48 protein-coding genes and 1 pseudogene (2 of these 49 cut by a window edge) are annotated in these 57,036 nt (G+C 66.4%); 14 read left to right on the forward strand and 35 right to left on the reverse strand.

Annotated elements, in window-relative coordinates; translation table 11 throughout:
- Both LK539_RS09205 and LK539_RS09210 read right to left on the reverse strand, forming a co-directional pair.
- Positions 1–837: the 5' portion of a sodium:alanine symporter family protein gene (locus tag LK539_RS09205; RefSeq protein ID WP_227800624.1), read on the reverse strand. 639 nt of this gene lie to the left of the window's left edge; only the first 837 of its 1,476 coding nucleotides appear in the window; the start codon lies at positions 835–837; the stop codon falls past the left edge of the window.
- Between the two features lie 174 nt (positions 838–1,011).
- Positions 1,012–1,428, reverse strand: coding sequence for a DUF2141 domain-containing protein (locus LK539_RS09210; RefSeq protein ID WP_227800625.1), 417 nt, complete (start codon positions 1,426–1,428; stop codon positions 1,012–1,014).
- Between the two features lie 84 nt (positions 1,429–1,512).
- On the opposite strand from LK539_RS09210, the gene LK539_RS09215 reads away from it, so the two are divergent.
- Positions 1,513–2,085, forward strand: a complete 573-nt coding sequence (locus tag LK539_RS09215) for a sterol desaturase family protein (protein ID WP_227800626.1) — start codon at positions 1,513–1,515, stop codon at positions 2,083–2,085.
- On the opposite strand, the gene crtB is transcribed toward LK539_RS09215, so the two are convergent.
- From crtB to LK539_RS09265, 10 genes are all read right to left on the reverse strand, one after another.
- The gene (gene crtB / locus LK539_RS09220; protein ID WP_227800627.1) at positions 1,982–2,950 is read right to left on the reverse strand and encodes a 15-cis-phytoene synthase CrtB; all 969 of its coding nucleotides are present in this window, start codon (positions 2,948–2,950) and stop codon (positions 1,982–1,984) included. The two genes, LK539_RS09215 and crtB, sit on opposite strands and share 104 nt — an antisense overlap.
- Entirely contained in the window at positions 2,947–4,440 is a 1,494-nt protein-coding gene (locus LK539_RS09225) for a phytoene desaturase (protein ID WP_227800628.1), read from the reverse strand. The genes crtB and LK539_RS09225 overlap by 4 nt, the downstream gene beginning before the upstream one ends.
- Positions 4,437–5,618 (reverse strand): lycopene beta-cyclase CrtY, encoded by a 1,182-nt coding sequence (gene crtY, locus LK539_RS09230; protein ID WP_227800629.1) that lies wholly within the window; start codon positions 5,616–5,618, stop codon positions 4,437–4,439. Before crtY ends, LK539_RS09225 begins: the two co-directional genes overlap by 4 nt.
- Complete coding sequence (locus tag LK539_RS09235) at positions 5,611–6,912, reverse strand: glycosyltransferase (RefSeq protein ID WP_227800630.1); 1,302 nt, start codon at positions 6,910–6,912, stop codon at positions 5,611–5,613. The genes crtY and LK539_RS09235 overlap by 8 nt, the downstream gene beginning before the upstream one ends.
- 15 nt (positions 6,913–6,927) lie before the next feature.
- Positions 6,928–7,941: a polyprenyl synthetase family protein gene (locus LK539_RS09240; RefSeq protein WP_227800631.1), complete on the reverse strand. Its 1,014-nt coding sequence runs from the start codon at positions 7,939–7,941 to the stop codon at positions 6,928–6,930.
- Between the two features lie 318 nt (positions 7,942–8,259).
- Positions 8,260–9,273: a porin gene (locus LK539_RS09245; RefSeq protein ID WP_227800632.1), complete on the reverse strand. Its 1,014-nt coding sequence runs from the start codon at positions 9,271–9,273 to the stop codon at positions 8,260–8,262.
- A 136-nt stretch (positions 9,274–9,409) separates the two neighbouring features.
- Positions 9,410–10,603, reverse strand: coding sequence for an ATP-binding protein (locus LK539_RS09250; protein WP_227800633.1), 1,194 nt, complete (start codon positions 10,601–10,603; stop codon positions 9,410–9,412).
- 99 nt (positions 10,604–10,702) lie between these two features.
- A complete protein-coding gene (locus tag LK539_RS09255; RefSeq protein ID WP_227800634.1) occupies positions 10,703–12,130 on the reverse strand; it encodes a cytochrome P450 in 1,428 nt (475 codons plus the stop codon).
- A 79-nt stretch (positions 12,131–12,209) separates the two neighbouring features.
- Entirely contained in the window at positions 12,210–12,977 is a 768-nt protein-coding gene (locus tag LK539_RS09260) for a LytTR family DNA-binding domain-containing protein (RefSeq protein WP_227800635.1), read from the reverse strand.
- A 90-nt stretch (positions 12,978–13,067) separates the two neighbouring features.
- A complete protein-coding gene (locus LK539_RS09265) occupies positions 13,068–14,342 on the reverse strand; it encodes a sensor histidine kinase (protein WP_227800636.1) in 1,275 nt (424 codons plus the stop codon).
- Between the two features lie 297 nt (positions 14,343–14,639).
- On the opposite strand from LK539_RS09265, the gene LK539_RS09270 reads away from it, so the two are divergent.
- On the forward strand, positions 14,640–15,575 hold the full coding sequence (locus tag LK539_RS09270; protein ID WP_227800637.1) for an exopolyphosphatase: 936 nt from the start codon (positions 14,640–14,642) through the stop codon (positions 15,573–15,575).
- Positions 15,576–15,581: 6 nt separating this feature from the next.
- On the opposite strand, the gene LK539_RS09275 is transcribed toward LK539_RS09270, so the two are convergent.
- From LK539_RS09275 to LK539_RS09295, 5 genes are all read right to left on the reverse strand, one after another.
- Complete coding sequence (locus tag LK539_RS09275) at positions 15,582–15,980, reverse strand: hypothetical protein (protein WP_227800638.1); 399 nt, start codon at positions 15,978–15,980, stop codon at positions 15,582–15,584.
- Positions 15,977–16,273, reverse strand: coding sequence for a metalloregulator ArsR/SmtB family transcription factor (locus LK539_RS09280; RefSeq protein WP_227800639.1), 297 nt, complete (start codon positions 16,271–16,273; stop codon positions 15,977–15,979). The genes LK539_RS09275 and LK539_RS09280 overlap by 4 nt, the downstream gene beginning before the upstream one ends.
- A gap of 60 nt (positions 16,274–16,333) precedes the next feature.
- Positions 16,334–18,706, reverse strand: coding sequence for an EAL domain-containing protein (locus LK539_RS09285; RefSeq protein WP_227800640.1), 2,373 nt, complete (start codon positions 18,704–18,706; stop codon positions 16,334–16,336).
- Between the two features lie 138 nt (positions 18,707–18,844).
- A complete protein-coding gene (locus tag LK539_RS09290; protein WP_227800641.1) occupies positions 18,845–20,113 on the reverse strand; it encodes a nitronate monooxygenase in 1,269 nt (422 codons plus the stop codon).
- 125 nt (positions 20,114–20,238) lie between these two features.
- On the reverse strand, positions 20,239–20,724 hold the full coding sequence (locus LK539_RS09295; protein WP_227800642.1) for a YajQ family cyclic di-GMP-binding protein: 486 nt from the start codon (positions 20,722–20,724) through the stop codon (positions 20,239–20,241).
- A gap of 147 nt (positions 20,725–20,871) precedes the next feature.
- On the opposite strand from LK539_RS09295, the gene murB reads away from it, so the two are divergent.
- Both murB and LK539_RS09305 read left to right on the forward strand, forming a co-directional pair.
- Positions 20,872–21,900: a UDP-N-acetylmuramate dehydrogenase gene (gene murB / locus LK539_RS09300; protein WP_227800643.1), complete on the forward strand. Its 1,029-nt coding sequence runs from the start codon at positions 20,872–20,874 to the stop codon at positions 21,898–21,900.
- 11 nt (positions 21,901–21,911) lie between these two features.
- Complete coding sequence (locus LK539_RS09305; protein WP_227800644.1) at positions 21,912–22,631, forward strand: SDR family oxidoreductase; 720 nt, start codon at positions 21,912–21,914, stop codon at positions 22,629–22,631.
- Here the strand turns inward: LK539_RS09305 and LK539_RS09310 are convergent.
- The 6 genes from LK539_RS09310 to LK539_RS09335 all read right to left on the reverse strand — a co-directional run bounded on the left by LK539_RS09310 (position 22,628) and on the right by LK539_RS09335 (position 28,006).
- On the reverse strand, positions 22,628–22,996 hold the full coding sequence (locus LK539_RS09310) for a YkgJ family cysteine cluster protein (RefSeq protein ID WP_227800645.1): 369 nt from the start codon (positions 22,994–22,996) through the stop codon (positions 22,628–22,630). The two genes, LK539_RS09305 and LK539_RS09310, sit on opposite strands and share 4 nt — an antisense overlap.
- Before the next feature lie 74 nt (positions 22,997–23,070).
- Positions 23,071–24,303, reverse strand: a complete 1,233-nt coding sequence (locus tag LK539_RS09315) for an argininosuccinate synthase (RefSeq protein WP_227800646.1) — start codon at positions 24,301–24,303, stop codon at positions 23,071–23,073.
- A 99-nt stretch (positions 24,304–24,402) separates the two neighbouring features.
- Positions 24,403–25,329: an ornithine carbamoyltransferase gene (argF, locus tag LK539_RS09320; protein WP_227800647.1), complete on the reverse strand. Its 927-nt coding sequence runs from the start codon at positions 25,327–25,329 to the stop codon at positions 24,403–24,405.
- 198 nt (positions 25,330–25,527) lie between these two features.
- Complete coding sequence (gene rsgA, locus LK539_RS09325; protein ID WP_227800648.1) at positions 25,528–26,418, reverse strand: ribosome small subunit-dependent GTPase A; 891 nt, start codon at positions 26,416–26,418, stop codon at positions 25,528–25,530.
- Entirely contained in the window at positions 26,415–26,747 is a 333-nt protein-coding gene (locus LK539_RS09330; RefSeq protein ID WP_227800649.1) for a 4a-hydroxytetrahydrobiopterin dehydratase, read from the reverse strand. The genes rsgA and LK539_RS09330 overlap by 4 nt, the downstream gene beginning before the upstream one ends.
- Positions 26,744–28,006: a M48 family metallopeptidase gene (locus tag LK539_RS09335; RefSeq protein WP_227800650.1), complete on the reverse strand. Its 1,263-nt coding sequence runs from the start codon at positions 28,004–28,006 to the stop codon at positions 26,744–26,746. Before LK539_RS09335 ends, LK539_RS09330 begins: the two co-directional genes overlap by 4 nt.
- A 68-nt stretch (positions 28,007–28,074) precedes the next feature.
- On the opposite strand from LK539_RS09335, the gene orn reads away from it, so the two are divergent.
- Positions 28,075–28,659 (forward strand): oligoribonuclease, encoded by a 585-nt coding sequence (gene orn / locus LK539_RS09340; RefSeq protein WP_227800651.1) that lies wholly within the window; start codon positions 28,075–28,077, stop codon positions 28,657–28,659.
- Positions 28,660–28,738: 79 nt separating this feature from the next.
- On the forward strand, positions 28,739–31,207 hold the full coding sequence (locus LK539_RS09345) for an ATP-binding protein (RefSeq protein ID WP_227800652.1): 2,469 nt from the start codon (positions 28,739–28,741) through the stop codon (positions 31,205–31,207).
- Between the two features lie 16 nt (positions 31,208–31,223).
- Here LK539_RS09345 and LK539_RS09350 read toward each other — a convergent pair whose 3' ends face one another.
- The 4 genes from LK539_RS09350 to LK539_RS09365 form a co-directional block, all read right to left on the reverse strand.
- The gene (locus LK539_RS09350; RefSeq protein WP_227800653.1) at positions 31,224–33,062 is read right to left on the reverse strand and encodes an erythromycin esterase family protein; all 1,839 of its coding nucleotides are present in this window, start codon (positions 33,060–33,062) and stop codon (positions 31,224–31,226) included.
- A 30-nt stretch (positions 33,063–33,092) separates the two neighbouring features.
- Positions 33,093–33,464: an excalibur calcium-binding domain-containing protein gene (locus tag LK539_RS24540; protein WP_373889528.1), complete on the reverse strand. Its 372-nt coding sequence runs from the start codon at positions 33,462–33,464 to the stop codon at positions 33,093–33,095.
- A 184-nt stretch (positions 33,465–33,648) separates the two neighbouring features.
- A complete protein-coding gene (locus LK539_RS09360; protein WP_227800654.1) occupies positions 33,649–34,041 on the reverse strand; it encodes a VOC family protein in 393 nt (130 codons plus the stop codon).
- A gap of 11 nt (positions 34,042–34,052) precedes the next feature.
- Positions 34,053–35,000, reverse strand: a complete 948-nt coding sequence (locus tag LK539_RS09365) for an MBL fold metallo-hydrolase (protein ID WP_227800655.1) — start codon at positions 34,998–35,000, stop codon at positions 34,053–34,055.
- Positions 35,001–35,137: 137 nt separating this feature from the next.
- On the opposite strand from LK539_RS09365, the gene LK539_RS09370 reads away from it, so the two are divergent.
- On the forward strand, positions 35,138–36,271 hold the full coding sequence (locus tag LK539_RS09370; RefSeq protein ID WP_227800656.1) for an HPP family protein: 1,134 nt from the start codon (positions 35,138–35,140) through the stop codon (positions 36,269–36,271).
- 21 nt (positions 36,272–36,292) lie between these two features.
- Here LK539_RS09370 and LK539_RS09375 read toward each other — a convergent pair whose 3' ends face one another.
- Positions 36,293–36,985, reverse strand: a complete 693-nt coding sequence (locus tag LK539_RS09375) for a UPF0149 family protein (protein WP_227800657.1) — start codon at positions 36,983–36,985, stop codon at positions 36,293–36,295.
- A 97-nt stretch (positions 36,986–37,082) separates the two neighbouring features.
- On the reverse strand, positions 37,083–38,123 hold the full coding sequence (locus tag LK539_RS09380; protein WP_227800658.1) for an alpha/beta hydrolase: 1,041 nt from the start codon (positions 38,121–38,123) through the stop codon (positions 37,083–37,085).
- A gap of 166 nt (positions 38,124–38,289) precedes the next feature.
- On the opposite strand from LK539_RS09380, the gene LK539_RS09385 reads away from it, so the two are divergent.
- Both LK539_RS09385 and LK539_RS09390 read left to right on the forward strand, forming a co-directional pair.
- Positions 38,290–39,297, forward strand: a complete 1,008-nt coding sequence (locus tag LK539_RS09385) for a serine/threonine protein kinase (RefSeq protein WP_227800659.1) — start codon at positions 38,290–38,292, stop codon at positions 39,295–39,297.
- A 114-nt stretch (positions 39,298–39,411) separates the two neighbouring features.
- Positions 39,412–41,730, forward strand: a complete 2,319-nt coding sequence (locus tag LK539_RS09390) for a hypothetical protein (protein WP_227800660.1) — start codon at positions 39,412–39,414, stop codon at positions 41,728–41,730.
- Positions 41,731–41,954: 224 nt separating this feature from the next.
- On the opposite strand, the gene LK539_RS09395 is transcribed toward LK539_RS09390, so the two are convergent.
- Positions 41,955–42,347 (reverse strand): hypothetical protein, encoded by a 393-nt coding sequence (locus LK539_RS09395; RefSeq protein ID WP_227800661.1) that lies wholly within the window; start codon positions 42,345–42,347, stop codon positions 41,955–41,957.
- An 83-nt stretch (positions 42,348–42,430) separates the two neighbouring features.
- Entirely contained in the window at positions 42,431–43,480 is a 1,050-nt protein-coding gene (locus LK539_RS09400) for a DUF475 domain-containing protein (RefSeq protein WP_227800662.1), read from the reverse strand.
- Between the two features lie 168 nt (positions 43,481–43,648).
- On the opposite strand from LK539_RS09400, the gene LK539_RS09405 reads away from it, so the two are divergent.
- The 5 genes and pseudogenes from LK539_RS09405 (at position 43,649) to LK539_RS09425 (ending at position 53,567) form a co-directional block, all read left to right on the forward strand.
- On the forward strand, positions 43,649–44,074 hold the full coding sequence (locus tag LK539_RS09405) for a divergent PAP2 family protein (RefSeq protein WP_227800663.1): 426 nt from the start codon (positions 43,649–43,651) through the stop codon (positions 44,072–44,074).
- A 253-nt stretch (positions 44,075–44,327) separates the two neighbouring features.
- Positions 44,328–45,494 (forward strand): efflux RND transporter periplasmic adaptor subunit, encoded by a 1,167-nt coding sequence (locus LK539_RS09410; RefSeq protein ID WP_227800664.1) that lies wholly within the window; start codon positions 44,328–44,330, stop codon positions 45,492–45,494.
- Between the two features lie 28 nt (positions 45,495–45,522).
- Entirely contained in the window at positions 45,523–48,729 is a 3,207-nt protein-coding gene (locus LK539_RS09415; protein ID WP_227800665.1) for an efflux RND transporter permease subunit, read from the forward strand.
- Between the two features lie 242 nt (positions 48,730–48,971).
- Positions 48,972–49,196: pseudogene (locus LK539_RS09420) on the forward strand (IS1595 family transposase); the annotation flags it as partial.
- Positions 49,197–49,349: 153 nt separating this feature from the next.
- The gene (locus LK539_RS09425; protein WP_227800666.1) at positions 49,350–53,567 is read left to right on the forward strand and encodes an ATP-binding protein; all 4,218 of its coding nucleotides are present in this window, start codon (positions 49,350–49,352) and stop codon (positions 53,565–53,567) included.
- A 166-nt stretch (positions 53,568–53,733) separates the two neighbouring features.
- Here LK539_RS09425 and LK539_RS09430 read toward each other — a convergent pair whose 3' ends face one another.
- The 4 genes from LK539_RS09430 to LK539_RS09445 form a co-directional block, all read right to left on the reverse strand.
- A complete protein-coding gene (locus tag LK539_RS09430) occupies positions 53,734–54,183 on the reverse strand; it encodes a hypothetical protein (RefSeq protein ID WP_227800667.1) in 450 nt (149 codons plus the stop codon).
- Between the two features lie 250 nt (positions 54,184–54,433).
- Positions 54,434–55,429, reverse strand: coding sequence for an NAD(P)H-hydrate dehydratase (locus tag LK539_RS09435; protein WP_227800668.1), 996 nt, complete (start codon positions 55,427–55,429; stop codon positions 54,434–54,436).
- 8 nt (positions 55,430–55,437) lie between these two features.
- On the reverse strand, positions 55,438–56,199 hold the full coding sequence (locus LK539_RS09440; protein ID WP_227800669.1) for a histidine phosphatase family protein: 762 nt from the start codon (positions 56,197–56,199) through the stop codon (positions 55,438–55,440).
- A 189-nt stretch (positions 56,200–56,388) separates the two neighbouring features.
- A protein-coding gene (locus LK539_RS09445; RefSeq protein ID WP_227800670.1) for an L-cystine transporter crosses the window boundary here: on the reverse strand, positions 56,389–57,036 show its end. Its footprint extends 753 nt past the window's final position; only the last 648 of its 1,401 coding nucleotides appear in the window; the start codon falls outside the window, past its right edge; it ends in the stop codon at positions 56,389–56,391.

Genomic DNA, 57,036 nt, shown 5'->3' on the forward strand with positions numbered 1-57,036 from the left:
AGCAGCCGACGAGGCGTGCGGGCCGGTGCCCTGGCCTGCTTCGTTCGAATACACGCCGCGCTTCACGCCCCACTGGATCGCCAGACCCAGGATGGCGCCGAAGCCCGCATCCAGTCCGAAGGCCGAGCTGAAGATCAGCTTCAGCACGCCCGGCAGCTGTTCGATGTTCATCGCGACGATGGCGCAGGCCACCAGGATGTAGCCCAGCGCCATGAAGGGCACCACGAATTCGGCGAAGTGGGCGATGCGCTTGACGCCGCCGAAGATGATGAAGGCCAGCACCACGGCCAGCGCGATGCCGGTCACCATGGTGTCGATGCCGGCCGCCGTCTTCAGGCTCTCGGCGATCGAGTTGGCCTGCACGCCCGGCAGCAGCAGGCCGGTCGCGACGATGGTGACGATGGCGAACAGCACCGCATACCATTTCACGCCCAGGCCCTTCTCGATGTAGAAGGCAGGGCCGCCGCGGAATTCCTTGTTGATCGATTCCTTGTAGACCTGGCCCAGGGTCGACTCGACGAAGGCCGAGCTGGCGCCGAGGAAGGCCATCATCCACATCCAGAACACGGCGCCGGGGCCGCCGAAGGTGATGGCGGTGGCGACGCCGGCGATGTTGCCGGTGCCGACGCGGCCGGCCAGGGTCATGGTCAGGGCCTGGAAGGAGGAGACGCCCTGGTCCGAGCTCTTCCCGTCCATCATCAGGCGGCACATCTCGCCGATGTGGCGCAGCTGCAGGAAGCGCGAGCGGATCGAGAAATACAGGCCGGCGCCCAGGCACAGGCCGATCAGGGCCAGGCTCCAGACGTACTCATTGATTGCGTTGACCAATTCATGCATTGCAGTGTTTCCCTCGGAAAACTTATCGATTGATTGTCGCCGGAAACGCTGCCCGGCAGTGTGTGGTTAGCAACGATACCCGAAGAATTTGCTGATTCCTACCGTTATTTTTTCTGCACTGCGGCATGCCCGCGCAGGGTGCACGGCGGGCGGCGTCGGCACGTTTTCGGTGCATCAGTGGAGGCGGATCGGCGCCGTCGTGGTGCCGTCGCGCACCTCGATCGCCGCGTCTTCGAAAGACGGCGGACCGAAGCGGCTGGCGGCATCGCGGCTGAAGCCGTAGTTTTCCTTGGGGATGCCGATGAAATTGCGGTCCAGTTCGCTGTTCTCGTTCTCGTCCTGGTAGGCCAGCACCGCCCAGGTGCCCGGCGGGATGTCCTTGAGGCTGACCACGGTCTCGCCGGCCTGGGCCGGCACGGAAGCGCTGTAGGCGCACTGCTTCAGGAAGCGCGCGCGGTCGCAGACGGCGACATTGATCTTGCCCTTGCCGCCGGCGACGTTCGAGACCCGTACCTCGACGGTCGCGGCAGACGCCGGCAGGAGCGCCAGCAGGAAGGCAGAGGAAAGCAGGACAGACAGCAGGTGACGCATGGGTTTCCTTTCATTGATCGAACTGGTTTGTACCGTCGCTGAACCGCGCGGCGCGTGGCTTGCCAGCCGTGCATGGCGGCGCCTGTGATAGGCTCCGGATACTCCCTCGCCCTTTATTTCGCCATGCTGCTCAACGCCTTCATCGTCGTGCTCACCGTCGTGCTGATGGAGGTGTTTTCCATCGTTGCGCACAAGTACGTGATGCATCGGTTCGGCTGGGGCTGGCACCGTTCCCACCACGAAGCGCGCACCGGCTGGTTCGAGAAGAACGACCTGTACGCCCTGGTGTTCGTCGGCGCGGCGGTCGCCATGATCTGGTTCGGCATGCGCGGCTTCTATCCCTTGCAGTGGATCGGCGCCGGTGTCACGGCCTATGGCTTGCTCTACTTCGTCGCCCACGACGGCCTGGTGCACCGGCGCTGGCCGTTCCGCTACACGCCGCGCAGCGGCTATCTCAAGCGCCTGTACCAGGCGCACCGCATGCACCATGCGGTCGAGGGGCGCGACGGCGCCGTGTCCTTCGGCTTCCTGTACGCGCCGCCGGTCGCCGTCCTCAAACAGCAGCTGCATGCGCTGCATGGGGGACGCTTGCAGCGCCACCCGGACGCTGCCACAGCGTCGCAGGACGCATCGGCGGCGACGCCAGGCGCGAACTGAGGGCGCTGCCCGCACCTCGGGCCAGCAGCCACAGTTTCATCGCCTTGCTGGTGCCGCAGCGCTCGTCCCAGGCGTGCTCTCCGCGCCGCTTCACCTCGATCCCGATCTGGCGGTAGACATTGCGTGCGCTCGCGATCGCCCAGGCTGAACGCAGGGGCAGGGCGGCAATGCCGGCACGCGCCGAATCGTAATAGGGTTCGGCGTAGTCCACCAGGCGCGCCGCAAGCTGCGCCAGCCGTGCGCGGTGGCGCGGGTCGGCCAGCTCCTGCTGGGGGATGCCCGCTTCGCGCAGCCACTGCGCCGGCAGGTAGCAGCGCCCGACGCCGGCGTCTTCGACGATGTCGCGCGCGATGTTGGTGAGCTGGAAGGCGATCCCGAGGTCGCAGGCGCGGTCCAGCACGCGCGGGTCGTGGGCGCCCATGATCGAGGCCATCATCAGGCCGACCACGCCGGCCACGTGGTAGCAGTAGCGCAGCGTGTCCTCGATGCTCTCGTAGCGCGCGCCTTCCACGTCCATGGCAAAGCCTGCGAGGTGATCGAACGCGAAGCGCGGGTCGATGCGGTGGCCCAGCGCCACTTCCTGGAAGGCGGCAAAGGCCGGGTCATCCATTTTTTCGCCGGCATAGGCACGCCGGGTCTGGTCCTGCAATTGCGCCAGCGCGGCGCCGGCATCGTGGGCCGGAGCCGCCTCTACATTGAAGCCGAGCTCCTGGCCGTCGACCACGTCGTCGCAGTGGCGGCACCAGGCGTACAGCATCAGCACGCTGCGCCGCGTTGGCGGATCGAACAGGCGCGCCGCCGCGGCGAAGCTTTTGGAGCCGACCTCGATGGTGCGAGTGGCGTGGTCCATCAAGGCTTCGCTCATGCCTGCACCTCCTCCGCGATCATCAGACGGGCGGTGGCCTTGGCCGAGCCGATCACGCCCGGCACGCCGGCGCCGGGATGGGTGCCGGCGCCCACCAGGTACAGGTTACTCAGTTCGCTGTCGCGGTTGTGCGGGCGGAACCAGGCGCTTTGCGTCAGGATCGGCTCCAGCGAGAAGGCCGAGCCCAGGTGGGCGTTCAGCTGGTCGCGGAAGTCGATGGGGGTGAAGAAGCGGGAGGTGACCAGCTGGCTGCGCAGCCCCGGCATGTAGCGCTGCTCGAGGTAGTCGAGGATGCGGTCGCGGTAGCGCGGGCCTTCCACCGACCAGTCGATCGGCGCATTGCCCAGGTGCGGCACCGGCGCCAGCACGTAGTGGCTGCCGCAGCCGGGCGGGGCCAGCGACGGATCGGTCACGCAGGGTGCGTGCAGATAGAGCGAGAAGTCGTCGGCCAACTGCTGGCCCTTGAAGATGTCCTTGATCAGTTCGCGATAGCGCGGGCCGAAGCAGACCGTGTGGTGCTGCAGCTGCTCGTGGTGCTTGTCGAGGCCGAAGTAAAGCACGAACAGCGAGTTGCTGAAGCGCTTCTTGCGCAGGGCTTCGCCTTCGGCCGCGCCGCGCGGGTGCTGGCCCAGCAGGCCGGCATAGGTGTGCACCACGTCGGCGTTCGAGGCCACGGCGTCGGCCTCGAACAGGCGGCCGTCCTCGAGGCGCACGCCGCTCACGCGCTTTCCGGCGGCTTCGATGCGGGCTACCGGGGCATTCAGTTCGATGCGTCCGCCGATGTCCTGGAACAGGCGCACCATGCCGCGCACCAGGGCGCCGGTGCCGCCGCGCGGGAACCACACGCCCCATTGCCGTTCCAGCGCGTGGATCAGGGTGTAGATCGAGCTGGTGGCAAACGGATTGCCGCCCACCAGCAGCGAGTGGAAGGAAAAGGCCTGGCGCAGCTGCTCGTCCTGGATGAAGCGCGCTACCAGGCCGTACACGCTGCGCCAGGCCTGCAGGCGCGCCAGCTGCGGGCCGGCCGAGATCATGTCGCGGAAGGACAGGAAGGGCACGGCGCCGAGCTTCAGGTAGCCTTCCTCGAACACGGCTTTCGAATAGGCCAGGAAGCGCCGGTAACCTTCGACGTCGGCCGGGTTGCGCGCATGGATCTGGCGGTCCAGGGCCTCCTGGTCGTTGGCATAGTCGAAGTGGCTGCCGTCTTCCCAGCACAGGCGGTAGAAGGGGGTAACCGGCAGCAGCTCGACGTAGTCGGACAGGCGCTTGCCGGCGGCAGTGAACAGCTCTTCGATGCAGGACGGATCGGTGATGACGGTAGGGCCGGCATCAAACGTGAAGCCTTCGTCTTCGTACACGTAGGCGCGCCCGCCCGGCTTGTCGCGCTTTTCCAGCAGCGTGACCTGCATGCCGCTGGCCTGCAGCCGGATGGCGAGCGCCAGGCCGCCGAAGCCGGCGCCGATCACCACGGCCTTTTTATGTTCGTTCATGCTGTTTTCCTGATCTGGTCGGGGTGGATCTTGCATGCCGCTGCCAGGGCTTGCGCCACCGGCACCGGCGGTTTGCCGCTCAACACGCGCGCCTTGTCGCGCAGGTGCAGACGGCCGGCATAGAAACGGGCGATGAGGGGCGCGGGCAGGCGGTAGAAACGCTGCATCACGCGCCAGCGCTGTTCCGGACGGCCGGCCAGGAACAGCATGCGGTTGAGCAGGCGGAAGAAGCGCTGGCCCTGCCATTCGCGCCTGGCTTCGTCGCGGATCGCCGCGAACACGGCGGGTGCGCTCAGGTCGGCCAGGGCAGCGACGCGCTCGGCCAGGCGCACCGCATGCGGCAGCGAATAGCCGGTGGTCGGGTGGAACAGGCCGGCGCGCAGGCCGCTTGCCGGCTGTCCGTTCAGATCCGCCCAGAAGCCGTCGAAGTCGCCGGCGAGTACGATCGGCAGCGAGCCGTGTTCTTCGCGCAGCACGTCGGCGACCTCCCAGCCGCGCGCGGCGGCATAGGCGGCGATGTTGGTGCGCAGGCGTTCCGGCTCCCAGCCGGGGCCGTCGACATAATGGGTGTCTTCGACCAGCACCCGGTCCGGCCCGAAAGGCAGCAGGTAGACGAAGCGGTAGCCGCCCTGCTGTTCGACGGTGGCGTCCATGATGACCGGGGCGTGCAGGCCGTGCGGCGCGCGCAGGCGCAGCTCCTGGCCTAGGAAGGTCTGGTAGCCGAGCGAGAGGCGCGAACTGGCGCGCATGCCGCGTCCGTCGATCACGGCGCCGGCGTGGATGGTGACGCCGTCGGCCAGCTCGACCCAGGTGGGGCCGAGGGCGGCGATGCGCACGCGGGTGAGCAGGGCGGGGCCGAGCGCCGCTTCGATGGTGCGCGCGAAGTCGCTCGACGCGATGCTGGCGTAGCCCCCTTCCAGGGTGCGCGCCAGGTCGGGGAAGCTCACCTCGTAACGCGGCCAGCGGCAGGAAACCAGTGGCGCGAGCCAGGCGCGCTGGGCGGGCGTGAGGTCGCTGTCGTGGAAAGACCAGGTGTGGTTGCCGCCGATGTGTTCTTCGCTCTCCAGCAGCAGGATGCGCAGTTCGGGGCGCAGGGTGCGCAGGCGCCAGGCCAGCAGGCCATTGGCCAGCCCGCCGCCGGCCAGCACCAGGTCGTAGTCGGGCGCCGGCTTATCCATGAGTCGCCACGGGTTGGGTGTGCGGCTTGTGCAGCAGCGCCGCCTCGATGATGCCGGCCGCGCGCAGTGTGCCGCCGGCCTGCGCCACGCTGCTTGAGAGCGCGTCCAGGCGGGTGGCGAAGCCGTCCTCGATCAGCAGGCGGCGCAGCAGGCGCGCCATCTGGCCGCTGCCGGCGAAGCGGGCGGAAGCCTTCAGGCCGATCCCGGCATGCACCACGCGCGCGGCGGCGCCCGGCTGGTCGAAGGCGATCGGCAGCGCCAGGATCGGCGTGCGCGCGGCGATCGCGTCCATGATCGTGTTCGAGCCCGCATGCGAGACCACGGCATCGGCGCGCGCCAGCGCCGCGGCCTGGTTGGCGAAGCCGCAGACCCAGGTAGCGCCGGCCCGCTCCAGCTGGCGCTCCTGGCGCGCATCCAGGCCGCCGCAGTGGGCCACCAGCAGCTGTGCGTCGAGCGCGCGGCAGGCCCGTGCGATGCGTTTGAACAGGCCGAGTCTTCCGCCCTGCATGGTGCCGAGCGAGGCGAACACGAATGGGCGGCCGGCGGCGACCGGCGGCATGAACTGCTGTCCGGGGCCACTGCTGCGCGGCCCGGTGGGGCGCAGCGGGCCGACGTGGTGGAACTGCGGCGGCAGCGCCCGGCGCGGGAAGTCGAAACCGGCCACGGTCTGGCTGACCTGGGCCAGCGGCGACAGGCATTCGTGCAGGCCGTCGCGCGCGGGCAGGCCCAGGCGGCGCGCGTTGTCCGCGATGCTGCGCCGGTGCGGCGTCATCATCCAGTCGTAGACGCGGGTGCTGCCCTCGACCATCTTGCGGGTGCGCTCGTCGTCGGCGTACTCGAAAGGCATCACGGGCAGCGGAATGCCCGGTTCGCGGTTGACCGGCAGCGCGCAGGCGACCGAGACGAAGGGCAGGCCGAGCGCCTCGGCCACCAGGCCGCCGGCCGCTTCCATCTGGTCGGCGATGATGGCGTCGATGGCCAGTGCGTCGATGGCGCGCGGCAGTTCGCGGCACAGCATGTCGGTGCCGGCAGCCATGTCGAGGATGACCCGGCGAATGCCGAGCGGCCCGCCCGGGTTGGCGGCGCGTTGCAGCGCCGCCGCCAGCGAGCCGGGAGGATGGGTGCCCGCGCCGATGGCGTGAAAGCCCACGCGCGGATCGCTCACGTAGGGCGCGGCGTCCGGCCGGTGCAGGAAGGTGACGCGGTGCCCGCGTCCCACCAGTTCGCCGGCCAGCGCGCTCAGGGCGCTGAAGTGGCTGTAGAACGCGGGTGCGACCACCCCGAAGTGCGCCATGCAAGCTTTCCCGGTTCAGTTCACCAGCGCTTCGCGGCTGCGCGTGCCGCCTGCAGCATCAGCGGCATCGGCAGGAAAAACGCGCGGAAGGGCGCGGCCCTGGGCGAACAGCTTGCCCACGAACTGGTGGGTGTCGCCTTCGGGACCAAGGGCAGCCTCGAGGTGGCGCCGGGCGTCGTTCAGGTGGCGCGCCAGCTGGCGCTGCGCTTCTTCCTGGCCGAGCGAGGCGAGCACGGTCGCCTTGCCGAGGTCCTTGCCGGTGTCCTTGCCGCTGTCGGCGCCGGGCAGGTCGAGGAAGTCGTCGCGGATCTGGAAGGCGTGCCCCGCCGCCAGCGCAAAGGCGCGCAGCGATTGCGCTACCCCATCGCCGGCCTGGGCGATGATGGCGGCCATGTCGACCGCGACGCCAAGCAGCACGCCGGTCTTGAGTTCGTTGGTGGTGGCGATCGCGTCCAGGGTGCGGGCGCTGGCGCGCAGGTCCTGGTACTGGCCGCGCACCAGGCCCTGGGTGCCGACCGTCTCGCTCAGGCGCGCCACCAGGCGCGCGCGCGTCACCGGCGGGATGTCGGCCGCGCTTGCCAGCACGCCGAAGGCGCGGCTCAGCAGCGCCACCGAGGCCAGGATGGCGACGTCTTCGCCATACTGCACGTGGATGGCGGGACGGCCGCGGCGCAGGCTCGCATTGTCCATGCAGGGCATGTCGTCCAGGATCAGCGAGGCCGCATGCACCATCTCGACCGCGCAGCCGACATCGGCCAGGGCCGACGAGGTGCAGCCGAGGTCGCGCGCCACCAGCATTACGAGCATGGGGCGCATGCGTTTGCCGGCGCTCAGGGCGCCGGCACGCATGGCGGCAGACAGCAGGTCGGCCCCGTCGCCGGATTCCGCCAGCAGCTCTTCCATGCGTTCCTCGATGGCGTCGCGCAAGGTCTCCAGACCAGATGGCTGGGTGTCGCCGGCATGCGCCAGGTCGAATCCGTTGATGGCCGCGCCGAGCGCTCCATCGAACTGCCGTGCCGTTGTGCTCATGGGCTACCCCTTGTCGTCAAACGCCAATACAGGAATTGTCAAATTTGCCGACGATCATACCGTAGGCAATGTTGAGCAATCGATAATATTTCAATCGTGTGCACCTCCTTTGAGGTGGATGCGTGTTCGCGTGCTCGCACACCAGTGTATTAAACTTGAAAAATTGGCTATTCCCCCTTGCGCACGATAGGTGAGCGGGTCAAGCGTGGGTCGAAACAGACACTTCTTTCGGGGTGATCGGGACAGTTGCAGGTCGAGTCATCGCTGCAAAAATAAAAAATGCCGGCAGCGCCGGCATTTTTGGAAGGTACGAGGCCCTTAGAACGTGTGGCGCACGCCCACGTTGAAGACGCGCGGGTCGGCGCCCAGCGCGGTTGCCGGCGGGGCCAGGCTGGTGCCGGCCGACTGCAGGTTGAACACGCCGCGGGCGTTGTTGCGCAGCTGGGCGTAGGTCGAGTAGATATTGGTGCGCTTCGACAGGGCGTAGGTGTAGGCCAGGGTCACGGCATTGCCCTTGGCGCCGGTCTCGATCTTCTGCTGCTGGAAGTTCAGGAAGAACTTGTTCGAGCCGGTGGTGAAGGCAGCGCCGATGTTGGCGTTCTTGTACTCGTTGTTGGCGCCGGTCTGGTCGCCCACCAGGTAGTTACCCTTGATTTCGAAGGCGCCGACGGTGAAGCCAGCACCCACACCCCATTCCTTGTCGTCGCCGGTCGCCAGGCGCTCCAGCACGTGGTAGCCGCCGCCCAGGTACAGGCCGCCGTTCTTGTATTCCAGCGACACGCCCATCAGGTCGCCCGACGGTTCGGTGGCGCGCTCGCCGGCCGAGTAGGCGGCATTGACGGTGAAGCCGCTCAGGCTGTCGCTCTTGTAGTTGACCGAGTTGGCCAGGCGGCGGGTCAGGCGGTTGGTGGCGAAGGCCGACAGGTTGCTGCCGTAGAAGCCCTGGCCCAGGATGTCGGTCGCGGCGGCGACGGCGGCGATCGGGCTGTATTCGCGGCCGACGGTCAGGGTGCCGAAGCTGCCCTGCAGGCCGACGACGGCGCGGCGGTTGAACAGGTTCGAATCGGCGGCGCCGGTGTCGAGGGCGACGCCCGCTTCGACGTTGAACAGCGCTTTCAGGCCGTTGCCCAGGTCTTCGGTACCGCGGAAGCCGATACGGCTGCTCGACTGGTTGCCCGAGTTGATCACGGTGCGGCTGTCTTCACCCGGTGCGCCGGTGTCTTCCACGCCGATCGATGCGTCCATCACGCCATAGATCGTGACGTTGGTCTGGGCGTGGGCGAACAGTGGCAGGGAGGACAGCAGCGCGGCTGCCAGGTACTTGAACTTCATGAAGAGCTCCTTTGGTTTGGACAGGATGTCGAGTTCTCAATAAACTCAGAACGAGGCGGATCTTACTTAGCGAATATGTCCGGTTAATGACATGTTGCTATTTGACATCCTGATATGCCAAACACGTAACGGGTGCTCAGTTCGCCATTTCCTCTCCCATGATGTGCCCGGACAGCGGCAGCGCGATGTCGATCCGGGTGCCGGGCGTTTCGTCACTGCTGATGGTGATTTCGCCGTGCATGGCCCAGACCCGTTCGCGCATGCCGACCAGGCCGAGCGACTCCTTCTTTTCCATGTCCTCGCTGCGGATGCCGCGGCCGTCGTCGCGGATGGTGAGCAGCAGCTCGTGGTTGACGCGGTCGAGGTTGAGTACGACGCGGGTGGCGCCGGCGTGGCGCGCGATGTTGGTCAGCGCTTCCTGCACGATGCGGAAGATGGCGGTGCTGGCGGCATCGTCCAGGCGCAGTTCGGACTCTTCGGCCAGCAGGGTGCAGGCGATGCCGTGGCGCTCGCTGAAGTCGTCGCGCAGTCCCTGGAGGGCGAAGTACAGGCCGCCTTCGTCGAGGGCGCGCGGGCGCAGGTTGGTGGCGATGCGGCGCAGCGAGGCGATCGCCATCAGGAGGTTGGTCTCCATGCCCTCGATCAGGCGCTGGCTCGCTTCGGGCAGCTTGTTGCTTTGCAGGAGGGTCAAGTCCATGCGCAGCGAGGCCAGCAGCTGGCCGAGGTCGTCGTGCAGCTCGCGCGCGATGTGGGTGCGTTCTTCTTCGCGGATGGTCTGCAGGGCCGAGGACAGCTGGCGCAGCTGGTCGTGCGAGCGCGCCAGCTTTTGCTGCACCAGGTGGCGCTCGGAGACGTCGCGCAGGATCACGGTGCACACTTCGTGGCCGTCGTGATCGACGGTGGAGATCGAGCCTTCGATCGGGAACAGCTGGCCGTTGGCGCGGATGCCGGTGACCGCGTAGTCGGTGGCGCGCCGGCCGGCGCGTCCGCCGCCGGTGGGGAAGTAGTCGCAGGGGGCCATGGCGCCGCGGCTGGGTGGCTGGATGAAGCGTGCCAGCGAGCTGCCCTGCATGGCCGCCACGCTGGTCGCGAACATCTGGGCCGCGGCCGGGTTGGCCAGCAGGATCACGGCATGCTCGTCGATCGACAGGATGGCGTCGCTGGCGCTGTGCACGATGCGCCGCCCGTCGAAGGCGCGCGTGGCCCGGTGCACGGCACGCGCCCGGCGCAGCGCGGCCGCGGCCTGGCCGGCGCAGTAGCCGCCCAGGAAGGAGAACACGAGAACCGCCTTGCCCGGCGCGTGCCGGCGGAGGCGTCGTTGTGGAGTCATGCGGAAATGCGAATGGCGCCCGTCAAGGCCGGAAGCTCTACATTACGGCCTCGGCGCGCGAGCCGGCTTGAGGCGACACAAGGCCGCGCCGACGCCGCTTCATTCCTCGACGGTGAAACGCAACCGGTAGTTGTCCAGCGTTCCCGGCAGGCGCGCCGGATCGAGCCGCCGCCCGGGCGCCAGCGCCAGCTTGCGACCGTCGAGCACGTTCGCCAGCATGGCGCTGCTCAGCATCAGCACCAGATTGCGCCCGGGGCAGGTGACGGGGCCGTCGCTGAAGGGGACCAGCGGCCAGTCGCGCGCTGCGCTATCGTCCAGCCACAATTCCGGGGCGAAGCGGTTGGCCTCGCGCAGGCGCGTGTCGTCGCGGTGGAAGAAAGGGGCATGGATCAGGACGCCGGTCCCGGCCGGCATGCTGCCGTCTTCCCAGTGCGTCCGTGCGGTGCTCTGGCGCAGGATCATGGGCGTGGTAGGCCACAGGCGCAGGGCCTCCAATACGGTGGCGCGCAGGAAGGGCAGGGGATGCATTTCCCGGCGCTCGGCGATCTCGGCGCGGACGCGCCCGGTCGCTTGCGGATGGCTGTCCAGCAGGGCCAGGGCCCGGAAGCTGGCGATGACGGCCGCGTCGAAGGCAAACAGCCACTGCGGCACCTGCTGGCGCGGTTCGGTCGTGCTGTTGCGCGGGATGTGGGCCATGTAGCCGGCCAGGCTGCCCGCTTCGGCGCGGTCCAGGTACTCCTGGATGCGCGCCAGGAAGCGTTCGCGTTTTGCCCGCATGGTGGGGTGGAAGCCTGCCCAGTTGGCGGCGCCGCGCAGGCGCGTGATCATTGCCTGCAGTTCGTGGTCGTCCGCTGCGCTGTTGCCCAGGACCACACGGCGGAACATGCGGTACCAGGCTTGCGACCAGGTGTCCCAGTCGAGGCTTCCCTTGTCGCGCGCCGCGGCCAGCATGGCTGCGGCCTCCTCCTCGACGAGCGGGAGGAAGCCGGCGGCCATGCGGTGCATCGGGTTGACGGTGTCGAGCGCGGCCTCGTTGAAGCGGCGTCGCTCGCTGCGCTGTGCGCCGGTGGACAGCAGCACGCCCTGCGGCTCGAAATGCGCGAGCGCGGCGCGCTTCTCGGTGCTGGCAGGAGAGAAGGGCTCGGGCGATTCGTCCAGCACCCGCTTGGCATGCCCGGGGTCGAGCACCACCGCCTGCTGGCGGATCGGCAGCGGCAGCATCAGCGGACCGCGTCCGTACTTGTCGCGCAGCTTCTGCATGCGCTGCACCGCACGGCGGTCGAGGTCGAGCCGCTCGGCCAGGGCCACCATCGGCGGGCGGCGAATGATGACGCCTTGCGCCACTAGGGGAGCGAAGACCTCGAGGCCGAGGGCGAGGGTGTCGAGCAGGCTGGCGCGGGGCAGCCCTTCCTTGGTGGTGCCGGGACCGGCGGCCCTGGCGATGCTGCGGCCCGCCGCGAGCCCTGCGCCGAAGGCGCCGAGCACGCCGGCGGCCAGCAGGAGAGTGTCCTTGCGCGGCTTGTCCATGCTTCGTCCAGTCGAGTTCGGAAAAACCCGACTGTACGATAGCCGACAGGAGCCGTGCGCACGCCTGGCGGCGTGCAGATTACATCTGCTTGAACAGGTGCAGGAAACTCCGGCTTACTTCGAGCTTCTCCGGCCGCCCCTTGACCAGCACCAGGTGCCGGCCGCGGATGTCGCGGGTCACGCCTTCGATCGCGTTGACATTGACCAGGGTGGCGCGGTGGATCTGCCAGAACAGCGAGGGGTCCAGCTCTTCGGCCAGGTCGCGCACCGGTTTGCGGATCAGGGCTTCGAAGCTGGCCGTCTGCACGCAGGTGTACTTTTCGTCGGAACGGAAGAACAGGATGTCTTCCACCGGGATCATGCGCAGGTCCTGGCCGATGCTGGCCTGGATCCACTGCAGGTGCTTCGGTTTCGGCGCGCCGATCTTTTCGGCCAGCTGCGACAGCATCGCCTGCACGCTCTGGTTGACGTTGGCGCCTTCGGCCGGGCGCTCGAGGCGCTGCTTGAGGCGGTCCACCGTCACCTTCAGGCGCTCTGGCTCGGTGGGCTTGAGCACGTAGTCGATCGCGCCGCGCTCGAAGGCTTCCACCGCGTACTGGTCGTAGGCGGTGACGAACACGATCTGGCTGCGGTCGCCGATGTCGCGCGCGGCTTCCATGCCGGTCTTGCCGGGCATGCGGATGTCGAGGAAGGTGAGGTCGGGCTTGAGCTGGTCGACCAGCTCCACCGCTTCCTCGCCGTTCTTCGCTTCGCCCAGGATCTCGAGTTCGGGCCATGCCTCCGACAGGCGCAGGCGCAGCTGGTCGCGCATCAGTCTTTCGTCGTCGGCAATGATTGCAGTAGGCATGGTCGTCTCTGTAGCAAAGGATTTAATGATTATTCAATGAAACCGCGCGGCGATCAAGTTGCCCGGCATAGGCATTATCTGGAAAGCTGCTTATTTGGACAGCTGATATGGCACCTCGATCATGGCGATCACGCCGCTCGGGCTGTTGGCGGCGATGTGCAGCTGGCCGGCGTCGCCGTGCAGCAGCTTGAGGCGGTCGCGGATGGTCTGCAGCCCCAGGCCGGTGCCGTCGCTGGGCACCACGCCGAAACCGACGCCGTCGTCGGTGACGGTGACGCGCAGCTTGCTGTCGACCACCTCGGCCTGGATCTTCAGGCTGCCGCCCTCGGGCTTGCATTCGAGGCCGTGCTTGATCGCGTTCTCGACCATCGACTGCAGCATCATCGGCGGGAAAGCCGCGCTGCGCAGGCCTTCCGGCACCTGCATCACCACCGTCAGGCGTTCTTCCATGCGCATCTTGAGCAGGTTCAGGTAGGCGGTCACCATGTCCACCTCGCGCCCGAGGCCGGTGACCACGGCGTTGTCGCGCATCTGCGGCAGCACCGCGCGCAGGTACTGGATCAGGCTGCGCTGCATGGCCGAGGCGCGCGGCGGGTCGACCTGGATCAGGTGCTCGACCGAGGCCAGGGTGTTGAACAGGAAGTGCGGTTCCACCTGTGCCTGCATCATCTGCATCTTGGTTTCCGACAGCTGGCGCTGCATGGCTTCGCGCTCGGCTGCCTGGTTGGCCACATGCGATTCCGCTTCGGCGCGCTTCTTGCCGCCGACCAGGGCCTTGGTGCCGAACAGGGCCAGCACGAACAGGATCACGAAATTCATGAACCAGGTCGAGGCCTGCTTGTGGTAGCGCGACACCTTCTGCTCCGCGGCGTCTTCCACCGCCGCTTCGATCGCGTTCGAGAGTTCTTCGCCGATCTGCGGCGGCAGTTCGATGTGGACCGATTCGCCGTTGGCGCCGACGGCCGGCGGGTTCGGCGTGGTGGCGGGAGCGGGCTTGGCGGCCGCGTCCGGTCCTTCGGGGGGAGGGGGAGCGTCGGGCGGCGCAGGCGGCGCCGATGGATCCGCCGGCACAGTGCCGTTCTTCGGCCGGTTGCGCGGATGGAAGCGGATACCGCTCTCGTCGATCAGGATGGCGGCATCGCTGCGGCGGCCGGCTTCGCGCTCGGCGCGGCTGATGTCTTCCTCGGCCGGACCGGAGAACAGTTCTTCCTGCAGGATCGCACCGGCCATCAGGGTCAGGATCGCAAACAGGAAAAACTTCCACCACGACAGCTGGGTGACCCAGGTCGCCACGGCGTCGAAGGCGCGGTAGAGCCACGACAGGACGCTCGAAAAATAGTGGGGGGTGGTGTTCCTTGCTTGCATGTTCGTTCGTTCATTCTCGGTGCAAGCGGCGAGTGTACCGCGTCGCCGCCTGCGCGTACCGGAAATACAACATTTCCGGCAACACCAACTGTTGGGATGATGCAACTTTACCCCGCACGCATCCTGCGTGCCAGTGGCGTGCGACAGCCTGCACGATCCGGGGAATGGATTGCGTCCAGCCTGTCTAGGATGCGCCATCGCAAGGGCTGACAGCCGGAAACATTGCAAGGTATGATCTTTCGGGACCGCTTGTTCCCGGTTCCCCGTCCGCTTTCCGATCCCTGAAAGGATGTGCCGATGTCAGTCTCTTCCAAATTCCGGCTCGTAACCCGTAGCGACTTCGATGGCCTGGTATGCGCGGTCTTGCTCAGGCACCTCGACCTGATCGACGAGATCCTGTTCGTGCACCCGAAGGATATGCAGGACGGCAAGATCGCCATCAGCGCGCGCGACATCACCACCAACCTGCCGTACGTGGCGGCGGCCCACCTGGTGTTCGACCACCACTTGTCGGAAACCATCCGCAATACGGGACGTCGCGAGAACCATGTGATTCACCCCGAAGCGCCGTCGGCGGCGCGCGTGGTGTACGACCACTATGGCGGCGCCAGCACCTTCCCGGCCGCCTGGAACGACATGCTGGCGGCGGTGGACAAGGGCGATTCGGCGCGCTTCTCGCGCGACGAGGTGCTGTTCCCGCAAGGCTGGAACCTGCTGAACTTCCTGATGGATGCGCGCACCGGCCTGGGACGCTTCCACGAATTCCGCATCTCGAACTACCAGCTCATGATGGCGCTGATCGACTACTGCGCCACCCACAACATCGAGCAGATCATGGAACTGCCCGACGTGCGCGAGCGTACCTCGCTGTACTTCGAGCACAGCGAGCGTTGCAAGGAGCAGATCCGGCGCTGCGCCCGGGTCCACAGGAACCTGGTGGTGCTCGACCTGCGCAACGAGGAGGTGATCTACGCCGGCAACCGTTTCATCATCTACGCCCTGTTCCCGGAAACGAACATCTCGATCCACGTGCTGTGGGGTGTGAAGCAGCAGAACACCGTGTTCGCTACCGGCAAGTCGATCCTGAACCGGAGCTCGAACACCAACATCGGCGCGCTGATGCTGGAATACGGCGGCGGCGGGCACGAGAATGCCGGCACCTGCCAGGTCGATAACGAGATGGTGGAAGAGGTGCTGGGCGCACTCATCAACCGCATCAACAAGGACGGCTGATCCGGCTTAGCCGGCCTGGCGCGCCCCGATCCGGATGCAGCCGAGTGCGGCGCAGGTGACGGAGGCGCCCAGCGCCAGGCCGCCCACCATGCCGGCCAGTTCGAGCGGCGCCAGCAGCCAGGCCAGCATGTAGGCAATGCCCCCCAGGACCAGGCTCCAGCCGGCGAAGCGGCGCGCGGCCTGGTCGGCGCCGGGCGAGGTGCAGCGCATGCGCGCACGTTTCGCCAGCGCTTTCGGGATGTCGTTGGCATACACCACGACCACCAGGCCGAGCAGAGCGCCCAGCAGGCGCCTCGTCCATGCAGGATCGAGCCAGGTCGGGCCGGCCCACGCCAGCAGGGCAGACAAGGCCAGAATCAGGGCGGCGCCGACTACGGCGCGGCAGAGCGGGGACAGGGCTTTCATGGTTTCTCCTTGTGCGAATGGTCGGCGCGGCTGACGTTCAGGCCGACGGTCTGGGCGAACGCCAGCAGCGCGTCCTCCAGTACCGACAGCCGCAGCCGGTAGGTGATCGTGCGGCCTTCTTTCTCGGGCTCGATCAGTCCGGCCGCCACCAGCACGGCGAAATGGGCCGACATGGTCGGCTTCGATACATCGAACAGGCCGGCCAGTTCACCGGCGCCCATCGGTCCAGCCTGCAGGTGCTGGAGGATGGCGCGCCGCGTCGGGTCGGACAGGGCTTTGAAAACGGAGCTCATGGATCGATTGTTAGCTAACTATCTAACTATTGCAAGCGTTTTCTTTGGATTTCTGTTTGCCTATTGTGCGTGGTAGCGCTGGCCCAGCATTTCGCGCACCGCATCGGGCGCTAATGGCTCGCTGAACCATTGCCCCTGCAACTGGTCGCAGCCGTGCGAGCGCAGGAATTCCACCTGCGCTTCGGTCTCGACCGCTTCACCCACTACCGCCAGCTCGAGGTTGTGGCCGATGTCGATCAGGGTCTTGGCCAGCCGGTTGTCGCTGCCTTCGCGCGTAATGTCGTGCACGGCGGCTTTCGACAGCTTGACCTGGCGCACCGACAGCTGGCGCAGGAAGGAAATGTCGGAAATGCCCTTCCCGAATTCGTCGAGCGAGAGCGCCACGCCGCATTCGCGCAGCTGGGCCGACAGGTCGCGCCCCAGGCCCGGATTGCGGATCAGGTCAGCCTCGGGAATCTCGATCTCCAGGCTGCCCGGCGGCAGATTGTAGTGCTGCATGCGCGCCGCGATGCCCGGGATGAAGCCGTGCTGGCTGTATTCGCGGTGCGAGACGTTGACCGACACCGGCAGCCCGGTGTAGCCGAGCTGGCGCAGCTCGTGCAGGAAGGCGCAGGCCTGGTCCAGCACCCAGTTGCCGATCCCGATCATCTGGCCCGATTCCTCGGCTTCGGCGAGGAAGGCGGCCGGCAGCATGACGCCGTGCTTGGGGTGGCGCCAGCGCAGCAGGGCCTCGAAGCCGCGCACCTTGCCGCTCTTCGCATCCATGCGCGGCTGGAACAGCAGGAACAGCTCGTCGTGCTCGAGGGCGCCGCGAATGCTGTCGGCAAGCTGGGCGCGCTTCTCGCCGGCGATGCGCATCTCGGGCGAGAAGAAGTGCACGCCGCCGCCGTTGCCCTTGGCGTGGTACATCGCCATGTCGGCCGCACGCACCAGTTCGGCCGGCGTCTTGCCGTCCTGGGGGAACAGCGACACCCCGAGGCTGGCGCCGACCGGGATCTCATTGCCCGCAAAGGCGACCGGCATCGTCATCGACTGGCGCAGGCGCTCGGCCATGCGCAGGGTGAAGCGCACCGAGGGCTGGTCGACCAGCACCAGCACGAACTCGTCGCCCGACATGCGCGCCACCGTGTCGCTGTCGCGCACCGCCGCCTGCAGTCGCCGCGCCACCACTTTCAGCACCACGTCGCCGGCCTCGTGGCCGAAGGTGTCGTTGATGCTCTTGAAGTTGTCGAGGTCGACCAGCACGATCGCCACCATCGCGCCGTGCCGGTGCGCCAGGTGCAGCGCATGCTCGAGCCGGTCCCACATCAGGGTACGGTTGGCCAGGCCGGTGAGGGCGTCGTGGTTGACCTCGTGCTCGAGGTGGTCGCTGCGTTCCTTGATGGCGGTGACGTCCTGCAGGATGCCGATGAAATGGCTGACTTCGCCGTAGTCGTCGCGCACCGGCGTGATGCTCAGGTCGTTCCAGAAGATCTCGCCGTTCTTGCGCATGTTGCGAAACACGACGTTGACCGCGCGCCGTTCGGCGAGGGCCTGGCGCACCTGGCTGCGCTCGTGCGCGTCGAAGCCGTTCGCGGCCATGAAGCGCGGGTCGCGCCCGATCACTTCCGCCGCCGGATAGCCGGCGATGCGCTCGAAGGCCGGATTGACGTACTCGACGATGTTGTCGTGTCCGACGCAGCGGGTGATGACGATGCCGTTGCTGGCCGCGTGCAGGGCGCGCTCGCTCAGGAGCAGCTGGCGCTCCTTTTCGCGCCGCTTGGTGATGTTGATGCCCATGCCGAACAGATAGTGATTACCCTTGCAGCCGACCCGCGCGCCGCCCACCACCATGGGCGTCTCGCGTCCGCTGCGCGACACGTAGTTCATCTCCATCGACACTTCCGCGCCTTCCTCGAACACGCGCCGGATGTTCTCCAGCGCCAGCGGGCGCTCGCGCGGCTCGAACATGTCGATGACGCGGGCGGCGGCCAGCTCGTCCGGCGTCATCTCGGTGAGGCGTTCGAGGTTGTGATTCCACAAGAGCAGGCGCCCTTCGCGGTTGATCGCATAGAAGGTGCCGGGCAGCAGGTCGACCACCTCGGCCAGCGGGGTGTTGCCGACGCGTTCGGCTTCGGAAACCGATTCGGCGGGGGCCACGGCGATGCTGGCGCTCCAGCCGGCGGCGTCGCCGCGGGCATCGTACTGGCGCAGCAGGGAAAGAGTCGCCAGGCCCTCGCGACCGCCGGCGAAATGCATTCGCACCCGCCCGCCACCGGCGGAGGCGAGGACCGGCCAGCGGGTCTCGCCGGCGATGAGTTCGGTGAGCTGACGTCCGCGCGTCTGTTCCGGCGTCCAGCCGAACAGTGCCGCGCATGCGGGATTCCAGCTCACGACCACGCCTTCGTCATCGGTCAGGAAAGTGACCACTGCGGACGGCTGGATCGTGGACATGCCGGCACCCTTCATCAAAGCGCGCATTGGACTTCAGCTTACACGCGTTCGTGAGGGGAGGGCGCAATGCAAAGAAGCCACGGCGGGCCGTGGCTTCAGGGATACGGAACGTTGGCTGCCGGCGCGCCGGGCCGACGATCAGGCGGCGGCGGTTTCCTGCTTCGGCGGCAGCGCGATCTCGTTGTTCACGCTGAACTGGTAGTCCTCGAACACGTGCTGCGCCGACAGGATCTGATAGCTGCCGTCCGCCAGGCGGTGCGTGGTGTCCTTCAGGCGGTAGGTGGTGTGGCCGCAGGTCCAGCAATTGAAATTGCGCATGTGCGTGCACAGGCAGGTCTTGTCATACACGGCAATGTTCTTGCCGTCCGGGCTGGCCTGCACCTCGCGGTTGTACGAGTTGATGTAGGCGCAGTTGCCGGTGGCGTCCAGCAGGTAGCCGTAGGATTCGCAGCCAGGGCGGATGCCGGAACCGATCGCCGGCGTGCTTTTCAGCATACGCATCGGGTAGCCGGTCGGCGAGACGCCGTTGACGATGATGTCTTCTTCGCTGGCGCGGAAGTATTCCTGCTTGACGTGGTCCGGCATGCCGCACTCGTGGGTGACGGTGAAGCGGGTCGCCACCTGCACGCCGCCGGCGCCTTTTTCCAGGAAGCCGGCCGCGTCGGAGCCGGTGAAGATGCCGCCCGCGGCGATCACCGGGATGTCGAGCTGCTCGGCGCGCATGTAGGCCAGGACCTCGTCCATGATGGTGTGCAGGTCGTACTGCTTCCAGTCATCGATGCCGAAGCCCAGGTGGCCGCCGGCCAGCGGACCTTCGACGATGATGTAGTCGGGCAGGCGGTTCAGGCGCGAGACCTTTTTCAGGAACAGCTGCAGCGCGCGCACCGACGAGACGATGATGCCCAGCTTGGTGTCGCGGAAGCGCGGATGGTCCTTGATCAGGTCAAAGGAACCCAGGTGCAGGCCGGCCGACATGGTGATGCCGTCGATGCCGGCGTCCATCGCCGCCGACAGGCGGGTGCGCAGGGTCTCTTTCGGTGCGTTCATGGTCAGCTTTTCCATGCAGTTCACGAAGACCAGGCCGTCGCCTTTCTTCGCTTCCATGGTCGAGCCCACGTGCAGGCGGGTCGCTTCGGCCAGGCGGTCGAGGTCGAACTGCACCACCGCCTTGTTCATGTTGTTGATATTGAACTTGTACAGCTTCGTCTTGTCCTTGACGAAGGTGGTGTCGAACTTGCGGTCCGACACGTCCTGTACCATGGCGTCCGAGATGTGGCCGATGCCGCCGAGACGGGCGGCCTCGAGAGCCAGTTCGGAGGTCGAGATGTCCACGCCCATCCCGCCGATCATGATGGGCACATAGTCCTTGTTGCCCAGTCGCAGGCGGAAATCATCAACACGTTTCATTGCAATCCTTAAACCGCCGTAGTTCCCTACGCGTACATATGCATTGACAAGCCGCAGTGCACGGCCGTCATTCTACTCTCATGCGTGGCGCCCGCCACGCGATGTTTCCGTTGTGGAGCGCCCGTTCAGTCGCGGAAGTTGTTGAAGGCGAGCGGCAGCTCCTGCACGTCCTTGCGCAGCATGGCCATGGCGGCCTGCAGGTCGTCGCGCTTGGCGCCGGTGACGCGCACCGATTCGCCCTGGATGCTGGCCTGCACCTTCATCTTGCTTTCCTTGATGAGCTTGGTGATCTTCTTCGCGTCCTCGGTCTCGATGCCGTTGCGCACCTTGATGACCTGCTTGACCTTGTCGCCGCCGATCTTCTCGATCTTGCCTTCGTCCAGGAAGCGCACGTCCACCTTGCGCTTGGCCATCTTGTTGATCAAGACATCCTTGACCTGGCCGAGCTGGAAGTCGGAGTCGGCGAACAGGGTCAGTTCCTTGTCCTTTTGCTCGACATTGGCCGAGCTGCCCTTGAAGTCGAAGCGGGTGGTGATTTCCTTGTTCGATTGTTCGACGGCATTCTTCACTTCGACCATGTCTGCTTCGCAGACGACATCAAACGATGGCATGGCGGTTTCCTTTTTTCTTGATACTGCTAACTAGATGAATTCCTCTATTTTAACGGACAACGCCCCCCTGGGGCCATCGGATTTGCCCGCACGGCAACAGATTGCCCCGGGCTTGCCTCTATAATGACCAAAAAACACGGTCACGCCATGCAAGCCAACCAGCCCATCCTCCACGATTTTTCGCTCGCTTCCCTCAACACCTTCCGCATTCCCGCGCGCGCCCGCCATTACCTGCGCGTGCTGGGGGCGGCCGAGCTGGACGCCGTGCGCCGCGACCCGGCGCTTGCCAGCCTGCCGCGCCTGGTGTTGGGTGGCGGCAGCAACATGCTGTTCACCCGCGACTTCGACGGCATCGTCCTGCACATGGCGGGGCAAGGCAAGGAAGTCCTGGGCGAGCAGGATGGCCGAATCCTGGTGCGGGCCCAGGCCGGCGAAAACTGGCACGCTTTTGTGCAATGGACCCTGGCCCAGGGCCTGGGCGGCATGGAAAACCTGTCGCTGATCCCGGGCACGGTCGGGGCGGCGCCGATCCAGAACGTGGGGGCGTATGGCACGGAAACCAAGGATGTGTTCCACAGCCTGACCGCCTATGACATGGCCAGCGGAGAAACCCGCACGCTGGATGCGGCCGCTTGCCGCTTCGCCTACCGCGACAGCCTGTTCAAGCACCCGGAGGGGCGCGAGTTGGTGGTGCTGGACGTCACCTTTGCCTTGCCGGCGGCCTGGCAGCCCAACCTGCGCTACGCCGAGCTGGCGCGCGCAGTGGACGAGGCCGGTTTCACCTCGCCCACGCCACAGGACATCGGACGCACGGTCGAGGCGATCCGGCGCCGCAAGTTGCCCGATCCGGCCGAGATCGGCAACGCCGGCAGCTTCTTCAAGAATCCGGTCGTGAGCGCCGACCATTGCGCGCGGCTGCTGGCGCAGTATCCTGAACTGGTGCACCACACGCAAGCGGACGGCAGCAAGAAACTGGCCGCCGGCTGGCTGATCGACCAGTGCGGCTGGAAGGGCCGGGCAATGGGCGCGGCGGGCGTCTATCCGAAGCAGGCATTGGTGCTGGTCAACCTGGGCGGCGCCCAGGGCGAGGACGTGGTGCGCCTGGCGCGCGCGATCCAGGCGGACGTGGCGGCAAAATACGGCGTGGAACTGGAGCCGGAACCGGTATTCGTTTGAGGGAGGCGGGCATGATCAAGGCAGTCGTAACGGGCCACTCGCGTGGCCTGGGCGCCGCAATCGCGGCGGAACTGGTGACGCGCGGCATCCCGGTACTGGGACTGGCGCGCGGGCACGCCGAGATCGGCGAGGGCATGGAGCAGGCGGTCGTCGACTTCGGCGACGCCGCGGCATTGGCGGCATGGCTGCAGGGCCATACCCTGTCCAGCTTCCTCGCCGGCGCCGATACTGTGCTGCTGGTGAACAATGCCGGCGTCGTGTCGCCGGTGGGGCCGCTGGCCGAGCAGGATCCAGTGGCGGCCTTGCGCGCGGCCGTCATCAACGTGGGGGCGCCGCTGGCCCTGTCCGCTGCCTTCGTCCAGGCCGCACCCCAGGCCGAACGGCGCATCCTGCACGTGTCGAGCGGGGCGGGGCGCAGCGCCTATCCCGGCTGGAGCGTGTACTGCGCTACCAAGGCGGCGCTCGACCAGCATGCCCGCGCGGTGGCGCTGGACGGCGACCCAAGGGTGAAATGCGTCAGCCTGGCGCCGGGAGTGATCGATACCGACATGCAGGCCGAGATCCGGGCCACGCCGGACGCGAAATTCCCGCTCAAGCAGCGCTTCGTCGACATGAAGGAGGGTGGGGTGCTGGAGACGCCGGCGGCGTGTGCGGCGAAGCTGGTCGACTGCTTGCTGTCGAAGCGCTTCGGGCATGAGGCGGTGGATGACCTAAGGAATTCGGCGGCTTAGGTGATTTGGGGGTAGAGGTCGGTCCAGGCTGGGTTGGTGGCGCTCGCGTGCACTGCAAGCACCGTCATCCCGTGGATGCCACGCGCCCTTAAACACTTCTCATCCCCGATCTCCACCTCCCGGCAGGCACTCGGCCGCGCCCCGTACACCCCGCAAGCCATCGGCCCCGCATCCCCCTTGCCCAGCGCCGCACAATACGGCGCCGACGCGTTGGTCCCCTTCATGCACGAGATATGCGGCGTCACCTGTTCGGTCCACCCATCGGGCAGCCCGCGTTCTCGCCCTTCGGCCCAGTAGAACGACACACGAAACGACTTGCAGCACGCACCGCAGTCGAGGCAGGGATTGTGAACATGATCGCTCATGGTCCCCGATCTTATCACCGCCGCGCCCATGAAAAAAGCCGCCCGGAGGCGGCTTCGGCTGTCGCTGGAAAAGCTTACTGGCCGCGCTTGGCGCGTGCCTTGGCGGCGATGCGCATGCGCAGCGCGTTCAGCTTGATGAAGCCGCCCGCATCCGCCTGGTTGTAGGCGCCGCCGTCTTCGTCGAAGGTGGCGATGTTCATGTCGAACAGCGAATCGGTCTTCGAGTCGCGCGACACCACGATCACGTTGCCCTTGTACAGCTTGATGCGCACCCAGCCGTTGACGGTCTTCTGGGTGTGGTCGATCAGGGTCTGCAGCGCGACGCGCTCCGGGGCCCACCAGTAGCCGTTATAGATCAGCGAAGCGTAGCGCGGCATCAGGTCGTCCTTCAGGTGCGCCACTTCGCGGTCCAGGGTGATCGATTCGATCGCACGGTGGGCTTTCAGCATGATGGTGCCGCCCGGGGTTTCGTAGCAGCCGCGCGACTTCATGCCGACGTAGCGGTTCTCGACCAGGTCGAGGCGGCCGATGCCGTGCTTGCCGCCCAGGCGATTCAGCTCGGTCAGCACTTCGGCGGCGCTCATGCGCTTGCCGTTCAGGGCCACGATGTCGCCCTGTTCGTATTCGATGTCGAGGTACTCGGCTTCGTTCGGCGCCTGCTCCGGCGAGACGGTCCAGCGCCACATCGATTCCTCGGCTTCCGCGCTCGGGTTTTCCAGGTGGCGGCCTTCGAAGGAGATGTGCAGCAGGTTGGCGTCCATCGAGTAGGGCGCGCCGCCGTTCTTGTGCTTCATGTCGATCTCGATGCCGGCGTCTTCCGCGTACTTCAGCAGTTTTTCGCGCGACAGCAGGTCCCACTCACGCCACGGAGCGATGATCTTGACGTCGGGTTTCAGCGCGTAGGCGCCCAGCTCGAAACGCACCTGGTCGTTGCCCTTGCCGGTCGCGCCGTGCGAGACGGCGTCGGCGCCGGTCTCGTTGGCGATCTCGATCAGGCGCTTGGCGATCAGCGGACGCGCGATCGAGGTGCCCAGCAGGTATTCGCCTTCGTAGACGGTGTTCGCGCGGAACATCGGGAACACGAAGTCGCGCACGAATTCTTCGCGCACGTCGTCGATGTAGATGTTTTCCGGCTTGATGCCGAACTTGATCGCCTTGGCGCGCGCCGGCTCGAGCTCTTCGCCCTGGCCGAGGTCGGCGGTGAAGGTGACGATTTCGCAGTTGTAGTGGTCTTGCAGCCACTTCAGGATGACGGAGGTATCGAGGCCGCCCGAGTAGGCGAGGACTACTTTTTTAATGTCGCTCATGGAAGCTTCCAGTGTGGAGAGGGAGGTGGGATCGGGATGGTCAGCCGGTCCTTGCGGACCGACGATCAAACAAAGGGTTGGTGGTGGGTGAAAAAATGATTACTTGTCTTCGATCCGGCCAAGCAGCAGGTATTCGATCAGGGCCTTCTGCACGTGCAGGCGGTTCTCGGCCTCGTCCCAGACGACCGACTGCGGGCCGTCGATGACTTCGGCGGCGACTTCCTCGCCGCGGTGGGCCGGCAGGCAGTGCATGAACAGGGCATCGGGCGTGGCGCGCGCCATCTTGGCGGCGTCCACGATGAAACCGTCGAAGGCCTTCAGGCGCTCGGCGTTTTCCTTTTCATAGCCCATGCTGGTCCAGACGTCGGTGCTGACCAGGTGCGCGCCTTCGCAGGCATCCGACGGGTTCTCGAACAGGGTGTAGCGGCTGGTCGAAACCAGCTTCGGGTCGATCTCGTAGCCCTTCGGCGTGGACACGTTCAGGTGGAAGCCGAACACCTCGGCCGCCTGCAGCCAGGAGTACAGCATGTTATTGGCGTCGCCGATCCAGGCCACCGTCTTGCCCGCGATCGGGCCGCGGTGCTCGTAGAAGGTGAAGATGTCGGCCAGCACCTGGCAGGGGTGGTGTTCGTTGGTCAGGCCGTTGATCACCGGGACGCGCGAATGTGCGGCGAAACGCTCGATGATCTCCTGGCCGAAGGTGCGCACCATGATGATGTCGCACATGCGGGACATGACCTGGCCGGCGTCTTCCACCGGCTCGCCGCGGCCCAGCTGGCTGTCGCGGGTGTTCAGGTAAATGGCGGCGCCGCCCAGCTGGTGCATGCCGGCTTCGAAACTCAGGCGGGTGCGGGTCGAGCTCTTTTCGAACACCATCACCAGGGTACGGTCGACCAGCGGGTGGTAGACCTCGTAGGCCTTGAACTTGCGCTTGATGACCTTGGCGCGCTCGATCACGTACTCGAATTCGTCGGCGCTGAAGTCGGAGAACTGCAGGAAATGCTTGATGGGCTTTGCGACTGGCATATCGTCTTTGCTTTACTGTTATCCCTTGAATTATAAGGGTTTTTATTTGACGTTAGGGAAAGTGGTCGTTTTTCGTAGGGTGGGCAGGTTTCCTGCCCACGCGGTGAAAGTTAAAGGTGGATAAGCCGAATGGGCGGATCTTGTACTGGTTGAACGCGTGGGCGGGTGACCCGCCCACCCTACAACAACGGCACCCGGTTAGTACAGGGTTTGCGAGGATTCGTGCAGCAGCTGCGCATACAGCTCGTGCCGCATCTTCGCGATCTTGCCTTCCTCGACCGCGCCCAGCACCGCGCACTGCGGCTCGGCCAGGTGGCGGCAGTTGTAGTACTTGCAGCCGCCCAGGTAGGGCTTGAACTCGACGAAAGCGCGCTCCAGCATGCCTTCGGTCAGGTGATACAGCCCGAATTCCTGGAAGCCGGGCGAATCGATGATCGACGCTCCGCCGGGCAGCCAGTACAGGCGCGTGAACGTGGTGGTGTGCTTGCCGGTGTCGAGTGCTTCCGAGATCTCGCGCACGGCGATGTCGGCGTCCGGCACCAGCAGGTTGATCAGGGACGACTTGCCCATGCCCGACTGTCCGATGAAGATCGACGACTGCCCGTTCAGCAGCGGCATCAGGGTCTCGACGGCGTGCTCGGGCCGCGCGCGCGCCGACAGTTCGTGCACTGGATAGCCGAGCGAGGCGTACAGGCCGGCGCGCTCGCGGGCGCGCGCCAGCGGTTCCTCGACGTCGACCTTGTTCAGGATGATGTGGGCCTCGATGCCGGCCGCCTCGGCCGCCACCAGCGAGCGCGAGACCAGGTCGTCGGCGAAGCTCGGTTCGGTGGCGACGACGATGAACAGGCGCGAGATGTTCGCCGCCAGCAGCTTCGATTTGTACTGGTCCGAGCGGTAGAGCAAGGTACTACGGTCGGCGATCTTTTCGATCACGGCCTGGTCGTTCGAGGTGCGCTTGAGGTGGACGACGTCGCCCACGGCCACGTTGGTCTTCTTGCCGCGCGTGACGCACTGGAGCTTTTCGCCGTCGGCGTCGGCCAGGTAGTGGCGCCCGTGCGCGGCGATGATGGTGCCGGTCAACTCACTCATGCACCGGCCTGCTGCTTGTAGAGCGCATCGGCCTTCGCTGCGCAGATGAAATCGTTGTCGCTCAGCGCGCCGCCCGCCGAGTGGGTGGTGTAGGCCAGCGTGCAGCGGCGGTAGCCCACTGTCATGTCCGGGTGGTGGTTCTGCTCCTCGGCCATGCTTGCTACTGCGTTCACGAAGGCGATGGTGGCGCGGTAGTCGGGGAAGGCGTAGTCACGCGCGATGGTGCCGTCGATGGCCTGCCACTCCGGAACTTGCGTGAGACGAACGCGAATCGTGGCCGGATCGAGCGCCGCGGCGCCATCGATGCAGTGTTGATCGAGGAGGTTCATGCGGCCGCCATCATCAGGTGTTTCACCCGCACCGAAGCCGGCGGGTGAGAATCGTAGAAGGCCGAATGCAGCGGGTCCGGGGTCAGAGTCGAGGCGTTGTCCTCGTACATCTTGACCAGGGCCGAGACCAGGTGGCTGCTGTCGGTATGTTTGGCGGCGAAGGCGTCGGCTTCGAATTCGTGCTTGCGCGAGGTGATGGAGCTGAGCGGCGACAGCAGGAAGGTGAACACCGGCAGCACCAGCATGAACAGGATCAGGGCCATGCCGTCGTTCGGCGCCCCCATCATCGGCAGCACGCCCAGGCCGGTGTAGAACCAGGCCTGGGTCTTCAGGTAGCCGAGCAGGGCGAGAAAGCCGAGCGACAGCGCGAATAGTACGGCGATGCGCTTGACGATGTGGCGCAGCTTGAAGTGGCCCAGTTCATGGGCCAGCACGGCTTCGATCTCGGGCGGGTCGAGGCGCGACAGCAGGGTGTCGAAGAACACGATGCGCTTGTTGGCCCCAAAGCCCGAGAAATAGGCGTTGCCATGGGCGCTGCGCTTGCTGCCATCCATGACGAACAGGCCTTTCGAGGCAAAGCCGACGCGCGCCATCAGGCCTTCGATGCGTTGCTGCAGGCTCGTGTCCTGCAGTGGGGTGAACTTGTTGAACAGCGGCGCGATCACGGTCGGGTAGAGCACCATCATCAAGAGCTGGAAGCCGCTCCACACGCACCAGGCCCACAGCCACCACAGGTCGCCGCTGCGCTCCATCAGCGCCAGGATCACCCATAGCAGCGGCAGGCCGATCACGGCGCCAACCAGGGCGCCCTTGAGCATGTCGGCCAGCCACAGGCCAAGCGTCATCTTGTTGAAGCCGAAGCGTTCTTCCAGCACGAACTGGCGGTACCAGTCGAAAGGCAGGTCGAGCAGGCCTGATACGACCGCGAAGGCGACCACCAGGGCCATCTGGTGCGCCATGCCCGGACCCGTCACGCCCAGCAGGGCGATGGACAAGGCCTGCAGCCCGCCCAGCAGGGTGAAGCCGATCAGCACCACGCCGCCCCACAGCATCGCCGCAATGCCGAGGCGGGTCTTGGCCACCGTGTAGTCGGCCGCTTTCTGGTGCGCCGCGAGCGGCACCTTCGGTGCAAACTCGGCGGGCACGCTGGCGCGGTGGCGCAGCACGTGCCGGATGTGCCGGTTGGCCAGCCAGAAGCGCACGCCCAGCGTCAGCGCAAAGAAAACGACGAACAATACCGAAAACCCGAGTGAAGACATGCTGTGCCTGTGAGAAAATGCAGGATTACGCGAAAACTAATGCAACGTAAATAATCGAAGAGAGAATTATGTCACAAGCTACACAAACCGAAGGCCCAGGCGCGGCCGTGCGCCCGAACGAATTCAACCTGGTCTGGCTCGACATGGAAATGACTGGCCTGGATCCGGACAACGACCGCATCATCGAAGTTGCCGTGGTGGTCACCGATCCTGACCTGAACATCATCGCCGAAGGCCCGGTGTTTGCCATCCACCAGTCGGACGAGACCCTCGACAAGATGGACAACTGGAACAAGGGCACCCACGGCAAGTCGGGCCTGATCGACCGCGTCAAGGCGTCGACCGTGACCGAAGCCCAGGCCGAACTGGAACTGATCGCTTTCCTGAAGCAGTACGTCCCGGCGAACAAGTCGCCGATGTGCGGCAACTCGATCTGCCAGGACCGCCGCTTCATGGCGCGCGGCATGCCGAAGCTGGAAGCCTTTTTCCACTACCGTAACCTGGACGTGTCGACCCTGAAGGAACTGTGCCGCCGCTGGAAGCCCGAACTGGCTTCCGGTTTCAAGAAGCATCAAAAGCACACGGCACTGGCCGACATCGTCGAGTCGATCGAAGAGCTGCGCTACTACCGCGAGCACTTTATTAAGCTGTGATGCGCCAACTGTAATATTCGCGCTTCGCCTGTTTTGCAAAATTCACGACAGGCAATAAAAGGTGTGCGACAATCGGGCCATGGCCCCTCCCTCGCACACCGGATTCGACAGCGATGACGGCATGCGCATGCGCATCCGCCGTCATGACTGGTCACGGACCCCGCTCGGTCCGCGCGAGAGCTGGCCGCCGGCGCTGCGCACCGCCGTCGACATGATGCTGCACTCGGCCTTCCCCATGTTCATGGCCTGGGGGCCGGACCTGACCTTCCTCTACAACGACGCCTATGTGCCGCTGCTCGGGCAGAAGCACGGACGCGCGCTGGGCGAACGGTTTTCCGGCCTGTGGGCCGAGGTGTGGCAGGAGATGGTGCCGCTGATCGACCGCGCCCTGTCCGGCAAACCGGTGTACTTCGAGGACATGCCGATGACGGTGAACCGGCGCGGCTATCCGGAGCGCGCCACCTTCACCTTCTCGCATTCGCCCCTGATCGGCGAAGACGGCCAGGTCGCCGGCCTGTTCTGCACCGTGATGGAGACGACCCGCCGCGTCGCCGCCGAACGCCGCGCGGCCTTCGAGCTGACCGTGTCGGATGCGCTGCGTCCGCTGGCCTCGAGCGAAGAGGTGATCGCCACTGCCAGCGCGCTGCTGGGCGGCGAGCTGCAGGCGGGCAGGGTGGTGTACGCCGAGATGAACGCGTCGACCGAACGCTTCTCGGTGCCGCGCTGGTGGGCGCGCGACGGCCGGACCATGTCCCAGCCCAGCTTCAGCCTCGACGAATTCGGCCCGGCCGTGGGCGCCGCCCTGCGCGCCGGCGACGTGGTGCGCATCCACGACACCGCGCGCGACGTGCGCACCATGGGCTACCGCAGCGCCTACATCGCCGACCAGATCGGTTCCATGCTGGTGGTCCCGCTGGTGAAGTCGAACCGCCTCACGGCCTGCCTCGGGATCGACTGTCCCCAGGCGCGCCACTGGACTGACGAGGACGTGCAGCTGGCGCGCGACGTGGCCGAGCGCACCTGGGCGGCGACCGAGACCGCGCGCGCCCAGGCCGAGCTGCGCGCCGAACGCGACCGCAGCCGGCACCTGTTCGATACCATCGCCGAAGGCTTTGCGGTGTTCGACGCCGACTGGAACATCGTCGAGATGAATGCCGAAGGCCTGCGCCTGTGCCGCACTACGGCGGAGGAGGTCATCGGGCGCAACCACTGGGAAGTCTTCCCGCACACGGTCGACATGGATGCCGGCCGCATGTACCGCGAAGTGATGCGCACCCGGGTGGCGTCGGCCGCGATCTATTCGCACACCTTCGCGGACGGCCAGCGCATCTGGACCGAGGTGCGCGCCTACCCGATGCAGGATGGCTCGATCGCCTCGTTCTTCCGCGACATCACCGACCGCAAGCTGGCCGAGGAAAAGCTGATGGAGGCCGACCGTCGCAAGGACGAATTCCTGGCCATGCTGGCGCACGAGCTGCGCAACCCGCTGGCGCCGATCAGCGCCGCCGCCGAGCTGCTGCGCCTTGGCCGCCTGGATGAAGCCCGGCTGCGCCAGAGCAGCAACATCATCGGGCGCCAGGTGCGCCACATGACGCGCCTGGTGGACGATCTGCTGGACGTCTCGCGCGTCACGCGCGGCCTGATCACGCTCGAGCGCGCCCGGGTCGGCATGCGCGGCGTGGTGCAGGAAGCGGTCGAGCAGGTCAAGCCCGCGATGGATGCGCGGCACCAGAAATTGTCGGTGCACCTGCCGCCCTCGTGGGCCGTGGTCGAAGGCGACAAGGCGCGCCTGGTGCAGGTGGTGGCGAACGTGCTGGGCAACGCCACCAAGTACACGCCCGAAGACCGCGCCATCGACCTGCGCGCCGAGGCCAGGGGAGGCCTTCTTGTGATCAGCGTGCGCGACGAAGGCATCGGTATGGACCGCGAACTGACGGACCGGGTGTTCGACCTGTTCACCCAGGCCGAGCGCTCATCGGACCGCTCGCAGGGCGGCCTGGGACTGGGCCTGGCCCTGGTGCGCAACCTGGTCGAACTGCAGGGCGGGTCGGTCGGCTGCTCCAGCCCGGGGCTGGGCAAGGGCAGCACCTTCGTCATCACGCTGCCGCTGCTGGAGATGGAAGAGAGCGAACGCGAAACGGCGGCGGCCGGCACCCCATCCGCCGCGCACGGCGCGGCGCTGAAGGTGCTGGTCGTGGACGACAACGTCGATGCTGCCGAGACCCTCGGCCTGCTGCTGGCCGCCTACGGCCACGAAGTGGTGATCGAGCACGAACCGCTGCGCGCGATCGAGCGGGCGCGCAGCGTGGTGCCGGATGTCTGCCTGCTCGACATCGGCCTGCCCGGGATGGATGGCCGCGAACTGGCGCGGCGCCTGCGCGCGCTGCCGGAAACCGCGGCCAGCGTGCTGGTGGCGGTGACCGGCTACGGCCAGCAGCAGGACCGCGAGCAGGCCTTCGAAGCCGGCTTCCAGCACCACCTGGTCAAGCCGGTCGACTTCGATACGCTGGCGCGTTTGCTGGACGGCGTGCGCGCCGTGCCATGCTGACGGCTCACCTGCAAGGCTAGCGATACTGCGGCGGCGTCACGGTGTCGATGTAGAGCACGCCGTCATAGATGTTTGCCGGCACCAGCTGGACGGGATTGGTCCCCCATGTCCGTGCTTCAAGACTGGTGCGCAGCCACGCGGCGTCCGGATTGCCGTGCGGGCGGGAGAAATCAAGCAGGCTCATCTTGTAGCCGCCGTTGGCGAGGATCGCCTCGAAGGATTCCGCTGCGGGCGGCAGGATGCTGTAGACCTCCCTTTTGTTCGTGGCCCCGGCGCCGCGCCCCATGTATAGGCCCAGCGTGTACAGGTCGGAACGGCGCCGTTCCGCCAGCCAGGCGCCCATCGGCTTCCAGCTTCCGGTTTTCTCGGGCGCGTAGGCAATGTGCGCATTGTGGGCCCAGACGATCACTTTTCGCTTCGGATACAGTGTGTCGAGAACGAAATCCAGATTGTCCGCCATCGCGCGATCCCTGACCGAACTCACTTCCGCCATCGGCAGACCGTGCATGCGGACCAGGGCAATCCGCGAGCGCGCTTCCTGAATGGCGAGGTCGACCCATGTTGGATGATCCGTCAGATGCCCCAGCAAGCGTGCACGGTTTTGTTCCAGGGTTTGCAGCAAGCCTGTGTAATAGGCGAGCGCGCTGTCCCTGTTTTCCTTCTTGATGTTCTTCAGCGTCCCTTCATGCTGCAATAAGGCAGGCACAGCAGCCGGGTCGAGGATCTCGAGCATCGTGCGGAATCGGCCTGTCGTCGCGGCGAAGCTGCTGCCCGATTGGTTATCGAAACCGGTGAGACGCAGCGGACGGGGACTCGCCTGGGTTTGGCGGACATAATCGAACAGGGCCAGGACCTCGTCGGTATGCCAGACTCGGAATATGCAGTCCCGCATGGTTTTTTCCGCGCTTTCCTTCGCAGCCGTTTCGCCTGCCGCATCACACTGCGTCATCGGGCTTTCGAACGCAATCACGTCATAGCCGAGCTTTTCGTGAAGGAATTTGATCAGCCGCACTTTCATCCAATTGAATTCGGCGACGCCATGGCTGCTCTCGCCCAGCTGGATGACGCGTCGATCCCCGAGCACTGGGCCGAGAAAGGCGAGGTCGGAAAAGTCGTCGCTGAACAGGGAACGGATCGGATGGCGATGCGCCAGCACGTCGCGGCGCCAGGCAGCACGGACAGTCGGCACGGCCGTTGCTGGCAAGGCCAACTCGCTGTCCGCCAGCAAAGTTTGGGATGGCGCCGGCCGTGGCGGGATTGGCACATCCCGGCGGGCAGCAAGTGCCACTTTGCTTTCTCCGTCCACCACCAGCTTCAGGTCGGAGAACCAGGCGCTGCCGGTTCCTGTCAATAGGGTGCCAACCCGCACCATCTCCGCATTCGGCTCGACAGGCACGCGGATGCTGAAGTTGCGCCATTCCGAGTCGCCGCGCGCCCCATCTGCTTCGGAATTCTTGTAAGCGACGGTTTTCCCTCCCGCTCGCACGAGCATGAAGAAGCCGGCCCAGCCATCTTTTACCGCCTGGGTACGAATCCGTCCGGACAAGGTAAGGGCGCTGGCTCCCGCCGCAGCGACTCGCAGGTCATGGAAGAACGTGCCAAACTGCCCGCTTGGGCGGGACGCCGTCGCGCTCAGCTTCACGGCGCAGGGCGCTGGTGCCGCCGCATCGCACACCTGCTCGGCTGTATAGCCGTTCAGGCTGGTCAACCACAGCGCAGGGCCGCCTTGCTCCCGGTTCCAGTCGCGGAATTGCGAATTGCGGAGGGGGAGTTCCTGGGCGGCAGCTTGCAGGGTAGCGGTCAGCAGCACGGCAGCGAGTGCACGGGCGGCAAACGTTCTTTCACTAGTGGCCATGACAAACCTCGATGACTTGTTGAGAGCGGCTCAGCGCCGGCCGCGATACGGTTCGCAGCCGATCCCGTCCCCGTCCCGATCTAGGTGGGCGCCGTAACCGGGCTCGCCGATCCTGACCGGCGCGGCGCCGGCGGCGCGGGCTGCGGCGCAGTTGGCGAAGACAGCCTGGCTGCGGGCAGTTCCCGCCGCCGATCGCGCGGGGGCGATGTACTGGGAGGTCGCATACGCATCCGAGGCTGCCGGCGCCTTTGCGGGACTACGATGGCAGTGGTAATCACCGGTCTTGCGGTTGACGTGGCATCCGTCCGCGTTCAGGCCGCCTCCGTGCGCACCAGCCTGAAGAGAAAGTACAGATAAGGCCGCCATTCCCATGGCGCGAACCGCACATGCTTTCATGGACATCCCCGTTGTTTGTTGTTATTGCAAGTGTCGAGGCTAGCTAAAAAAGTGAGCTCGTGCAATATGCAAAGGGAACTGATGCGCGATTACGACATCGGCGGATTGAATGCGCCACGCATTGACGGGCGCGATTTTTGCAGGCAGCTTCCTGCCCCGGCGGAGCGGGGCAGGCGATGATGTGAAGCGCTTATTTCACCCGATATGTCGCGCACAGCTTGTTGCCGTCCGGGTCGCGCACATAGGCCAGGTGCATCGGTCCGAGGCTGCTTTCGCGCAGGCCCGGCGGCGCCTCGATCGAGGTGCCGCCGTTGGCGACGGCGACATCGTGGAACTCCTTGACCTGCTCGGGCGAGCTGCACTTGAAGCCGATGGTGCCGCCGTTGGCGGGCGTCGCCTGTTCGCCGTTGATCGGCTCGCTGATACCGAAGCTGCTGCCGTCGTGGCGGTAGAACACGCGCTTGTGGCCGGTCGACGCCTCGTTACGGAAGCCTTCGCCGGCACCCAGCACACCCAGCACGGCGTCGTAGAAGCGCTTCGCGCGTTCGATGTCGTTCGAGCCGACCATCACGTGATTCAGCATGGGTCGTCCTTTCAGCGCATCTGGGTGTAGTTGACCGGGATGTAGCGGTAACCCTTGCCCTCGGTACGCAGGTAACCCATGCCCGGGAACTGCAGGTGGGCGCCGCCGATCATGTAGCCGCCCTTGGCCGCGGCGTCGAACACTTTCTTGCGCGCGGCAGGGGCTGCCTTCTGGTCGTTGTCGAACTGGATCGTGACGTCCGGGTTTTCCATCTGGACCGCGGCTACGTGGATCAGGTCGCCGATCACGTGGAGCTTCTGGCCGCCGCTTTCCACCAGGTAGGTGGTGTGGCCCGGCGTGTGGGCGATTGCGGCCTGCGCGCGGATGCCCGGCACCAGTTCGACGTCGCCTTCGAAGGCCTTGAAGCGGCCGGCCTTGACGTAGGGGCCGAGTGCGGCCTGGGCGCCCTTGAAGCTGTCCTTGTCCTTGGACTTGTCCATATTCGCCTTGCTCAGCCAGTAGTCCGACTCGAGCTTGTTGGCGCGCACTACGGCTTTCGGGAACACGGCGGCCGAATTGTTGACCAAACCGCCCACGTGGTCGCCGTGGAAGTGGGTGATGTAGATTTCGTCGACCTGCTCCGGCTGGTAGCCGGCGGCCTTCATGTTGGCCACCAGCTTGCCCAGGGTCGGGCCGAAGAAGCTGCCGGCGCCGCTGTCGATCAGGATCAGCTTGCTGCCGGTGTTGACCAGGTAGGCGTTGTCGGAGGTCTCGACCGGCAGCTTCAGGTGGGCCTTGCTCAGCGTCTCGGTCGATTTCTTGACGTCCTGGGCCAGCAGGTCCTGCACCGGCAGGTCCACGGTGCCGTCGGACAGCGGAGTGATCTCGAACTGGCCGAGCATGATGCGGCTGTAGCCCGGGGCCGGGGTCTTCGCCATCGGGGCGCTGGCGTGGGCGGCGCCGGCGAAGCACACGGCGGCGACGAGGGCGGACAGGGTACGTTGTTGGATAGTGTTCATCGCAGGTCCTTGTTGTTGGTTCAATGCTTGCATATCCTACATGATTGCCGAGTGGAATGCTGACTGGCAGCCTGGAGGGAGGCGCACTCTCCAAAGCTGTGGTGTAATGGCAGGTTCCATTGTTGCATCTCGTTTCCATGTTCTTGTTTCTGTTTGAACGCTTGCGGCGCCTGCGTCCGGCCGGACCGACTTCGTTCACCCGCCAGGTCCCGGCCGCCGCCGGCGCCTTGCTGACGCTGTTACTCACCGGGCTGTCCAGCCGCGCCGTGCTCGGCCCGACCGCACTGCACGCGCTGCCCTACCTGATCGCCCCGATGGCTGCCTCGGCCGTGCTCCTGTTCTGCCTGCCGGCGGCGCCGCTGGCCCAGCCCTGGCCCGTCATCGGCGGCAACGTGGTGTCGGCGCTGGTCGGCGTGGCCTGCAGCCAGGGGCTCGATCCCTTGCTGGGGGCGCCGCTGGCCGGCGGCCTGGCAATCGCCGCGATGGCCTCGCTGCGCTGCCTGCATCCTCCCGGTGGTGCGGTGGCGGTGACGGCCGTGCTGGGCGGGGCGGCCGTGCACGACGTCGGGTACTGGTTCGTGCTGGCGCCAGTGGGACTCAATTCGGTGTTGATGGTGCTGGGCGCCGTGGCCTGGAACAAGCTGTCCGGCCACGCGTACCCGCACGTGCAGCCGGCCGTCCAGCCTCCCGAGCAGAAGGCCGGCTTCGCGCGCGAAGACCTGGATGCCGCGCTGGACAGCTACGGCGAGACGCTCGACGTCAGCCGCGACGACCTGGCCACGATCTTTGCCGAGACCGAGCAGCGCGCCGCCGAGCGGCGTGCGCGCCTGCACCATTGCGGCGAACTGGCGAAGCCTGTTCCGGCGACGCTGCGCCCGGAGATGCCGCTCGCAGCCGCGCGTGCGCTACTGGTGCAGCACGGCGTGCCGGCCCTGCCGGTGGTGGATGAGGCTGGCCGCCCGGTCGGGGTGCTGAGCATGTCGGGCCTGGTGGCAGCCGGCGGCAGCGCCAGCCGTCCCTTGCCGGCGCGGGCGCGCCGCGCGACGGCGCTGCTGTTCGGACACGATACGGTGCCAACGGTCGGCCAGCTGGTCGAGCCGGACTTCATGGCGGTGAAGGCAGCGGCGCCGGTGACGGCTTTGCTGGCGCGCTTCCACGAGGGTGCGCGCGAGGTGCTGGTGGTGGACGAAGAGGGCAGGCTGACCGGGATGGTGCAGCCGGGCGACCTGCTGGTGGGGCTGGATCTGGGATTGCAGGAATCGGCTGCTTGAGCAGCCGCTTCCGGTTGATGCTCAAGCGGCGTCGGCGCCGCAGCACTTCTTGTACTTCTTGCCGCTGCCGCAGGGGCAGTCGTCGTTGCGGCCGACCTTCGGCTCTTCGCGCTTGACGGTCTCGACCGCGCCTTTGCGCAGCGGCAGCCAGTAGCGGTAGATCGCCGGAATATTCGCTTCGATGTCGAGGGCCAGTTGGTGCGCCTTGTGCGGGTCTTCGACTTCCTTCAGTTCTTCTTCCTCGATCTCGTCGGCGCCCAGCAGGTAGATCGGGCGCATCAGCTCGGCCACTTCGGAATCCCAGATCGGGTCCCAGGCCCCCGGGCGCAGCTCCATGCCTTCCCAGAAACCCCAGCACCAGGCTTCGGCGTCGATCAGGGTGTCCTTGCCGACTTCGTGCTCGCAGAACAGCGGCTCGAATTCCTTCGGCGCGGCCTCGAAAGTGATCAGGACTTCGTTCATGAAGCGCATGATCAGGTTGACGATGCGCTGTTCTTCCTTGCTGTTCTTCCACTTTGGCGCCTGTTTGCCATCCTCGCCCCAGACCCGCGGCAGCCACTCGGCAGGCATGATGGTCTCCGGACCGATCGCGATCGCGGTCAGGAAGCCGTGCAGGGTGTCCATCGTCATCGCGTCCTCGGGGGAGCGGTCGGACAGCAGGAACTGGTCAAGTTCGTCGAATTCTTTTTCGGTGAGGGGCTCGTCGAGATGCATGGGTTGCTCTTGGTGCGTGTTGAAGGCGCCAGTGTAACGCCTGCGGGGCCGGACAGCATAGAAAACCTGCGATTGCACCGGCCCCGGGACTGCCGCCTTACTTCTTCGACGCAAACGCCTTCGTCAGCGCATCCGCCGCATACTGTTCCGCTTCCTTCGCCTTGGCCACCACCGCTCCCATGCCGAAGAACTCGTGCGTCACGCCGCTCCATTCACGGTACGCGACCGGCACGCCATCCTGCTTGAGCTTGTCCGCATACTGCTTGCCCTCGGTGAGCAGCGGATCGATCTCCGCTGCGACGATGGTCGCCGGGGGCAGGCCCTTGAGCGAGGCAGCCTTCATCGGCAGCGCGTACGGATTCTTCGGGTCGCCGCCATAGTGTTTGAAGAACCAGGCCATCATTGCCTTGTTGAGCGGCTTGGCGTTGGCGTTGCGCTTGTACGATGCGTTGCTCATGTCGTCGTTCACCACCGGATAGACCAGCAGCTGGTGCAGCGGCAGCTGGACCTTGCGGTCGCGCGCCATCATCGACACCACGGTTGCCAGGTTGCCGCCGGCCGACTCGCCGCCGACCGCGATGCGGGTCGGGTCGCCGTTGAAGTCGCGCGCATGGTCGATCGTCCACAGGTAGGCGGCGTAGGCGTCTTCCGGCGCGGTGGGGAATTTGTGCTCGGGCGCCTGGCGGTAATCGACCGACACCATGATGGCCTTGGCCATCTTGGCCAGGGCGCGCGGCGAGGCTTCGTACACCTTGGTGTCGGCGATCACGAAGCCGCCGCCGTGGAAGTACACCATCACCGGGAACGGGCCGGCTCCTTCTGGCGTGAAGACATGGACCGGGATGCTGCCGCCCTTGACCGCGACCGTCATCGTCTTCATTGTCACGCCCGGTTCCGGCGCGGTGCTCTTGCCCATCTGGCTCAAGACCTTCTTGACCGCATCCGCGGGCGTGGGCTGCTTGCGCGCCTCGGCAGGAGTGAGCTTTTCGATCGGCTTCGGGTCCAGCGACGCATGCGCGTCGAGCACCTTCTGCATGTCCGGGTCCGCCTGGGGCGGCTTGGGCGACTGGGCCTTCGCCACGTTCCAGACGAGGGCTGCGGCCATGGCCGTCAGTGCCAGCGGAATTGCTTTCTTCATATTCTTTTCCTCTGTGAAAGCCCGTATGCCGCGCAGGTTGCGCTCAGGTACGTGCCAAATCTGATAATTGCCTGCGCCATGCGAGCCGATCTGTACGCAAGCTCACCAAATCCGTCAAATTCGGCAGGCGTTAGGCGGGAACGCGGCGCCCCTTTACAATGGGCGGATGGAGAATCCGTCTTTGGAAGCAAACAGCCAGGCCCACCCGTTCGCACAGCTCGACCCGCAAACGGTGCTGGAAGCTGTCGAGAGCGTCGGCCTGTATGGCGACGGCCGCCTGCTGGCCCTGAACAGCTATGAAAACCGCGTCTACCAGGTCGGCCTGGAAGAGGGCGCGCCGGTGGTCGTCAAGTTCTACCGCCCCGCACGCTGGAGCGATGCCGCGATCCTCGAGGAGCACGCGTTTGTCGCCGAACTGGCGGAACGGGAAATCCCGGCGGTGCCGGCGAGCGTGATCGACGGCCGCAGCCTGCACGATTTCGCCGGCTACCGCTTCGCGGTGTTCCCGCGCCGCGGCGGGCGGGCGCCCGAACTGGGCGATTCCGCCACCCTGGAGTGGATCGGCCGCTTCATCGGCCGCATCCATGCCGTAGGCGGCACGCGGCCCTACCAGGCGCGGCCCGAACTCAACCCGCAGACCTTCGGGCGCGAGCCCTTCGACTACCTGCGCACCCACGATTTTCTGCCGCCCGAGCTGACGGCGACCTGGGCCAGCGTCGTGGAACAGGCCTTGGACGGCGTGGCGCGCTGCTACGAGCGCGCCGGCGAGCTGCCGCTGCTGCGCCTGCACGGCGACTGCCATGGCGGCAACGTGCTGTGGACCCCGGATGGCCCGCACTTCGTCGACTTCGACGACAGCCGCATGGGCCCGGCCGTGCAGGACCTGTGGATGCTGCTCTCGGGCGAGCGCCAGGAGATGGTGGGGCAGATGGCCGACGTGCTGGCCGGCTACGAGGATTTCTGCGACTTCCACCCGCGCCAGCTCTACCTGGTCGAAGCCCTGCGCACCCTGCGCCTGATTCACTACTCAAGCTGGCTGGCGATGCGCTGGGACGACCCGGCCTTCCCGGCGGCCTTCCCCTGGTTTAACACCCAGCGTTACTGGCAGGACCGCATCCTCGAACTGCGCGAGCAGGTGGCGCTGATGGACGAACCGCCGCTGTGGCCCGTGTGACGATGTTGAACGGTAGAATTGCCTTCGATTTGCCGTTCAGTTCGGCGTGACGCCAAGCATCGATTTGCCGGATAATCGGCAGAACGCGCACTGCGTCCGCCACTGAGAACGCCCATGGAACCCATCAAGCCCGAGCACGACGACACTGATTTCGCGATCGACCTCTCCCACGCCGGGAGCGCCGTGCCCGAGCCGCCAGGGCGCGCGCCCATGGAGATGCGCGAGATCCAGGAAGCCATTGCCCGGGTCGAGGCGGAAGCCAAGGCGAATGTAGCGGCCGAGAGCCGCGCCCATGCCGAGGCGCGCGCCCGTTCGCTGGCCGAGGAGCGCGCCGCCATGGACGCCGCCGCGACCGCGGCGGCCCTGGCCAGCGCCCAGGCCTCGGAAGAGGCGATCGCCGCCAACCGCGACCGGCTGGAGTCGCTGCGCGCCGCCGCCCAGGCATCGAACGAACGCCTGGAAGTGATCCGCCAGGAGACCGCCGAGCTGCGCGCCCGCGTCCAGCACGAGACCGAAACCCGCATGGCGGCCGAGTCGCGCGCCCGCCATGAAGAAGAAGCGCGCCGCCGCGCCGCCGCCCAGGTGGAAGCCCAGGCCGAGATGGCGGCCCAGGCCGCGCGCGCGGCCGAGGAGCTGCTGGCCCAGACCGAACAGGCGCGCCTGCAGGCGGCCGAGCGGATGGCGGCGGTGGAAGCGGCTAAGGAAGAAGTCCTGCACAACGCCAGCGCCGACGCGCGCGTGGCGATCCTGGCGCGCGAACGCGAGCGGGCCGAGCGCGCCGCCCGCCAGACCGCCGAGAAGCTGGCCGAGGCCGAGGCCGAGGCGCTGGAGCTGACCCAGCAGCGCGAACGCGCCGACCAGGTGGCGCTGGCGTCCGCCTTTGCGCGCGCCGCGGCTGAAGCGCGGGCGCTGGAAGAAGCGCGTGCGCTGGCCCACATCGAGCAGGAACGCGAGGCGATCGCCCTGGCCCAGGCCGAGTCCGAGCGCGTTGCGGCCCAGTCGCTGCGCATGCGCATGCAGACCGAAAAGGAATTGCGCGACGCCGCCACCCACCGCGAGCGCCTGGAACAGATGGCCGCCGCCGCCGCGGAAGCGCGGCGCGAAGCCGAGACCCGCATCCTGGCCGCGACCGAAGCGCGCATCGAAGCCGACCGCAAGCTGCGCGACGTGGCCGAGGAACGCGCCCGCGCCGAGGAAGAGGCGAGCACGCAAGTCCAGGCGCGTCTGGAAGCGGAGGCCGTGGCCGCCGAACGTGCGCGCGAGCGTGCCGTCGCCGATGCAGCCGCAACCGAGGCGGCGCTGCGCCAGGCCGAGCAGGAACAGCGCGAACGCGCGCTGGCGGAAGAACGCGCGGCGCTAGCGTCCCAGGCCGCCGCCGCCAAGGCCGAGGAGAACGTGCTGGCGGAAGCGGCGATGGCCTCAAGCCGCCAGCAGGCCGAGATCCAGCAGCAAGCCCTGGCGGCAGCCCGCCAGCGCGCCGAGCAGGCCGAGCGCGTGGTCCAGGCCGAGCGCGAGCGCGCAGCGGCCGAGGAAACGGCCGTGGCGCGGGAACAGGAACGCCTGCAGGCCGAGCAGGAACTGACCCAGGCCGCCCATGCACGCGAAGCGGCGGCGGGAGCGGCCGCTGCGCAGCTGCGCGAGCAGCGCGAGGCCGAGCGCCGCATGGAGGCCGCGCAGCAGGCCGCGCTCGAGGCCCAGCGCGCCCAGGCGCGCGCCGCCATCGAGGAAGCGGAACATGCCGAAGCGGCCGCCGCGGCCCAGCAGGCCCAGGCGCGCCGCGCCGCCGAGCTGGCCCAGGTGCAGGCCGACCGCGCCGAGGCCGAGCGCCGCCAAGCGGCCTTGATGGAGGCGTCGATCGCGGAAGAGCGGGCCGCCACCGAAGCGGCGCGCGAATCGCTGGCCCTGGTCGAGCGCAAGCTGGCCGCGCAGCGCCAGCAGGCGGCATCGGACGCGCGCGCCAACGAAGCCGCGGCCGCGCGCTTGGCGTCGGAACAGGCGGCGGCCCAGGCCGCCCAGGCGCGTGCCGCCGCCGAGGAAGAGCAGGCTAGATTGGCGCGCGAACGCGAAGCGCTGGAAGCAGCGGCGCTGCAGGCGGCGGTCGAAAAACGCGAAGCCCAGCGCGCCCTGCTCGAGCACGCCCAGCGTCACGCTGAAATGCAGCGCAAGGCGGCCGAGGCAACCCAGCGCATGGCGCAGGCGCGCCGGGAACTGGCCGAGCTGGAAGCGCAGCGCCACGACGAACAGTCGCAAGAGCTCGGGACGACCGAGCGCGCGATCGGCGAGCGCAAGGCGGAGGCCGAGCACCGGGTAGCGTCGGTGAACATCACACGCGAGGTGCTGGGCAGGTTCAAGCAGTCGCATCCGGCATCGGCGTCGCAGGCGGCGACCAGGTTGGCGGATGTGATTTTGAATCAGAGGAAGAGTGAGGAGTGATCCTCACGCGCTAACGGTGCGCGGACGAAGGTCAAATTGGGCTCCGGCCTTCGCCGGAGCGACGGTTTTGCAGTTAGCGCAGAGTAGAGGCGCTGCGTGATTCCACCAGTACCTTTTTCGCGTCATCCCGGCGCAGGCGGGAATCATGCCACTGGCATGATTCCCTCCAAGTTCGCCTGATATGCCGCGCATATCATTAGTACCACATTAATACGTCAAATGTCTCACTGCGGATTCGCCCCCACCGGATTCACCGGCCCCGCCGTGGCCTTGGTTGCAAAATATTCCGTCTCCCCGAAGCAGGTGGTCGGCACCCCAACGTGCTGCTCGTAGGTGATCTGCACGCGCTGCCCCATCGCCGTCTGCAGCTGCTTGACGACCGCGTCGTCGCGCACGGTGAAGGCGAAGCGCTCCGGGATTGCGCCCGGCATGCTCGACAGCAGGATCTCGCCCTCCCAGGTCTTGCACAGCCAGCCCTTTTTGGAAAACTTCTGCAGGTAGCCCGCGCGTTCGCCTTCCGAGTACGACCAGCTCAGCGTGAACCAGGTGTACAACGCGAACAGCACGATGATCGCGGCGAGGGCGGACAGGAGAAGGGCGGTGGCGCGTTTCGGCATGGTGATCTGGTGGTGTAGTTGTCAGGATGGCAGCGTCGCAGCCGCGCCCATTCTGCCACGGCTGGACAAAATAGCAAAATGACTCAGTCACCCAGGCCGGCTTCCCGGGCCTCCACACGGCGCCGGTAGCGCACCGACGACCACAGCGACACCAGGATGAAGGCGAGGCCCGACAGCCCGGTGAACCATTCCGGCACGTGGTAATGGACGCTCAGGAACATGATCAGGGCCAGGATGCCGATCGCGTAGTGGGCCCCGTGCTCAAGGTAGACGAATTCTTCCAGCGTGCCCTTGTAGACCAGGAACACCGTCATCGAGCGCACGAACATGGCGCCGATTGCCAGGCCCAGCATGATGATCACGACGTCGTTGGTGATGGCAAAGGCGCCGATCACACCGTCGAAACTGAACGAGGCGTCCAGCACTTCCAGGTAGAGGAAGCCGCCGATGCTGCCCTGGGCGATCATCTTGCCGACCGTCGGGTCTTCTTCCTCTTTTTCCAGCAGGCCGCTGAGCCATTGCACGCCAATATAGATGAGCACACCCGTGACGCCGGCGATCAGGACCGGCAGCTTGCGCGCGGGCGGCATCAGGTACATGGCGCCGCACACGGCCAGCAGGGTCAGCATGATGGCCAGCCCCTCGGTGCCGTACTTGCCCACCTTTTCCTCGATCCAGCCCAGCCAGTGCAATTCCTTTTCCTCGTCGAACAGGAAGTTCAGGAAGACCAGCATCAGGAAGGCCCCGCCGAAAGCGGCCACCTCGGCGTGCTTCTCGGTCAGGTGGCGCGAATATTCTGTCGGATTGTCGATTGCCATGTGCCAGACCTCGATCAGGCCAAGGCCGGTGGCGGCCGACACGATCACCAGCGGGAACAGCAGGCGCATGCCGAACACGGCGACCAGGATGCCGACCGTGAGGAAGAGCTTGCGCCAGAATTCGTTCCAGCCGCGCAGGACGGAGGCGTTGACCACCGCGTTGTCGAAAGAAAGCGACACTTCCAGCACGCCGAGCACGGCCGTGATCCAGAGGGCCTGCAACAGTCCCGCCATCCCGCGGTGCTCATAGCCCCACCAGCCCGCGAGGCCCATCAGGATGACCGTGACGCCGATCGACAACCGAAAATGCCGCATAAACTCTCCCTTGCCTGTCTAGTCTAGTTAAAGGAATATTAGCGTCCCAGGTGGTGTGGCGGCGCTACGGATGTCTCCGATTCACCCTTGTTTCTGTATCGACGATGCCTTGCATCTGAGATAATTCTGTCCGGCATCATTTTGCAACACTTTACCTGGATTTTGGACATGGATCTTGCATATCTTGTAACACCCGTGCTGACCTGGATGGTGGTCGGCCCGATCAAGTTCTTGATCACCAGCGTGCGCCAGCGCCGCCTGGCCTTCAACCTGGTTGGCAACGGCGGCTTCCCCAGCAACCACAGCTCGGTGGTCACCAGCATGGCTACCCTGATCGCATTGCGCGAGGGGATCGGCCACCCGGCCTTCGGGGTCGCCGTCACGCTCGCCTTCATCGTCATGATCGACGCCAACAGCCTGCGCCAGCACGTCGGCCGCCAGGCGGCTGCGATCAACCGGCTGGCCGTCGACACCGTCGGCCACATCGTCCTGCGCGAGCGCATGGGCCACACCCTGGTGGAGATCGGCGGCGGCATCCTGACCGGCATCGGCATGGGCTTCCTCATTCACGCCATCTTTGGAGCCGGCATCTAAGTGCTGAAATCCTGCGCGGGTGGACATGGCGGACGTCCGCCTGTCCGAAAACTGTCCGCGCAGTGTCCGAATCCGGGCACATTTCAGTCCGCCAGGAATGCAGCTCGTCGCGAAATACCGCATTTCATCCCTCGATTTCGGCAGTATGCAGAGTCGTCACTTGAAGTTGGTAGGGCACTAATCGATACTGCGCGCTGGCTGTCTATATTCGTATTTTTACAAGAACAACCAAGTCCATTCTCTGGAGAACCACATGCTGCGCAAATCACTACTCGTCCTTGCCATCGCTTCGGCGCTCGTCGCCTGCAGCAAGGAGTCCAAGGAACCCGCCAAGCCGGGCCAGGAGACCGCCCAGGCCGGCGCCAAGGGCGCCCCCAAGGACAAGCGTCCTTCGCAGCTTCAGGTCGCGCCGGAAGACGTGCTCACCGTCCAGAGCGACACCCTGAGCAGCGGTCCGGTCGTGACCGGCTCAATCCAGCCGGAGCGCAAGGCCGACCTGCGTGCCGAGGTCTCGGCCGTCGTCCTGCAGGTCCTGAAAGAGAATGGCGAGCCGGTCAAGCGCGGCGACGTGCTGGTGCGCCTGGATGAAACCGCGATCCGCGACACCGTCGCTTCCGCCGGCGAAGCGGTGCGTGCCGCCAGCCAGGCCCTCGACCAGGCCAACCGCCAGCTCGATCGCATGAAGACCCTGCGCGCCTCGGGCATGACCTCGGCGGTCGGCCTGGACGAAGCCGAAGTGCGCCGCAACAGCGCCCAGAGCGAACTCTCGGCCGCCCGCTCGCGCGCCGCCACCGCGCAGCAGCAGCTGTCGCGCACCGTCGTGCGCGCCCCGTTCGACGGCATCGTCTCCGAGCGCAAGGTCTCGGCCGGCGACACCGCCACCATCGGCAAGGAACTGGTCAAAGTCATCGACCCGAACAGCATGCGCTTCCAGGGCCGCGTCTCGGCCGACTCGATCGCTGCCGTGCGCACCGGCCAGAAGGTCAATTTCCGCGTCAACGGCTACGGCGAGCAGCAGTTCGCCGGCATCGTCAAGCGCATCGACCCGGCCGCCAACGCCGTCACCCGCCAGGTCGAGGTGGTGATCGAGTTCGCCGACAAGAACCAGCCGAAGGTGGCCGGCCTGTACGCCGAGGGCCGCGTCGACGCCCAGTCGACCGACGCCCTGATGCTGCCGGAAGCGGCGGTGGTGCGCTCGGGCGACAAGGCCTACACCTGGCGCATCAAGGACAAGACCCTGTCCCAGGTCAACCTGGTGGTCGGCGAGCGCGATCCGCGCACCGGCAACTACGAGATCAAGCAGGGCCTGGCCGCCGGCGACATCGTGCTGCGCGCCCCGACCTCGAACCTGAAGGACGGCCAGAAGGTCGACATGGCGACCGCGCGCGTCGCCAGCGCAGCGCCGGTGCAGGGCAAATAAGGGCACACGCCCATAAGGAAAATAACAAATGTTCCTCTCTAATTTCAGTGTCAAGAAACCCGTCGCCACGGTCGTGCTGATCGTGGCGATGATGGCCATGGGCCTGCTGGCCCTGTCCAAGCTGAAGGTGAACCAGAACCCGGACGTCGAGGTGCCGATCATCGTGGTCGACATCCCGTATCCGGGCGCCTCGCCCGAGACCTCGGAGCGCGAGATCACCAACCGCATCGAAAAGCAGATGCTGGCGATCCAGGGCGTCACCGAAGTCAATTCGAATTCCTACGAGGGCGGTTCCTCGATCTGGATGGAGTTCGATTTCGGCCGCAACCTGATCGAAGCCTCGGACGACGTGCGCAACGCGATCGCCTCGGTGCGCTACAAGCTGCCGGTCGAGATGCGCGAGCCGATCATGCGCCGCATCGACCCGGCCTCGGAACCGGTCATGTCGCTGGCGCTGTCCTCGAGCTCGCAGAGCCACGCGGAAATCTCGCGCTATGCCGAAGACGTGCTGGCCGATAAGTTCCGCGCCATCGATGGCGTCTCCACCGTCACCGTGAATGGCGCCCTGCGCCGCGAACTGTCGGTGCTGCTGCGCGCCGAGAAGCTGCGCGAATTCGGCGTGTCGGTGTCGGACGTGACCAATGCCCTGCGCACCCAGAACACGAATGCGCCAGTGGGCAAGCTGCGCAGCGAGCTGGACGAGAAGGGCATCCGCCTGGTCGGCCGTATCGAGCGTCCGGAAGATTTCTCGCAGGTCGTCGTCAAGCGTAATGGCGACCAGATCGTGCGCCTGAACCAGGTCGCCGAGATCAAGGACGGCTACGCCGACATCAACAGCCTGTCCATGCGTAGCGGCAAGCCGAACGTGGGCATCCAGATTGCACGTTCGCGTGACGCGTCGACCGTGTCGCTGGCCAAGAAGGTCCACAAGGTGGTCGAAGAGACCCAGAAGGAACTGTCGGAGGGCACCAAGCTCGAAGTCGTGCGCGATGGCGGCGACGACGCCCAGATGAGCCTGAACAACGTGATCGAAGCCCTGGTGCTGGGCGCGATCCTGACCATCTTCGTGGTGTACGCCTTCCTGAACTCCTGGCGTTCGACCCTGATCACCGCGCTGTCGCTGCCGACCTCGGTGCTGGCCGCCTTCATCGCGGTCTGGCTGTGCGGCTTCACCCTGAACTTCATGACCCTGCTGGGCCTGTCGCTGGCGATCGGCGTGCTGATCGACGATGCGATCGTGGTGCGGGAAAACATCGTGCGCCACATGGAACTCGGTTCCGACCGCCGCACCGCCGCCCTGGAAGGCACCGCCGAGATCGGCATGGCCGTGGCCGCGACCACCTTCTCGATCATGGCCGTGTTCATCCCGGTCGCCTTCATGCCCGGCATGGCCGGACAATGGTTCGGTCCGTTCGCGCTGACCGTGACCTGCTCCGTGATCGTGTCGCTGTTCATCTCCTTCACCCTCGACCCGATGCTGTCGGCCTACTGGGGCGACCCGCCGGGCCATCACCATGCCAAGAAGAAGGGCATCGGCGCGGCGCTCGACAAGTTCAACCACTGGTTCGACCACCAGGCCGACCGCTACGGCAACGTGATCGCCTGGGCGCTGCACCACCGCAAGTGGATGGCCGCCATCGCCGTCGCCAGCTTCGTCGGCGCGATCGCCCTGCACGCCACCTTCGGCGGCTCGAGCTTCCTGCCGAAATCCGACCAGGGCACCCTGATGGTCGAGATCCGCGTGCCGGCCTCGTCGAGCGTCGAGTACGCACGCCGCAAGGTCGAAGCGGCGGCCGAGCTGGCCCGTTCGATCCCGGAAGTGAAGGACACCAACAGCAATGCCAACACCGGCGGCGGCCGTATCTATGTCGACATCGGCAAGCGCAGCACCCGCAAGCGCAGCGGCGCCGACATCGCGGTCGAATTGCGCGAGAAGGTCGGCCGCCTGGTCGGCGCCGAGTACACCGTGATCGACGACCTGAACGGCGGCGGCAAGCCGGTCCAGATCCAGTTCACCGGTCCGGATTCGCGCAAGCTGATGGACCTGACCACGGCCTATATGGAAAAGCTGCGCCAGGTCCCGGGCGCGGTCGACGTCACCCTGTCGGAGCAGGATCCGAAGAACGAGTTGCAGATCGTGCTCGACCGCGGCCTGGCCAACGCCATGGGCATCTCGATCAACGACGCCGCCCAGTCCCTGCGCGTGGCCTTCGCCGGCATCGAAGTGGGCGACTGGGTCGACCCGAGCAGCGAAACGCGCGACGTCGCCGTGCGCCTGCACCCTGACGACCGCGTGAATACCGACAGCATCGAGCGCCTGCCGATCGCGGTGTCGGGTACCGGCATGATGGTGCCGCTGGAGCAGATCGCCAGCATCACCATGGGCAAGGGCCCGGCGGCCATCCGCCACAAGAACGGCGAGCGCATGATCACCGTGTCCGCCAATGCCCAGGGCCGTTCGCCGGGTGAGGTCACCGCCGACGCCATGAAACTGGCGAAGAGCTTCGACTTCCCGCCGGGCTATGGCCTGCAGCTGGGCGGCGCCGGCCAGGACCAGCAGGAAGTGTTCAGCGCCATGGGCATCGCCCTGATCTCGGGTATCGGCCTGATGTACCTGATCCTGGTGATGCAGTTCGGTTCCTTCACCGCACCGATGGGCGTGATGCTGTCGCTGCCGCTGTCCCTGATCGGCGTGGTGCTGGCGCTGCTGCTGACCAAGAACACCCTCAACCTGATGAGCCTGATCGGCGTCATCATGCTGATGGGCCTGGTGGCGAAGAACGCGATCCTGCTGCTGGACGCCGCCCGTGCGCTGGAAAAGGAGGGCATGGACCGCGAGGAAGCCCTGATGCAGGCCGGCCGCAAGCGCCTGCGTCCGATCCTGATGACGACCTTCGCGCTGATCGCCGGCATGCTGCCGGTGGCGCTGGCCCTCGGCGACGCCGGCCAGTTCTACCAGCCGCTGGCCATCGCGATCATCGGCGGCACCATCACCTCGACCTTCCTGACCCTGCTGGTGGTGCCGACCTTCTACGACAGCATCGAGATCGCCCGCGACCGCATGTATGCGAAGTTCAACCGCCGCGCCGGCCGCTTCAACCCGGCCCTGGCCTTCCTCATGACCTTCGTCGAGGCGATCCTGACGCTGACCTTCGTGCGCTTCGTGTTCCGCGGCATCGTGCGCATCGGCCGCCTGGTGACCGGCCGCGGCCGCGGTACGCCGCAGCCTGTGTAAGCGGGTTTGCTTCGGCAAGAGCCAGCCTTCGGGCTGGCTTTTTTTTTGGCGCTGTCACCGCTACGCGTAGAAACTGAACTGCTGAGCTGAATGGATGTCCAACCTGGATCGATGACAGGAGGGACAATGAATGCCGCGGGCTTTCGTCGTTTGCTGCAGCAGGCAGGCTTGCTCAGCCGCCAGCAACGATCGCTGCTGATCGAATTCCTGCGCCCGGCGCTTGGCCTGGATCAGGTGTACTAGACCAGCCCGATCGCCTGGCGGGCATTGCTGAGGCGGACGAGAAGTTCATCCGCGAATCGCAAAAGGGTTCGCGCTGCCTGGACCGGCCTGCCCGCAAGCGCGGTGGCAGCGCACACAGCCGGGGAATCAGCAACGAGCACGACTGCATTCTGGTGGCCCGTGACCGCAGCGGTCAGACCTGTTCCTGCGTGACCGGAGGTGCTCCCGTCACGGCCAGGCAGCTGCTGCGAGCAGCAATCGGCATTTTCCACATCCAACGCTGACAGCGCCTTTTTTTTCGTCCCGACCGGGCAAGGACGAGATATAGTTGTGCGCTTGATAAGACATGCGTCATCTCGTGCTTTAAAATTGTCGAATTGCCGAATCGGCTTACCTTCATGAAAGCCATTTCCATGCTCGACAAGACCACGGCGCCCGACGAACGCGAACTCCAGCCGGATCTCAACTGGCTGGCGGGCGGTGGCGAGATGGGAGCCTTGATCCGCTCGATGGACTGGTCGGGTACGCCCCTTGGACCGCCGGAACAGTGGCCGCAAAGCCTGCGCACGACGGTCAGCCTGTGCCTGTCCTCAACCTTCCCGATCCTGGTGTGCTGGGGCGAGCAGGACATCCAGATCTACAACGACGCCTACCGTCCGATCTGCGGCGACCTGCACCCGAGGTCGATGGGAGCCCCATTCAAGGAAATCTGGGCCAGCGCGCTACCAGTGGTCGGTGAGGCATTCGACCGCGCACACAAGGGCGAGGGCGCCTACATCCGCGACCAGCGCATGTTCCTCGACCGCCACGGCTACCTCGAAGAAGCCTTCATGACTTTTTCGTTCTCGCCCATCCGTGACGAGTCCGGTGCGGTCGGCGGGGTATTTCACCCGATCACCGAGACGACCGCGCAGGTACTGGGGGCGCGCCGCACGCGCGGGCTGCGCGAACTGAGCGACGCACTCGCCAGCGCACGCACGGCAAGCGACATCGGCCACCAGCTTGCGGCCGGCCATGCGGCGCTGGCCGACGACCTGCCCTTTGTCCTGTTCTACAAGCACGACGTGGAGGCAGGCCAGCTACTCTTGCGCGGCCGTGCCGGGATCGAAGGTGACTGCCCCCTGGCGCCCGCGGCGCTGGCGCTGGATGACCCGACCTGGCCTTTCACGCGCGCCGCCGTGGAGCGCACTTCCCAGCGGGCCGAAGGCCTGGCTGCACGCTTCGCCGGCTCGCGCTGCGGCACCTACGAGGAGGCGGCGGATACGGCGCTGGTGCTGCCGGTACTGCTGCCCGGGCAGCAGGAACCCTACGGCTACCTGGTGGGTGGCGTCAGCCCCCGGCGCGCCCTCGATGCCGATTATTTGCATTTCTATGATCAGCTGACGGCGGTCGTCAGCACCGCGGTGGGCAATGTCGTGGCCTATGAACTGGAACAGCGCCGCGCCGAGGAACTGGTGAAGATCGACCGCGCCAAGACGGCTTTCTTCTCCAATGTATCGCATGAATTCCGCACGCCGCTGACCCTGATCCTGGGTCCTCTCGACGATGCGCTGTTCGATGCCGCCGAACCGCTGCCGCCGGCCCAGCGCCAGCGCATCGAGCTGACCCAGCGTAATGCCTTGCGCCTGCTGAAGCTGGTCAACTCGCTGCTCGACTTTTCGCGCATCGAGGCCGGGCGGGTGCAGGCCAGCTACGCGCCCGCCGACCTGGCGCGCCTGACCCTGGACCTGGCCGCCGTGTTCGAGTCGGCCATGGCGCGCGGCGGCCTTGCCTATACGGTCGAGGCGCAGGACCTGGGCGAGCCGGTCTGGGTCGACCGCGACATGTGGGAAAAGATCGTCTTCAACCTGTTGTCGAATGCCTTCAAGTTCACGCTCGACGGCAGCGTCACAGTGCGCCTGCAGCGCCACGAAGACAAGGCGCGGCTGTCGGTCAGCGATACCGGGACCGGCATCCCCGAGCAGGAACTGGGGCGGGTGTTCGAGCGCTTCCACCGCATCGAAGGCGCTGCCGGCCGCACCTATGAAGGTACCGGTATCGGTCTGGCACTGATGCAGGAGCTGGTATGGCTGCATGGCGGCACCATCGCAGTGCATAGTGTGGAGGGCGAGGGCACCAGGTTTGACATCGACATTCCCTTCGGGCATGCACACCTGCCTCCCGAGCGCGTGCTTGCCGCCCCGCTGCTGCCGGGCGACGCGCGCATGGGCGCCGCTTTCGTCGAAGAAGCATTGCGCTGGCTGCCCGATGCCGAGGATCTTCAGGCCCCTGCACAGGTGGCGCCCGTCGCGCCAGCAGGACAGGCGAGTGGCGAGGCACGCCCCCGCATCCTGGTGGCCGACGATAACAACGACATGCGCGCCTATCTGAAATCGCTGCTTGCGCCGTACGCCGACGTGACCCTGTGCGCCGACGGCGAGGCGGCCTTTGCCATGCTCCAGCGCGATCCCCCCGACCTGCTGCTGAGCGACGTCATGATGCCAGGGCTGGACGGCTTTGGCCTGATCGCCCGTATTCGCGCGGACGAGCGCCTGCGCGACGTGCCGGTGATGCTGCTGTCCGCGCGGGCAGGCGAGGAAGCCAAGGTCGAAGGCCTGCAGGCCGGCGCCGACGACTACATGGTCAAGCCTTTTGCGGCGGGCGAACTGCTTGCGCGTGTGCGCGGCCACGTTGCCCAGGCGCGTGAGCGACGTCGACTGCACTACGAGTCGGCGCGGCGCGACGCCTATTTCCGCGCACTGGTCGACGCCTCGCCTGCGATGCTCTGGACGACCGATGCGAACGAGCATTGCACTTACCTCAGCAAGCGCTGGTACGACTTCACCGGCCGCCGGGTGGAGCAGGATCTCGGTCGCGGATGGCTCGAGAACGTGCATCCGGACGACCAGCAGCGCACGGTCGAGGCCTACCTCGAGGCGGCCGCGGCACGGGAGCCATTCGCGATCGACTTTCGCCTGCGGCGCCATGACGGCGCCTATCGCTGGGTGATCGACACCGGTTTGCCGCGGAGCGACGACGCGGGGCGCCCGGATGGGTATGTGGGCACCGTCATCGATATCCATGAGCGCCGGGTGCTCCAGAAGCGTTTCGAACGCGTGGCGCAAGCCGGCAACATCGGCGTGTGGTATGCCGATGCGCCCTTCGAGCAATTCAGGATGAATCCGGAAATGGCCGCCCAGCTCGGACTTGGCGGCCAGCGCCAAACCGGTGTGGAAGCGCTGCTCGCCGCCGTGCATGAGGCCGATCGACATCATTTCGAGTCACGCCTGCGCCGGGCGCTGGAGCAGGGAAGCACGCTCGACATCGAATTCCGCAGCGGCAGCATCGAGGCGGGCGGGATGCGCTGGCTGCACGCCGTCGGCTGGTGCGACCTCGACGACGACGGACGCCCGCTGCGCTTCGACGGCGTGACCTTCGACGTCAGCGGCCACAAGCAGGCGGAGCAGGAGCTGCGCCATCTGGCGGACGAGCTGGCGGCGAAGAATCGCCAGCAAAGCGACTTCCTGTCGACGCTGGCACACGAGCTGCGCAACCCGCTTGCGCCGATCCGGGCCGGGATCGACCTGATGCAATTGGATGCCGCCGGGTCGACGCTAGCCCGGGCGCGCGATGTGCCGGGCATGATGCAGCGCCAGGTGGACCATATGGTGCACCTGGTCGATGACCTGCTCGACATGGCGCGCTTGTCGGAAGGCAAGCTGATCTTGCGTCTTGAGACAGTGGAGCTGGGTGACGTCGTGCAGGATGGCGTCGAGATGGCGATGCCACTGGTAAGCGCGCGCGGCCATCGCCTGGCGCTGCACACGCCGGAGACGCCGGTGCTGTTGCAGGCGGACCGCCATCGCGTGGCGCAGGTGATCAGCAATCTCGTCAACAACGCCGCCAAGTACACCCCCGCCGGCGGCGCCATCAAGGTCGAGTCGTGGACCGAAGGCGCCGAGGCAGTCATCGCCGTTTCCGATAGCGGCATCGGCATCGGCCCGGATGCGTTGTTGCATGTGTTCGACATGTACGCGCAGGGGCAGTCGAGCGAAGCGATGGGCGAGGGTGGGCTGGGCGTCGGCCTGAACCTGGTCAAGCGCCTGGTGCAGCTGCATGGCGGAAGCGTCGTGGCCCACAGCGACGGCGAAGGCAGGGGAAGCCGTTTCACGGTCCGCCTGCCGTTGCCGCAGGCTGGAAGCGAAGTGATCGTCCCGGCGCCCGCACCGGCCGAGTCCCCGGCCGGGCCGGTGGGGCCCTTGCGCGTACTGGTGGTGGACGATAACGTCGATGCAGCCGAGATGCTCGCGGCCCTGCTCGAGATCGGCGGGCACCGCGTGACCCTGGCGCACGATGGCGCCGGCGCCCTGCGCGCGGCGCGCGAGCTGGCGCCGCAGGTGGTGTTCCTCGACATCGGCCTGCCCGACATGAACGGCTACGAGACTGCCGCCGCATTGCGCAAGATTGCGGGCCTGGAGGGGGCGATGCTGGTGGCCTTGACCGGCTGGGGCACCGCGGATGACCGCGCACGCGCACGGGATGCGGGTTTCGATCACCACCTGACGAAGCCTGCGGAATTTGATGCGGTCAACCGTCTGCTAGACGCGGCTGCGCTGCAGTCTGGACGAGAAAGCTGATGGGAAGGCGGCTTGGCGCAGAAGGGAAACAACCCGGACACGACTAAGCCAGCCTCGGGAGGCTGGCGATCGCCGCTGTAAAACGGCACGAAGCCACGCTTCCGGCAAGGCCGGAAGTCCCGGAGCCCGCACCGCGGGCTCCGTTCGTTGCCAGGCGGATGGCCGATTATTGGCCGGTGGTGCCGCCGGTGGTGCCGGTGCCGGTGGTGCCGGTCGTGCCCGAGGTACCCGAGGTGCCGGTGCCGCCGGTGGTGCCGGTCGCGCCGGTGCCGGTGGTGCCAGTTGCGCCGGTACCGGTGGTGCCGGTTGCGCCAGTGCCGGTTGCGCCGGTGCCGGTGGTATCGCCGGTGGTGCCGGTTGCGCCGGTGGTGCCGGTGCCGGTGGCGCCGGTGCCCATGTCACCGGTGGTGCCGGTGGTGCCGGTGCCGGTGGCGCCGGTGCCGGTGTCACCCGTGGTGCCGGTGGCGCCCGAGGTGCTGGCCGGTGCGGTCGCCGAGGTGTCCGGCGTGGTAGTGGTGGCGTCAGCTGCCGGCTCGTTCTTGCGGCAGGCGCCCAGCAGGGAGGCCAACACGGCAGCAGTCAGCAGGATTTTTGGTGCTTGAGTCAGTGCTTTCATTGTTTAACTCCTCGTTTCACGTCTATCTTGTGCCGCGGTCTCCAGGTGAGGCCTTGGAGGTCCGACAGCGCCAGGTTAGGTCCTCTGAGGGTTCGGAAACCCAGCAGTGGAACCATCAGGGAACCGACGCAATACGCGGCCCCGGTCAGTGCACGAATCCGACTGGAACAGCCAGGCAGCCAGGCTGCCAGCCAATTGGACCATACACTGTCGTACTTGTTTCCGCCTTGTGCTGCGGAGTTGCCAGAGACTAGGTGTCATGGACTCCCATCCCCCGGCCCACCGGCATCTGCCGGGTGGTTTCGGTGTCGCCGGTTCGCTTGCCGGCGACCTGTTCCAACAGGGCGGGTATTTCATGCGAAATTTCCCGCGCCAAATATCCAAGTGTGCCCATGCGTTCCGCCAGGCGTTCGCCGGCACGCGCATGCAGCGCCACACCCCAGCAGACGGCCTGGTCGAGCGGGGCGCCGCGCGCCGCCAGCCCGGTGATGATCCCGGCCAGCACGTCTCCGGATCCGGAGATGGCCAGGCCGACATTGCCGCCTTCATGCTGGTACAACGTTCCATCCGGCGATGCGATGACAGTACGCGCACCTTTTAATGCGACGACTGCATTCCAGTCGCGCGCAGCCTGCAGCGCGCGCGGGTCGGGCGCGCCGACGATCTCTTCCTTTGCGATGCCGGTCAGGTGCGCCATCTCGCCCGCATGCGGGGTGAGGATGACGGGACGCTCGAAACGCCAGGGCATGCCCGCGGGCCAGTGCGCGGGCGGATGCAGCAGGGCGCCCATGGCGCAAGCGTCCAGCACCACGCGCGTGCCGGCCGACTCGAAGCGCGGCAGCAGCGCATGCACCAGCGCGGCGGTGGCCGGCTCGTCGCGCATGCCAGGACCGACCAGCACTGCATCGACACGGTCGGCCAGCGGGTCGAGGCAGGCCACGGCATCGAGGCTGAAGCCGGCGCTCGCGTGTTCTTCCAGGCCGATGACGCGCGCTTCGGGCATGGCCAGCGCCACCAGTTGCGCCACGCTGCGTCCGGTGGCGATGGTGAGCTTGCCGGCGCCCGCGCGCAGGCAGGCGGTGGCGGCCAGGATGATGGCGCCCGGCATCTCGCTCGAGCCCCCCACCACCAGCACGTGGCCGCGGATCTCCTTGTCGCCTTCGACAGCCGGCATCGGTAGCGGCCAGCCCTGCAGCAGGGCTGTGTCGACGTCATGCACGGCAGGGGCACGGGTGAGCGTTTCCATGGGATGGCTTAGGCCTTCGGTGCTGCAGGCAGGTCCTTGCTGGCGGTGACGGGCGTGCCGCTCGCTTCGAGCGGAGCAACGAAGTTCACGAGGCGCAGGGCCAACTGGCCGCCCTTGCCCAGCGCGGGGTCGAATTCGTAAGAGGTGACCGAGCAGTTCGGCACGTCGCCGGCGCGGTCGAAATCGAGGATGGTCTTCTCGTCCAGGCGTTCGAACAGGTAGCGGAAGCAATTGACCGTGACCTGGTGCGCGACGATCAGCACGCGCTCGCGGCAGTACTCGCGGTTCAGGGTGTCGATCACGCTGCGCAGGCGCAGGATGACGTCGCACCAGCTCTCGCCGCCGGGCGGACGGAAGTAGAACTTGCCGACGTGCTGGCGCTGCTCGTACAGCTCGGGATGGTGGTGCGCGATGCCGTAGGTGGTGAGGCGGTCGAGGATGCCGAATTCCTTTTCGCGCAGGCGCTCGTCGGATTCGACCACCAGGCGCGAACGGTCGAGGCGCTGCATCAGGATGTCGGCGGTTTGAAGCGCGCGGACGTAGGGCGAGACCAGCACCACGCTCGGCTGCTGTTCCGGCGGCAGGGCGGCGAACCAGGAACCGAGGGCCTGCGACTGGCGCTCGCCGAGCTCGGACAGGGGCACATCGACATCGCGGTCGGCGATATCGATGCGATGTCCGGCGGCGGCTTCGGCGAGGTCACGCGCGACATTGCCGGCGCTCTGACCATGCCTGACCAGCCAGACTTCCTGTGGCCACTTCTGTTCCATTACCTGCCCGTCTCTGATATTGACATGACGTCATCATAGACGGATTCTACGGGCGCAAAGCGCACGATTGCGGGGCTTCCGCGCAGGCTCGCCGTAGCGTCGGAGCCCTCTTACAAAGGCTGTTTACAGGGCAAAAAACGCCCCTTCAAACCACGCAAGTCGTCCCGTCAGACGTCGCAAGTCGTCCCGTCAGACGACTTGCTCTTCGCCGTCCAGGTTGATCTCGGCGTCGCTGTCGAACACCCGCATGTCGGTCTGCCCGAGCATGCGGCTGGTCAGCGTGCCGGCCATGACCGAGCCGCTGACGTTGAGCGCCGTGCGGCCCATGTCGATCAGGGGTTCCACCGAAATCAGGAGGCCCGCCAGCGCCACCGGCAAGTCCATCGCCGACAGCACGATCAGCGCCGCGAAGGTGGCGCCGCCGCCCACCCCGGCCACGCCGATCGAACCGAAGGCGACGATCGCCAGCAGCGGCAGCAGGAAGGTGGCGGTATAGGGATCGATGCCGACGGTGGGCGCGATCATCACCGCCAGCATGGCCGGATAGATGCCGGCGCAGCCGTTCTGGCCGATGGTGGCGCCGAAAGAGGCGGCAAAGTTGGCGATGCCTTCCGGCGTGCCGAGGCGCCCGGTCTGGGTCGCCACGCTCATCGGGATGGCGCCGGCGCTGGTGCGCGACGTGAAGGCGAAGGCGAGTACCGGGAAGATCTTGGCAAGGTAGCGGAGCGGGTTCAGGCCGCTGCCCGTTACCAGCAGCAGGTGCACCACGAACATCAGCGCCAGCGCGCAGTAGGAGGCGGCCACGAAACTGGCCAGGCTGAGGATGTCCTGCAGGCT

The sequence above is a fragment of the Massilia sp. IC2-476 genome (assembly GCF_020707295.1).
Lineage (GTDB): Bacteria > Pseudomonadota > Gammaproteobacteria > Burkholderiales > Burkholderiaceae_D > Telluria.

Bases quoted from the DNA above. Each gene is read 5' to 3' on its own strand.
- LK539_RS09210 (WP_227800625.1), bottom strand. From the start codon at position 1,428: ATGCGTCACCTGCTGTCTGTCCTGCTTTCCTCTGCCTTCCTGCTGGCG.
- crtB (WP_227800627.1), bottom strand. From the start codon at position 2,950: ATGAGCGAAGCCTTGATGGACCACGCCACTCGCACCATCGAGGTCGGC.
- LK539_RS09225 (WP_227800628.1), bottom strand. From the start codon at position 4,440: ATGAACGAACATAAAAAGGCCGTGGTGATCGGCGCCGGCTTCGGCGGC.
- crtY (WP_227800629.1), bottom strand. From the start codon at position 5,618: ATGGATAAGCCGGCGCCCGACTACGACCTGGTGCTGGCCGGCGGCGGG.
- LK539_RS09235 (WP_227800630.1), bottom strand. From the start codon at position 6,912: ATGGCGCACTTCGGGGTGGTCGCACCCGCGTTCTACAGCCACTTCAGC.
- LK539_RS09240 (WP_227800631.1), bottom strand. From the start codon at position 7,941: ATGAGCACAACGGCACGGCAGTTCGATGGAGCGCTCGGCGCGGCCATC.
- LK539_RS09245 (WP_227800632.1), bottom strand. From the start codon at position 9,273: ATGAAGTTCAAGTACCTGGCAGCCGCGCTGCTGTCCTCCCTGCCACTG.
- LK539_RS09250 (WP_227800633.1), bottom strand. From the start codon at position 10,603: ATGACTCCACAACGACGCCTCCGCCGGCACGCGCCGGGCAAGGCGGTT.
- LK539_RS09255 (WP_227800634.1), bottom strand. From the start codon at position 12,130: ATGGACAAGCCGCGCAAGGACACTCTCCTGCTGGCCGCCGGCGTGCTC.
- LK539_RS09260 (WP_227800635.1), bottom strand. From the start codon at position 12,977: ATGCCTACTGCAATCATTGCCGACGACGAAAGACTGATGCGCGACCAG.
- LK539_RS09265 (WP_227800636.1), bottom strand. From the start codon at position 14,342: ATGCAAGCAAGGAACACCACCCCCCACTATTTTTCGAGCGTCCTGTCG.
- LK539_RS09270 (WP_227800637.1), top strand. From the start codon at position 14,640: ATGTCAGTCTCTTCCAAATTCCGGCTCGTAACCCGTAGCGACTTCGAT.
- LK539_RS09275 (WP_227800638.1), bottom strand. From the start codon at position 15,980: ATGAAAGCCCTGTCCCCGCTCTGCCGCGCCGTAGTCGGCGCCGCCCTG.
- LK539_RS09280 (WP_227800639.1), bottom strand. From the start codon at position 16,273: ATGAGCTCCGTTTTCAAAGCCCTGTCCGACCCGACGCGGCGCGCCATC.
- LK539_RS09285 (WP_227800640.1), bottom strand. From the start codon at position 18,706: ATGTCCACGATCCAGCCGTCCGCAGTGGTCACTTTCCTGACCGATGAC.
- LK539_RS09290 (WP_227800641.1), bottom strand. From the start codon at position 20,113: ATGAAACGTGTTGATGATTTCCGCCTGCGACTGGGCAACAAGGACTAT.
- LK539_RS09295 (WP_227800642.1), bottom strand. From the start codon at position 20,724: ATGCCATCGTTTGATGTCGTCTGCGAAGCAGACATGGTCGAAGTGAAG.
- murB (WP_227800643.1), top strand. From the start codon at position 20,872: ATGCAAGCCAACCAGCCCATCCTCCACGATTTTTCGCTCGCTTCCCTC.
- LK539_RS09305 (WP_227800644.1), top strand. From the start codon at position 21,912: ATGATCAAGGCAGTCGTAACGGGCCACTCGCGTGGCCTGGGCGCCGCA.
- LK539_RS09310 (WP_227800645.1), bottom strand. From the start codon at position 22,996: ATGAGCGATCATGTTCACAATCCCTGCCTCGACTGCGGTGCGTGCTGC.
- LK539_RS09315 (WP_227800646.1), bottom strand. From the start codon at position 24,303: ATGAGCGACATTAAAAAAGTAGTCCTCGCCTACTCGGGCGGCCTCGAT.
- argF (WP_227800647.1), bottom strand. From the start codon at position 25,329: ATGCCAGTCGCAAAGCCCATCAAGCATTTCCTGCAGTTCTCCGACTTC.
- rsgA (WP_227800648.1), bottom strand. From the start codon at position 26,418: ATGAGTGAGTTGACCGGCACCATCATCGCCGCGCACGGGCGCCACTAC.
- LK539_RS09330 (WP_227800649.1), bottom strand. From the start codon at position 26,747: ATGAACCTCCTCGATCAACACTGCATCGATGGCGCCGCGGCGCTCGAT.
- LK539_RS09335 (WP_227800650.1), bottom strand. From the start codon at position 28,006: ATGTCTTCACTCGGGTTTTCGGTATTGTTCGTCGTTTTCTTTGCGCTG.
- orn (WP_227800651.1), top strand. From the start codon at position 28,075: ATGTCACAAGCTACACAAACCGAAGGCCCAGGCGCGGCCGTGCGCCCG.
- LK539_RS09345 (WP_227800652.1), top strand. From the start codon at position 28,739: ATGGCCCCTCCCTCGCACACCGGATTCGACAGCGATGACGGCATGCGC.
- LK539_RS09350 (WP_227800653.1), bottom strand. From the start codon at position 33,062: ATGGCCACTAGTGAAAGAACGTTTGCCGCCCGTGCACTCGCTGCCGTG.
- LK539_RS24540 (WP_373889528.1), bottom strand. From the start codon at position 33,464: ATGTCCATGAAAGCATGTGCGGTTCGCGCCATGGGAATGGCGGCCTTA.
- LK539_RS09360 (WP_227800654.1), bottom strand. From the start codon at position 34,041: ATGCTGAATCACGTGATGGTCGGCTCGAACGACATCGAACGCGCGAAG.
- LK539_RS09365 (WP_227800655.1), bottom strand. From the start codon at position 35,000: ATGAACACTATCCAACAACGTACCCTGTCCGCCCTCGTCGCCGCCGTG.
- LK539_RS09370 (WP_227800656.1), top strand. From the start codon at position 35,138: ATGTTCTTGTTTCTGTTTGAACGCTTGCGGCGCCTGCGTCCGGCCGGA.
- LK539_RS09375 (WP_227800657.1), bottom strand. From the start codon at position 36,985: ATGCATCTCGACGAGCCCCTCACCGAAAAAGAATTCGACGAACTTGAC.
- LK539_RS09380 (WP_227800658.1), bottom strand. From the start codon at position 38,123: ATGAAGAAAGCAATTCCGCTGGCACTGACGGCCATGGCCGCAGCCCTC.
- LK539_RS09385 (WP_227800659.1), top strand. From the start codon at position 38,290: ATGGAGAATCCGTCTTTGGAAGCAAACAGCCAGGCCCACCCGTTCGCA.
- LK539_RS09390 (WP_227800660.1), top strand. From the start codon at position 39,412: ATGGAACCCATCAAGCCCGAGCACGACGACACTGATTTCGCGATCGAC.
- LK539_RS09395 (WP_227800661.1), bottom strand. From the start codon at position 42,347: ATGCCGAAACGCGCCACCGCCCTTCTCCTGTCCGCCCTCGCCGCGATC.
- LK539_RS09400 (WP_227800662.1), bottom strand. From the start codon at position 43,480: ATGCGGCATTTTCGGTTGTCGATCGGCGTCACGGTCATCCTGATGGGC.
- LK539_RS09405 (WP_227800663.1), top strand. From the start codon at position 43,649: ATGGATCTTGCATATCTTGTAACACCCGTGCTGACCTGGATGGTGGTC.
- LK539_RS09410 (WP_227800664.1), top strand. From the start codon at position 44,328: ATGCTGCGCAAATCACTACTCGTCCTTGCCATCGCTTCGGCGCTCGTC.
- LK539_RS09415 (WP_227800665.1), top strand. From the start codon at position 45,523: ATGTTCCTCTCTAATTTCAGTGTCAAGAAACCCGTCGCCACGGTCGTG.
- LK539_RS09425 (WP_227800666.1), top strand. From the start codon at position 49,350: ATGAAAGCCATTTCCATGCTCGACAAGACCACGGCGCCCGACGAACGC.
- LK539_RS09430 (WP_227800667.1), bottom strand. From the start codon at position 54,183: ATGAAAGCACTGACTCAAGCACCAAAAATCCTGCTGACTGCTGCCGTG.
- LK539_RS09435 (WP_227800668.1), bottom strand. From the start codon at position 55,429: ATGGAAACGCTCACCCGTGCCCCTGCCGTGCATGACGTCGACACAGCC.
- LK539_RS09440 (WP_227800669.1), bottom strand. From the start codon at position 56,199: ATGGAACAGAAGTGGCCACAGGAAGTCTGGCTGGTCAGGCATGGTCAG.